The organism is Geofilum rhodophaeum (assembly GCF_002210225.1).
GTDB lineage: Bacteria > Bacteroidota > Bacteroidia > Bacteroidales > Marinilabiliaceae > Geofilum > Geofilum rhodophaeum.
In genome coordinates this window covers 1-48,949 of the sequence record NZ_MWUJ01000020.1, presented here as the reverse complement: position 1 = coordinate 48,949, position 48,949 = coordinate 1, and the positions used below count along the sequence as shown (strand labels likewise).

The following is a 48,949-nucleotide window of genomic DNA, read 5'->3' as shown; positions in this document are numbered from 1 at the left end:
CGTGTCGCCAGCGTTGGCGGCAAATCATAATGGCTGCCAATTCATCAATAGATTGGGCTGTTGCCCGAAAAAAGTGTGCCCTGATTTATCCCGGAGAGTTGCTGGAAATACCTCCTGTCTTTGAGGAGGCGAATGCTCAGAATCGGCCTGTGCCCAGGGCCCAGGTGGTGGATGCGAAGAGTTTCTATAGTGAGAAGGGGAGGGGAGGGGCGAATAGCGGGGGAAATGCGTTGCTTTCCGGTGCTTCAACGACAGGTAGTGTTTGGGATATGTATAATAATTTCGGGTTTAAATACCACAATTCATATCCAACAACACAAGGTTACATGAAGCCTTATTCAGACTTTGCTGGTAGAAATTGGTCCAAGCAAGCATTAAAATTTAAAGGCCTGTCTAGCAAAGTTAAAGGATTTGGTAACCTTGGAACAGGTTTAATGGTTTTTCAATCGGCTTATAATTTTTATAATGGAGATAGGTCTGTTCTTAATTATATTGATGGAGGAGTTGGATTAACAGGATTAGGGAATTCGGCCTTATTATATTATGGCGTAGGAAGTGTTGTTGTAGGGCCACTTGTTGCATATTATGGATTTGCTCGATTATTGTATGACTTCGGAGCAAAACCAAATATAGAAAGAATTCAAGATAATATAATGAACGATAGATCCCCACTAGATGGAGTATATAATCCAACAACAGGAATGTATGACCGTCCCATGAGTTGGTAACAAAAAGTAATTTAATGAGAAATTTGTATGATTTACTTTGGGTAAATGCAATTGTAAACTCAAAAGGATATAAGAGTAAGGAATCTGACTGGAAATTTGGCGTGTACTTTATAATAACAGTTGCAAATTCGTTGAATTTTTTTGTTCTATTATTATGGCTTGAATTTTTTAATATCAATGCACGTAAGTTTTTTTTTATTTTTGAGACCAACACTGTCCTGACGAGTGCTTTGGGTGGATTTTTGAATTTTGGACTCCCTTTTGCAATTATTAATTATTTTGTAATTTTTTATAAAAAGAGATATGTGAAGCTAATATCAAAATACTCCTCAACATACAATGGAAAATTGGCGCTAAGGTATATTTTGGGGAGTATATTACTCGTAGTTATAACTGTTATTATTGTAGCGTAAGCCTATTATCAACTGCTTTGATTTTCATTTTTGGTCAAATTATATCGGTGCTGGAACAAATTCCCGGGAGGATGTTGTTTGTGGTGGGTTTGTTATTTCTCACTATTTTGCTTTTGTGGTTGGAGTCGCTCCGAAGACGAAGAATTATCCTTAAGGTATTCAAGAAAGTAGTCTCAGACCGGTTTGAAGGATGGGTATGGTCAGATTTTCCTGATAAAAGTGATTTGCATTATGAGGGAATTGTTGCACATTTTCGACAAGCAGCGAGGTTTGAATGTTTTAATGTCGTTGATGGCGGGTCTCAACCAATGGTTTTAAGATATGACGACTGTGAAGGAATAATTAAACAGTATTTTAACGTCAATCGTGCGATGCGTACTGACTCTTGCAGGAAGATTGTAGTTCGCGCGTTGTGCGGCAGGAATAGGGTAATTATTTACAAAAGAATAAATGAAAAGTTGTTTTTTGTCTTAATTTCGGAGGTCTTGGATTATTCCCTGTTATTCAGTAGGTGATTTTTGCATAAACTGTTATAAACCAATAGAGTTGCCGTCCTGCGGAGAGCTGCTCTGTTGCTGTTGTTCTAATGTTCCTTGACTTATTTCAAAGGATTTTCGGCCAGGAAGCGTTGGCTGTCGATGGCGGCCATACAGCCGGAAATGGAGGTGGTCATGGCCTGACGCCAGTAAAACCTATAAATAAGCCGTCTTCCACTGTCGTGGCTGTAGGTTTCGGTTGCTGGGAGGAGTTGCACATTAATGGCATCAGTTTCGATAACCGTTGGACCAACAATTATGGGCTTGTATCATGAGTTATAATCGTAGTTCAGCAGCTATTAATAATTGGTATAATAAAAGTGGCGCTAAATATCTTGGGGAGTACAATATTCCCGTTTTTAGACGAAGAATAATATGGGAGAGGAGGTTTCTAAGCTTGCATCAATTATTATTGGGCGAGTAATCCTTGGTGGTATGGGTTTAGCGCTTAGGTGGGTTTATTATCAGTTGATGTTAATTTCAACAACTAAAAATAGGACCGGACAGAGTTAGTTTTTCACTCGCGTTAAGTTGCAGAAGCCGGTATCGCTATGTGGTTGTTGCCATTCAGTGAAAGAGCCGTAGAACCAACCTTTTAACTTGAAATTGAATTGTATGTTTGAAGGAGTTGTAACTTGAACGGAAATATGACAAGTAAATCGCAAATAGAAGTTAAAAACAAGCTCATTTCTATAGTTAAACAGAACGAGCAAGATTACATCTGCCTGACTGATATGGTAAGAGACGAAGAGGGTACAGACCATATTCGTAACTGGATGAGAAATCGTAATACTGTAGAATTCATTGGTTTATGGGAGGTTTTGAATAACCCGAATTTTAAACATGTCGAATTCGACACCTTTAGAAAGCAAGCTGGATTAAACAGTTTCAATTTGACACCGAAAAAATGGATTGAGGCAACTAATGCAGTAGGATTGATTTCTAAGTCAGGTAGATATGGAGGGACTTATGCTCATAAAGATTTAGCATTTGAGTTTGGTTCTTGGATTAGTCCAATGTTTAAGCTTATGTTGATTAAGGAATACCAAAGATTAAAGGAAGTTGAGAGTAATCAATATAACCTTGAATGGAACGTTAAACGTATTTTAACAAAAACAAATTATGTGCTTCACAATGAGGCTGTTCGAGACTGCATTCTGCCCGATAAAAACTACGACAAAGACAAAGAATGGTTAATATATGCGGAGGAAGCAGATTTGTTGAATGTTGCATTGTTTAATTGTGCAGCTAAAGATTGGCGTGAAGCAAACCCTGAGAAAGCAAAGAAAGGATTAAACATACGTGATTTCGCAAGCATAAACGAACTTGTTGTTTTATCAAACCTTGAGAATTTTAATTCTTTTTTAATTCGTAATCAAATTGATAAACCAGAACGCTTCAACCAGTTGAAAGATATTGTGAAAGTTCAGTTAAAATCGCTTGACAAGCAGGATTTTATGAAGTCATTAAAGAAAATTTCTGACGACATATATATCAAAAATAAAAAGAAATTGGAATAATCAACGAAACGGTAACCTTTGGGTGTCCTTTAAGAATCCGAAATCCGGTGTTGATAAGGTCCTTGTTTACGGTTACCATAACCTGCTGAAGTAAGCGGTAAATGCTTTTAGGATTGGAGTCTGGACAAGAAGACACTTATTTAGCAGAAGCCTTGAAGAACAAGTAGATTTTAGAGGCGATGCGGGCGATTAGCCAGAAAAGTGGACCCGTTACTTTGCCGGTGTAGGCCAGGCATTTTCCCGGTAGGCCCAGGGCCAACCGGGCCAGTGGCCAGCGGGCCCTTCCAATTTTCACCACCATCCCTTTGTAATGGGAGTAGGGTACCAGCTCATCGATGTTGCGATTGGCATCACCCCGGGTGAGGAGTCCCTTGTTGGTTACTTTCAGTAAGCGGTGCGCCACCCAGGCATCTCTGCCCTCGAATACCACCACTGCGCCTTTTTTTAAATGACCAATGGCGGTCTGTTTCACCAGAACCACATCGCCATTCATCAGCAGAGGAAACATACTTATGCCCCGCACCGCCACCTGCACTGTGTTTCCACTGCGCAGCAGTTCGTCCATAAGCCCGTAATATTTCGTTTCCTTGTCCGTCGGCATAATTGAAAGCAATTTGTCAAAAGTAGCCATTATTCGATAATTGTGACATGATACCAGTTTTGAATGCAACCTCCTTGATTGTTGATACCAACTTCGGGACGCAAAAAAGTTAGTTGTGTTGGCCATTCTTATTTGGCAACCTGTAGTATTTGGTAGATAGTTGCAGGGACAAAAATGTTGTAAAGCAGGTGTGAATCAATTGTAAATCATTATATTTGCCTCTGGTGACTTACTGTGTTTTATCTATGAATTGTTATGGTAAGACCAGCGAGGCCCTCTTCCTTGATTTACCTAAACCAGCTCAAAAATGAAAAAGTATTTTTACACACTCTTTTTATTAGTCTTTTTTCTTAGTTCTTTGGCTAGTCATCAGGCGTCGGCCCAATTTGTCAGTCAACCTACTGTGGGAGACTACGAGGATCCTGCAGCTTGGGTTGGAGAGCTTGTTCCTGATGGTTCTCCAGGGCAGCCAATGACTATTGTTGAAGGAGCTGTAATAACCCGAAATGGTGACTTTGATCCCGCGCGTGTTGAAATTGAGGGTGCGCTCATTGTTAATGGGAATTGTTCTTTTGGAAACTGGGGTGAGCATTTTGTTCGAAACGGAGCCGTTTTGGAAGTTTTTGGAGATGTTGACATTTCCCAGCGCTTTATAGTAGAAGAGGGAGGCTGGGTGATAGTGCATGGCAATGTGAGCAATTCTAATGCAGGAACCTTTATTAATGGCAATATGATTGTCGAAGGTGATTTTTCTATTTCTAATGGTGAGTTGGAAAATACAGGGAAGCTTGTTGTAGGCGGAACGTTTGAGTTTAATGGTGGAGGATTCAAATCTCCGGACGGAAACAGTAACCTGTATTTATTTGATCCAGATGCAGACCATTCGTATGCATACTTCGAATTGGATGACAAGTATGGTGGTTTAGAAGATTTCAAAAGGAATGAGCAGGATAATGCCGCTCTGCTTGATTTTGTGGCGAGTATGTGGCCGGACTTAGGTCTTCGTGCCATCATTTGGAGGACAAATGCAGGGAGCGTTGACTGGGATGATGCAGCAAATTGGATACCCAGAAGACCGGATGAAAATTCTAGTGTGCGGATTGGACCTGCAGAAGAAGGAGCCCATTGTCCGGTAATTTCTGCGGAAAATGGCTTGATAATTCTTAGAAACCTTAGCATCGAGGCCGGTGCTGAGTTAACTATGAAGCCTGGGGCTCAATTAACGATAAACGGGAAGCTGATAATAGCAGAGGGTGAATCTCCAGGGCCTCAGAGCGGTCGTCTTATTGTAGAACATGAGTATGGCGTGGGGGGGATGTCATCACTTATTACCAAAGGGCTTGTGACGGGAAAAGTATCTACAAGAATGAGCCTGCCGCAAGACCAATGGTTTTATTTGGGTAGTTCGAGTAAAGATGCCGTTTTTAGTGATTTCGGTGCAGGGGGGGATGGGATAATTATAAATGTCTATCGTGCCAAACAGTGGTGGGGAATAAAATCTGGTCTGGCTTCAAGGACCCTTCGCGCAATGGAAGGTTTGGTAACGAATTATTTGCCGGAAATCTCCGATAAGGATGATGATGGAATGGCAGATGAACGCGTAATTGAATACGATGGCTTGGTGCATACAGCAGAAGTTAGTCGAGAGTTTGATGAAACGGGATTTCATTTATTGGCTAATCCTTATCCCGCATTTATTGATTGGGAATATGATGAGGAATGGGTTCGCCCGGATGTGGATCCAACCATGTGGTATCGTGCGAAAATAGGTGAAGAAATGGCATTTGTTACCTATAACAAAGCAGCTGTTGATCAGGCAAAGATAGCGTTGTACCCGGATACTGAAGTTGATTTTACAACCGAGGAGGAGTTGGCTCTAATTCCACCCATGCAGGCAGTATGGATAAAGACTTTACGACCTGGAGTCACCGTTACAGTTGAGCCCGGAGCCCGAAGACATGGTTTGGAGAACTCCATGCTAAAGAGTAGTAGTTCTTCCATTGATGCGAATGTTATTCGAATTGAGGCAGAGAACGCTTATTCAAGAGATGGAACGGTTATTTATTTTGCCGATGGTTATTCTACTGGTTACGATAGGGGCGATTCTGAGAAGTATTTCAATGATTCAATGAATATTCCTGAAATCTATACGAGAGTCGAAAATCGTTTTCTGGCCATTAATGGGTTGCCCAAGTTGAGTGAAGATTTGTATTCAATTCCTCTTTCGGTGCGAAACCGTGTGGAAGGGTCAGTAAGTCTTAAGTTCGACTTGGGGTATTTTAATGGAGAGCATACCGTTTATTTGGAGGACAAGGAAACTGGAGTATTCTTAGATGTAGATCGGGAACGCTCCTATGAATACGCCGTAACAAATACCGGGGATAATCATGAGCGCTTTGTATTGCATTTTGTCAAGGTGGCTACTGATATCGAATACCATCCGATGGTTATTAAAGATGAGTCGGCCAAAGAGGCGATCAGTATCAGAAACATAGGTGCTCAGGTGCTGGTTAGCTTTGGTGCGGGAGTATTGGAGAATGTAACAGGTAGAATCGGAGTATATACCGTCGATGGAAGAAAGGTTTCTGAAGGCGAAGCAGTTACTGGAAAAACACTGATTGTGTTGCCTAATGAAATAGGGCCTTATATTATACGTGCAAAGGCTGGGCCTGTGGAACAAAGTCAGATGGTTTTTAGTGGGCTAAAGTAGAATGACATAAAAGTTTTTTGATCCGGTATTGTAGCTCCGTTACAATACCGGATTCTTATTTGGAGTATTCATGCTTATCAACAAGAAGTATAAGGCATCAGTATTTTTTATAAAAGATTCATGTGAATGCATTGAGATGTTTAAATGTTTCGATGTATTTTTGGCACAATGCATGGATTAATGGTTTTCTTCAAGGGAACGTATGACAAGAATATTGATTAACTATAGAATTTTATTGTTAGTTTGGTGGGGTGCGGGTTTTGCTACGATGTTGGTAACTAATTCACAATTAGCTGTTACAAGTTTTTACTTTTTGATTGACTTTAACATTTTAAAGTGCAACCTAAGCACTTAAATGTCGTACAAAACAGTAATTGATTACTATATTTGCAGGTTGATTATAAGCTTTTTACGAATATTTGAACAGGATGGCGTAAAATTCACAGGTCAGGCGAAGTTGGATGATACAAAACAAAACGTATGAAAAAGCTATACATGAGGAAGTTGGGGTTATTGGTTTTGCTGATGGTTGGCGGTTCTTGGCAAGTTTTGTTAGCAGACTATGCTAGCAAGTCCGGTGAAAGTGGAGATTTTGAATCTACCGCAGTTTGGAGCACTAAGGGAAAGTTTAACGGCGCCCCTCCTGTAAATGGAGATGTCAACCAGGCGCTCATCATTGAAACGGGATCCATTATTACTAGAAATGGTGATTTTAATCCGGTTACGGTTACAGTAAAAGGTGAGTTTATTGTAAATGGGAACTACACAAATAATCAATGGGGTGGAGTTACGGTTGAAAATGGTGGTGTTCTTGAAATTTTTGGTGATTTGAACGCTTCTGCTAATGTTACAGTTAAGGGGGGAGGAACCTTGATTGTGCACGGGAGTTTAACCTCAAGTAATGCAGGAATTACCTCACATGGAGATATTATTGTTGTTGGGAATTTCAGTACTGGATCTAGTACGACTGTTCATAATACGGGGAATCTTGTAGTTGGGGGTAATTTTACCCATCTTGGTGGAGGGTTTGATGTAAAAGGTGATGTGAAGAATGATATTAAGATTTATATTCTAAATCCCGATGCTGTGATTACGGCTCCTAGTTGGTCAAAGATCAATGATCCTGGAATAGCTGGAGATTTAGCTGATTTTTTAACAGATGAAGCAGGAACTGACCTTGTTGATGTTGTTAATGAGGTACTCGTTTCTGTAGTAATGGGATACCAGTGGAAAACCGATGTCACTACCAGTATCTGGGGCCTTAAGGACAATTGGTCTGGAAATAAAGTCCCTACGAGCAACTCGAGTGTGAGAGTTAAGAATTCTTCTGGGGCTTATCCTGAGATTCGAAAGGAAGACGATTTGATTGAGGTTAACAATCTTACAATAGAGCCAGGTGCTACTCTCACTCTTAAGCCAGGTGCTCAACTCACCGTTAGTGGTAAGTTGACCATAGCAGATGGGGCATCGCTTATTATGGAACATGAGTATGGTGAAGGTGGCATGTCTTCACTCATTACGAATGGTGAGGTGGTTGGAAAAGTTAAAACAAAAATCAACCTGCCTCAAGACCAATGGTTTTATCTTGGCAGCTCCAGAAAGGACGCTGTTTTCAGTGACTTTAGTGCGGGTGCGGACGGTGTTATTATTAATGTTTATCGTGCCAATCAGTGGTGGGGAATTAAATCTGGTTTAGCTTCTCGGGCATTGCGTCCATTGGAAGGCATGGTTACTAACTATATGCCGGATAACCCTGATAAAGACGGTGATGGGGTTGCCGATGTACGTGTGATCGAGTACGAAGGAGATATGCATATTACAGAAGTCAGCAGAACTTTTGATGAACAAGGTTTTCATTTGTTGGCCAACCCTTATCCCGCTTTTGTCGATTGGCAAGGTGGTGAAGGTTGGGAACGTGTAGATGTAGATCCTACCATCTGGTATCGTGCAAAGATTGGAGAGGAAATGACTTTTGTAACTTATAATAATGATCCTGCTGTTCCTACGATGGGACGCATTGCGTTGTCACCCTATAAACTGACTGAAATAACTCCAGAAGTTGTTCAGGAACATTCTTTGATTGCACCTTCTCAAGCCGTCTGGATAAAGACCCTTAAGCCTGGGGTCGAAACTACCATTTTACCTTCTGTCAGGAGACATGGAATGGATATTTCCAGACTTAAAAGTAGTCGTACCTCAGATGATTCGGTTATTCGAATTGAAGCTCAGAATTCTTTTTCACGTGATGGGGCAGTAATCTTTTTTGCAGACGGATTTACTGAAGGTTATGACAGAGGGGATGCAGAAAAGTATTTCAATGATTCAAAAAACATTCCTGAAGTTTACACAAGGATTGACGATCGCTCATTGGCCATTAATGGTTTGCCTGCCTTGAAAGAGAATGTTCATTCTATTCCCTTGTCGGTTCGTAATAGGGTGGAGGGTGAAGTTTCTCTTAAGTTTGACCTTAGGTATTTTAATGGAGAGCATTCGGTCTATTTTGAAGATAAGCTTACTGGAGCATTTTTAAATGTGGCACGCAACAGCACTTACGAGTACTCAGTTACACAAACCGGAGAAGACCACGAGCGCTTTGCTATACACTTGTATAAAGTGACGACGGATCTTGAGGAGGTAAGAGTTGATAATGATGAAATAGCCGCAGGAGATGCCATCAGTATTAAGAGTGTGGCAGGCAAGGTGCTTGTAAGTGTTGGTATGGATTTGGTTCAGCAGACTCCTGGACATATTGAGGTATATACTATTGATGGCAGGAAGATATCTGAAGTGCCGGCTCGGAGCAGTAGAACCTTGGTGATTTTGCCGAATGATCGAGGTGTTTACATCATCAGAGCTCAGTTTGGCCAATTGGTCAAGAGTGAGAGGGTGGTTAATACCAGCAAGTAGATAATAAAACTGAATATATAGAATCCGATATCTGCGTGTCCGTCGATATCGGATTTTTTTTGGGGGGCTTAGGGTTACATTTTATGAAATACCTATTGCTTGTTTTTAGTCAAATAAAATGCACGTTTAGTCAAAATACGTGCTTGGTTTGGTTCTGTTTGAGAAACTTCTATTTTCCATATTCGTAAGTGAATATATGCTGATGGACAGCACTTAGGACAAGGCTTGTATAGTTATTTTTATCAAAACAATACAACTGTTAAGGATGTTATTTGTCGATTAGTTTTACTTTTGTAAGATTTTGGTTGATTGTTCAGGCACTAAAAAAAGAGCAGTCCATTTTTAAGGTTTTAAAAACCTGTTAGTTGCGTTATTAGAGAGATAAAGCAGGGATATGATTAGATTTTTACAGAAATTGTTTTACGCAGTTTTTTTACCCATATGTACCGGATTATTGGTTGGTTTTTCAGCAATACCATCCGAATACTACTATTTTAGTTTTGTTGCGTTTCTTCCCCTGCTTTTTGCCAGCGATTACGCCATGGCACATGCAAAACCACTTTTGATCTTTGTTTTCCAAGTGTTGTTAGCATTGGTTACTTATTTCATAATGAGTTTTTATTGGGTGCTACAAACTGCCAATATGGGTTTCTTAGTGGCAATTCTATATGTTATCCCATTTGTTTTGCTCGTTTCGTTCTATGTGTATTTTAAAAAGGCATACCCTAAGTTTGCTGCCCTGTATTTTATTGCAGCATGGCTTACGGCGGAATTGATTCAAGCCAATTTTCAACTTGGGTCGCCCTTTTTTAACTTAGGTAATAATTTGGGCGCCAACCATAAGTTAATACAATGGTATGAATACACGGGTGGAGCTGGTGGCACGCTTTGGGTTTTGATTGTAAATTTTCTGCTTTTTTCTTTCATTCGGAACTTCTCCAGTAGTTTTAAGCTGCTCCTTCAAAGGGGGCTTGTTCTGCTTTTTGTGGTATTTGCACCCATCATTTTCTCGCTTTCAATTTACGCCGGTTATAAAGAAAAGGGGCATTCTAAAGAAGTGCTTGTTGTTCATCCCAGTACCGATAACAGAGATGTGAAGTACAGGGTGAATATCTATGAACTAATGGATATCTATTTGGGCATTATGCTGCCCGAATTGTCTGGGAATACCGAATATGTGGTGCTGCCTGAAACTGCCATAACCAATGCCGGGTGGGTCAAGGATTTCAACCGAAATTTGGTTTTTAATCATTTTTATGAGTATACCGATAGTTTTCCAAATCTTAAGTTGATTACCGGGGCTGTTGTTTATGAAGAGATTCCGGACGTTGAAAAGATTAAGCACTACCAACGAATCCCAGGAATAAGGTTTTCTGAGAATTATAAAACCTGGTACTACACTTATAATGCTGCTCTTCAAATAGAAAAAGATCAGGCCCCGCAACTACGGGTAAAAGATCATTTGGTGCCTTATCAGGAATATGCCCCATATCCACTTGTTATGCCCCGTCTTACTCCTGTAGGAATTGATTTTCAGTTTTCAACGCGGGAAAATAACAGGATGGTTTATAGAGCAAATAATGGCTTGCAAACGGCTGCCATGGTTTGTTATGAAGTGGTTTACAATAAACTCTTTTACAAAGCATCCCAAGAAGGTGCTCAGGCTTTTTTTGTTTTGCTGAATGAAGGTTGGTACGAGAATGGTAGTGTGCCTAAGCAGTTTCTACAACATTCTGTTATTAGGGCTGTGGAAAACAGAAGGAGTATTGCTCATTCATCCAATATGGGGATATCTGCCATCATTAATCAAAGAGGAGATGTGATTGCCAAGACAGACAGTAAGCAGGCTGACACTTTGCGACAAGAAATAAAACTGAACAGAAAGGTGACTTTTGTTGCCAGACTGGGGTCATATATAGAAGTTTTGGCATTGATGGCCACTCTTGGTCTAATTGCCTACATTTTTGTCATGAAAATAAAAAACCCACGATTGTAATCCTTTGTAATATGAAATCAATCTTTACCAGATTTTTGAAAATTATCAGTGACAAACGAATTGTGGTTACTGGTACTCTTTTTCTCTTAACAATAGTACATTCAAATGGCGTGTTTGCTTGTGGAGGAACTGACGCATCTGCGGATTTTAGCGTTGATAAGGCCGCGCCTGTAGTCGGGGAAATCGTTACGGTTACGGATCAATCTACAGCGGCGACGAACCACAGTTGGGATTTTGGAGTTGATGCCAATCCTCCTGCTTCAAATGCTGTCGGACCTCATAATGTTCGCTACTCAACGGCTGGCCTAAAAACCATCACTCTTAATGTTGATGCCTCAGATGGTCGGGGTAATTCTGCCGAGGCTCAGAAGAGTGTTCCAGTTTACGGCACCTATTACTACAAAGGTTCAGGCAATCCTTCTATTACAACCAATTGGAATTCAAACCGGGATGGGAATGGGGCTTACACTCCAGCCAACTTCACATCCGGCTATCAAACCTTCATAATACAGAGCGGGCAAACCTGCAGCACGACTGCATTATGGCCGCTTAGTGGCCCAGAAACTAATATTATTTTAGAAGCAGGGGCGACTTTGGTTGCCAATCATGCCATAGGAAATGCCTCATCCGATATTTCTCTAGAACTTGCTTCAAATGCTACATATGAGCACAATAATGGAAGTGGTTTTATCTGGCAAGCTTCAGTAGTTGCTGACCCTACATCAACGATCAGTTATGGTTATGCCGGAGACCAGAGTATTGCGGCTGTGGATTATGGTAACTTAAGAGTTTCGGGTGGAGGGGATAAAACCTTATTGGGAGATGTTGGTGTTACAGGAGATTTAGAGCTCTCCGGAGCCCGGGTTGTTTTGGCTCAAAGAGATTTGACTTTAAAATTAGGCGCATCCTTAATCCCTGGGCAGCCATTCTCTTCTTCCAATATGTTGGTTACAGAGGGAGCTGGTTCGTTTATACGAGAGGGGGCAGCATCCGGCGACTTTTTGGGGATATATCCCGTGGGTAGTGGAGGGGCTTATGCACCCTTTAAAATAGACAATTTAGACAATTTTCAAGTTACTGGTTCAGGTTCCATCTCGGTTAGAACTACTCCTGGTAATGCACCAGGGAGTAATCCTACTGACTTGCAAAGACATTGGATAACCTCTGTGGCCGGAGTTTCTGTGCAAGATGCTGCATTGCGCTTTACTTATGCCAATGGAGAACTGCCCAATACCGTTTCTTATGAAGCTAAGGTGTTTCAAAATGGTTCGTGGATAGATATACCCGGGGGCCAAAACTATGGAGCCAACACATTTGGTGGTTCTGGCATTTCCGACCTGAATGGTATTTGGACCTTACGAGAGCCAGTAATAACCTACTATTCTTACCAGTCGGGCAGCTGGGATAACCCCAACACCTGGACTACGGATCCCTCCGGAACCCTATCTGTTAATGCCGGGGTCCCTTTGCCCACGCAAAGAGTAGTAATTCTTAACGGGCGTAATGTCTCCATCACGGATAATTCACGAGAGATTTTGTCCTTGCTGATCCAGAATGGTGGTGTTCTTGATTTAGGAGCCACTACCGGCCATAGTTTTGGAGAGGTCAGTGGTGAAGGAATCTTGCGTTTACAGACGAATAATTTCCCCGGAGGAAATTTTAGTGCCTTTACTTCGACGCTTGGTGGAACTGTGGAGTATTATAATCCTGCCGGCAACTTCACCTTACAGCGATTGGAATACAATAACCTGACTTTCAGTTTTGGAAATGCAAGTCGTATTGTCATGCTAGCTGGGGATCTTGTTGTAAATGGTGATATGACGGTGAACCGAGGCATCTTTCGAATAGGTAGTAATAACAATGCCCGAAATGTTCAGATTGGAGGCAATGTTCTGGTGGATAACAATGGACGCATTGAATTGGGGACTGGGAATGCCAATCATCGCGTAATTGTGAATGGAGACTTTGCTAATTATGGCGTGGTTCGTTTTACCAATCAAAATGAAACTTTTAACAACAATTACTATACCAACACTCCCAATAATGGTCGTGCTGATGTTGTTTTCAATAACCCAATGGCCGATCAAAGTCTTTATTTGGCCGGGCAAAGTGATTTCTACCGAATAGAAATCGACAAAGGGGTCGATCAGACTTATGTCCTTAATATTGATGCTGCAGCACCTGATAATTTTAAATTGTTTGGGCGAAATGATCTGGAGCCCGGAACAAATGCTCCAAATATCAATAACCCGCATGCCTTAGGTTTACAGGCTGGTACTGTAAGGCTGGGACAAAACATTGTTATTCCTTCTTTGGCAACAGGAACAACTTACACTGTTGATGAGGATGCCATGTTGTGGTTAGATGGTGCCAATGTTACTTATGGCAGCGGAACAACGGGAGATGGCACTACCTTGTTGCTCTACGGTGCCTTGAAAGTATCTGGGACTTCGGTGTTAAACGACAACAGTAAGCAAGGTATTGTAAGTCGTTCCACGGCTTCGATTACCCTCGAAGGCGGAGAAGTCTCGACAGAATGTATAAGGACTTCATATCAAGCAGGTGTACACAGGGGCGCGTTTAATATGTCTGGTGGTGAATTGACCATTAGGGCAGCAAATTTACCTGCCCTTACCGGAATGAATGTTTATGCAGCATTCACCCTGCCTTATCCCGATAATACAATGGATGTTTCGGGGGGAGTTATAAACATCCTTTCGCCGAATCCCCTAAACGGGGGTTCTGGCTCAAACTTTAGTATCTTGATTGGAGCCAATCCCAATAATGTTAGTATTACAGGTGGTGAAATTAATGTTACAGTTCCAAATGGACGTGATGCTTACATGCTCTCAACAGCGCCGCTATGGGATTTGAATATCTACTCAAATGTAACGTATAGGTCAGCCCAACCACGAGCCTATGCTAATAATTCAACTATTCCAGGGTTAGCTGTTCAGCCCTTGGTGGTAAAGAACAACCTGACATTGAACAATCGGGCTGTTTTAACATCGGGGAATGCTAATGCCAATGTTGTTGTTGGTGGAGATTTCATCATCAATGCAAATGCCACCTACTCTCCCGGAACCAATACAACTATTTTTAATGGCAATGGCCCACAGAGTTTTACCAATAACGGCACGCTGACCAACGGGTTCAACAACATGGAACTGTCCGGTAAGTCAGACTTGACCTTGAATGGGGCGGCTTCTCTCGCAGTAAGGGGGACCTTGACTCTTGGAAAAGAAACCATACTGCGTGATAATGGCCGAACTCTTACGGTTGCCGGAAATATTCAGAATAGTGGTACGCATTTTCGACCTGCAACAGGCGCCGGAAGAATTGAGCTCACTGGTAATGGAAACCAAATTCTGTCGGGAGATGGTAATGGTGTTTTCAACAATTTATCCGTTAATAAAAATGGGGGTTCGGTTACAACGGATGCAACCATAGCCGTTAATGGCGATTTACGTTTGGTGAGTAATCACCGCTTTTCGATTGGCAATAACTTGCTTAAGCTGGGGCCCGATGCCAATGTTTACAGTGCAGCAACAGGGACTGCCCAGGCCTTCAATAACAACAAGATGATTGTTACTGGTGGCTTGATGTCCAATGGCGGCGTTCAAAAGGAGTTCAACAACTCCAATGGCTTTCTTTTTCCGTTCGGTTTTGCTGTAGGTGCAACGCATTACTATATGCCGGCCAGTATTCAATATAGTGAGGCGCCTTCTGCCTGGGGGACAGTTACTTCTCGTCCGGTTCATGGTCGGCACCACCTGGCTCAAGGAACCAATAATGCCCTTGGGGCCTACTGGAAGACGACAAGCCAAGGGTTTGAAGGAATACCTTCCAGCTCAGTTGTACATACTTATGCTTATGCAGATGCTTTTGTAGCAGGCAATGAGAACAATTATTTGCCTGCTGTTTATAATTATGGAACGGCCTGGCGTACCATAAACGATGTAAACCTTGTAAACCAGGCTACAAATGTGATTACTTTCAATGCGGAGAGTAATGCCAATGGTGATTATACTGCGGGATTGCCTTCTGCTTTTGAAGGAATCCCGGTATTGTATTCACGTATCAGTGGAGCTTGGAATGAACCCGGAACTTGGAGTACAGACAGTCATTCGGGTGAAGCTGGCTCAGTTGTTCCTGCGGCAAATACGATTGTCGTAATAGGGGAAGAGCATACAGTTACTATGACAGCGAATGGTGCAGAGGCAGGTGCTCTCTTTATTTCTGATGGAGCAACTTTGGATTTGGTGCGTACCAACGGGCATAATTTTGCCGCCTTACCAGAAGAAACGATTACTGGTAGTGGTACTTTACGGATTGCAAGAACTTATTTCCCCAGAGGTGATTTTGGTGAATTCCTTGGGGAGAATGGTGGTACCGTGGAGTATTATGTTTCGGGAGGAAATGCTTACACGCTACCTACGGTTTCGGATGGTACTTCATTGCCTTTAACCCATTACCGAAATCTAGTAATAAATACTTCCGGAGCAAATATTACGCTTCCCAATATTGATTTTGTTGTTTCTGATAATCTGGTGGTTAAGGGGGCCAACCAGGTAAGAACCAATACAGGGGGATCAAGGACTTATGGTGTTGGTGGCAATCTTGAAATAGGATCAGGAAGTCTCGTTTACCGGAATGACCGAGCAACTCGTTTTCTGGTTAGTGGCGATGTTGTTATTCATTCGGGGGCAAATTTTACTGTAAGGAGTGGAGGTAATACTGTTGCTAATACCCTGGAAATTGAGGGGAGTCTTATCAATAATGGCTCCTTTAATATGGTTGGGGGGGCAAGGAATACAGCTACGATTTTTAAAGGGGAACAGGACGCTGTGATTGAAGGTTCAGGCAGTATTTTTAACTTTCACAGCTTAACGGTAGATAAAGGTTCAGATGCCACACCTGTGCTTACTCTCAAATCAGCTATCACCACAGGAGTTACCAATCCCTTCCTTACCTTGTTAAATGGAACCTTCCGGGTAGATGGTGAAGGTTTGGTGGTTACGGTTACCGATGGCTCAACCAGCTTTTCTGTTCCTTCTACCGCAGCACTTTCGGTGAATGCTGGTACTGTGCGCGTGGCTTACGGTAACAACAATGCCAATTTGTTGTTGGCAGGTAGGTTAGAGGTTTTGGGTGGTCGCATGGAAATTGGTGAGGCTACCCAAAATCGAAACAACAGTATTGAATATGCTGCTGCCGGAAAACCTGAGGTGTATGTGTCGGGTGGTACCTTGTATGTAAATGGTCAGATTCGTCGTCCAGCCACCACCACCAGCGGTTCGCTCAACTACATTCAAAGTGGTGGTGAGCTTATCATTGCCGGTCGTAACCGCATGACATCCCGCGGTTTGTTGGAGGTGGCCAATAATGGCAGCTTGTTTAAGGTAAGTGGAGGTCGGCTCATTCTTGCACGGCCTTCTGCCTCAGGTTCTGCTTTTGGTGATTTGTATCTTCGTCCCGCGAGCAATGAGGTGAGTGGTGGAACCATTCAACTTGGAGCCGAGGATAATACCGCTGGTTACAGTTTTGATTTGCAGCTGGGGACGCCCATCTGGAACCTTCAAGTGGGTGCCAATTCAGGGCAAAGCGCATCACTGGCTGTGCTGCCCCTGCAAGTCAAGAACGAATTGTTTATCAGCAGCAATTCTGTTTTCCTGGCCAATGGCTTAGATGTTAACATTGAAGGCAGGTTGGTAAATAATAATATTTCGGCCAGCCGTGGAATCAATGAGGGAGGCTTCCGTCCGGGTGCTGTTTCTCAGACTACACGATTTACTGGAACGGGTTCTCAGCAAATACAAGGGTTTGGCACCAACGTAACAAACTTTGCCAATCTGGAAATTCGAGCAACCATTCTGTCTCTGGCCGAAAACTCCTCACTTTATGTGAACAACAACTTGTCGCTTTACTCGGGCGTTTTCAACGATGGAGGCAACATTGTTGCTGTGGTACGTAACATTCACAATGTGGCCAGGCATGAGAGTCCATCCTCTTCAGGAGGAATTTCTGTAGAAGGAACCCAGGCCCAGACCATCTCAGGCAACAATGCTGTTTTTGGCAATATTTTGATGAACAACAGCAATGGAGCGAATGTGGTAAACAATATCCGAATCAATGGCCATTTGAATTTTACGGCAGGTTCGTTGTACATCGATGATTACTTGCTCACTTTTGGTGAGAATGCTGTCGTTGGAGGCACTCCGGGCAGAAAGCAGATGGTGATGCTCAACGGGGTGTTGTCCGACCAGGGTGTGCGTAAGCTTTATGCAGCTGGTGCAGCAGGTGAGTTCGTCTTTCCTGTAGGCGTACAAGGGAAGTACACACCAGCCGCATATACGGTTTTGGCAAATGGGGCACCCGGTTCAATCACCTTGCGCACCATCAATGAAAAGCATGCCGCGGTTAACGATACCGATGACAATGAGCTGGCTTATTATTGGAGTGTGAAGTCAGAAGGCTTCAGCGGCTTGACGGTAAGTCATCGCTATACCTATGAACAGGATGATGTAAGAGCCGATGAGGAACAATATGTTGGCGGTCGTTATGATTATGAGAATTACACCTGGTATAATTTGGGTGAGGTCGTTGATGCGGCCAACAACACCATCAGTTTTACCGGGGATTACATTACCGGTGAATACACAGCGGGTTATGCGCCGAATTTCGTAACCAAACCTGTTTTGTACAGCCGTGGAAATGGCGATTGGGATGACCCGACAACTTGGGCGATTACCCCTGGTGGGGATGCCGGTGGACTAAGGCCTGATGGCAATCCTGTTATAATTGCCGAAGGACACCTTGTTACGCTGAACGTTGACAATGCCTACACTTATTCAGTGGAATTAAATGGTACCCTCGATATTGGAACAACACTTTATCACAATATGGGGCACTTTTTGGGCGACGGAACATTGGTGATAGGCTCAACCAGTGATGGTAACTTTATTCTACCTGGTGGTAAATTCGATGAATTCTTTGACAATGCTGCTTCTACCATTGAGTTCAAAGGGGATAATGAGGCCAATCTTCCGCTGAAACCCGGTAATATTTACAAGCCCTTCCAGAATGTAGTGCTTTCCGGCTCAGGCCGTAAGAACATCAGTGCCGATGATATGAAAATCAACGGCAACCTGGTTATTCGCAACGGTACCGTCTTAAGTAATGTCAACAACAACAGAACCCTTTATGTTGGGGGTGACTGGATCAATGAAAATACTTCAGTGGGCGGATTCCTGGCCGGACGTGGGACTGTGGTTTTTGATGGCAATCGTACCCAGCAGTTCAAAGTTGAGACAGCAGAGAGTTTTTACAATGTAACGATGAATAACAATGGTGAGTTGGATATGGCTGAAACTGCTGTTGGTGCCAATTTTGTTGTAAGCAATCGTTTGAATCTTTCTCGTGGAATTATTCGCAGTTACGCTGATAAGGTGGTGTATATTTCCAATACAGTTAATAATGCTGTGTCTGGTGGCAACGTCAATTCTTTTGTGGATGGCCCCATGACCAAACGAATGCTCACAGGTCAGTCTTTTACTTTTCAGGTAGGTAATGAAGGACGCTATGGCCGGATGGCTGTGTTGAATACGCAGGGGGGAAGTTCACCAGCAGATTGGACAGTAAGGTATCTTAATGCTAATGATCTTCCCAGGGAGGAGGAGCATCTTAATACACCCATTACGTCGGTTAGTAACAATGAGCGTTGGGTGGTATCTCGTCCCACCGGAGCAAGTGCGAACATTCAACTGCGTTGGGATGAGCAATCTTATCCCGGGGTGACTTCCGATGCCTTGTTGCGCAACAGCTTGCGCGTGGTGCAATTCAATAGTGGGGACAGCAAATGGACTGAGCGGGGACAAACTGTGAATGCATCTGCTAAGACGGTGGCCACTTCAACTAGGGTCACGACCAATGATTATGTGTTTACGCTGGGCTTAAGTGGAGTGACAGCAACCATCAGTGATTTTACTCCGGTGGAAATCTGTAACAATGGGGCAGTGGCTTCCATTCCCGTTGTATTGTCGGGTTCGGCGCCATGGACTTTGAGTTATCGGGTGACTGGTGCATCTTCAACTCGTAATTTTACACAGACCGGTATCACTTCGCCCAACTATGTTATTCAGCTAACGGGTGACGATTTGGCTGGGGCAGGGAGTTATTCGGTTGCCTTGGTTTCGGTGTCCGACCAATCCGCTGTTGGAATCGCTAATGGCGGGTCGGTGAACCTGCTTGTTCAAGAGACCTCGGTCCCGGTTATCACAGGGGCTGCTTTGGTCGGCCGTAATGAGGTGCGCAGTTATTCTACTCCTCAGAATGGAGCTAATACCTATGTGTGGAGCTGGGTGGGGACGAGTGGCGGCACCATAGCAAACACCAATAACGCTGCAACCAATATTACTTTTGGTAACAGCACAGGAACCTACCAATTGCAATTAACCGAAACAACTGCGACAACTGGATGTGAAGTAACCACAGTGTTTACAGTTGAGGTAACCAATATTCCCGTACCAGACATTGCCCCGGATGAGCCCAATATTTGTGCGGGAACTGCCGTGACTTATAGTACTGCGGCCATAACTGGAAATGAGTACAAATGGACCGTTACCGGAGGAACTGTTCAAACAAGCGGGGCCGGCAATTGGAGAACGGTAGCCGGTGGAGGCAATTCAGTTACTGTCCTTTGGGGAGCAGCAGGCAATGGCAGTGTTAAAGTGGAAGAAAGAGTAGGGGCTACCAGTGTACAGGGAGAAACAACGCTGGATGTAGTAGTTAGTCCCGCTGTAAACGCTCGTACGGTAGCAATTCAAGATGCGGAAGTTTGTGACGGCAGCAGCACTTTTGTTCGTGTTGAAAATTCAGAACTGAGTGTATCGTATCGTCTCAAGAATACAGCTGATGGAACTTATATGGGGCCATCAATAGGAGGAGACGGCAATGACCTTTTGTTGCCCACCGGTGCTTTGTTTGCAAGTGAGGCGCCTTACCAGGTTGTTGTAGAGGCCTTTAACCTGGCTTGCAGTATGGATATTTCCGCCGGAACTGTAAATGTCTTACCTGCTTTAAATGTGGCCTTGAGCAGCGATGCAGCAGCTAATGCCTTTTGTGTGGGAACTGCAGTTGGTTTCTCTGCCACTCCCGGCTATAGCCAATATGTTTTTGTAGTTGATGGTACCGCCTTTGATAATGGTAACCAAGCGGTGTTTACCACCAATGCTTTGGTGGATGGTTCAGAGGTCTCGGTGCAGGCTTTGGCAGCAAATGGCTGTTGGGGAGAAAGCGAAACGCTGACCATGCAAACTGCAAATATTGCAGGTATGTGGACCGGCATCGCTGATTCCGATTGGAACAATCCGATGAACTGGTGTGACGGTCAGGTTCCGGTAAGCAACAGTAATTTGGTGATATCTTCAAAAATGGTGCACGAGCCTGTTGTGGAGGATGAAATAACTTTGAGTAATCTGACCATTCAAAGTGGTGCTGCTTTGTGGCTTGAGGGTGGTTCAAGGGTCGATTTGTTGGGTAACTTCCATAACGATGGTGAATTGGTGCTGAACAACCGCTACGGCATCAATGGTATGGTTTCCTTAATGGATAATTCTTCCATAAGTGGAGCAGGGACCAACAGGATTCGATTGACGACTCCGCCCAATCAGTGGTTTTATTTGGGGAGTTCGATAAAGGATGGCATATTCTCTGATTTTAGTGCAGGAGGGGAAGGTATCATCATTAATGTTTATCGTCAAAGACAATGGTGGGGCATTAAATCCGGCCTGGCTTCGAGGGCCCTTTGGTCCTTGGAGGGAATGGTAACCAATTTGCTTCTGGAAGGAGCTGATGACCGCTTGATTGAATACACCGGGGAATTGAATAAGGAGGCAGTGAGTAGGGCCTATCCTGAGCGTGGATTCAATTTGGTAGCCAATCCTTACCCAACCTTTATCAGTTGGGAAGCCAATGCAGGTTGGGAGAGACCAAACGTGGATGGGACCATTTGGTATCGTGGAAAAATTGGAGATGAGATGGCCTTTATTACCTACAATAAGGACGTCTTGGTGCCTAACGCCAAGGTGGCTTTGTATCCCGATACGGAGGTCACCTTTACCAGTGAGGAGGAGTTGTCTCTTATTCCTCCTATGCAGGCTGTGTGGCTTAAAACTCTGACCGATAATGTAACGGTAACCATTAAGCCGGAGGCCCGTGCGCACAGTATCGAAGGCTCTATGCTGAAAAGTAGTTCGTCTTCGGAAGGTGATGTTATACGTATTGAAACACGAAATGCTTACTCAAGAGACGGTGCTGTGCTTTATTTCTCGGAAGGCGCCATCGAAGGAGTGGACCGCGGGGATTCTGAAAAGTATTTTAATGACTCGAAGCGGGTTCCTGAAATTTATACGCGTTCGGGGTCAACGGCTTTGGCCATTAATGGTTTGCCCGTGCTGAGCGAAAGCGTCCACGAAGTGCCCTTAAGTGTGCGCAATCAGGTGGCCGGGGAGGTCAGCATGCAGTTCGACCTGAGGTATTACCATGCCGACCATGCCATTTATTTGGAGGACAAGGTTACCGGTGCTATGCTGGATGTGAGCAGAACAAACAGTTATTCTTATATGGCTGATGCAGAGGGTGATGTTCACGATCGTTTTGTGCTTTATTTCTATAAGGTGACTACTTCGTTAGATTTAGTGGGTGACGGAGAAGTTGAAGCCGGGAACGCCATTCAGATTAAGAGTGTGGGGACCAAAGTGTTGGTGAGTGCGAATATGGAATTAGTGGCTGAAGGTCCTGGAGTCATTGAGATCTATTCGGTAGCTGGAAGTAAGTTGCAGGAAGTTCCGGCCAACAGCAGTCGCACCTTGGTGCTTTTGCCCAACGAAAGTGGAGTGTATATAGTTCGGGCCCGTTTTGGCAACCTAGTAAAGAGTGAACGGGTGCTGACCAGTGGTAACTTCGAGTAAGGGTATTGTCAGAAAGCAAGTAATAAAAAAGACCGGTTCTCACCGGTCTTTTTTATTACTTGCTTTCTGCTAAAGCAGGGTTCGAATTTCCTCTACAATGGATGGGTCTGGTTTAAAGGCGCAATCAAAGATGGGGATGTTTTGCGTAAAGTCGAGCACCTGATTCAGGTGACTGGTGGTTATTTCCCGGCTGTGAAAATGCTGAATGCAGTTGCTCATGACCCGCATTTGTGCTTTGATGCCTTGAAGCGGGGTAATGAGATTGTGGGGGGACTGCCGCAGCAGAAATATTTGATCGACGGGTGCTGTCATCGGCTGCTGGGCATACCATACCATGGGGGTACTTAAGGCATGCCATTGTTTGTCGATTTTGTGCAGCCAAAGCCGGTCGTCGTTGATGATTTCAGCCCCCTTTTGTTGCCATAATTTCGCCATGGTTGATTTCCCGGTTCCGGAGACGGCAGTAAACAGTCGGGTTTTTCCGTCCACGTCGCGTACTCCGGACGCATGCAGGAGGAAGCCGCCTGTCAGGTGGGCAAAGTACACCAGTAAAAGAGAACCCAGGGGTTGCAAGAGGGGGTCAATGCTTAGAACTTCGTTGAGCTGGGTCCTTTCGAAATGAACCCGGATGCTCATCTTCTCCAGGTCCAGAAAGGCGGTGATTTTTCGGATGTTTTCAGGCTGGTGAAAGTCGGCCACTAGTACCAGCAAATGAGGCGCTGCTCCCCAAACAGACCAACGGTAGGGCATTTGGTCGGGGTCACTGGCCTGTCCTTCAAAAAGTAATTGGTAGTCGGCCGGTAAGTCGATGCTGCTTGCCGTATAATGGCAGTTGAAGGTTTTTACGGGTGTCAGTAGGGGCGCAGTAAAATGCGCCGAGGGCAGCAGTTGAGGAGCTATGTCTGCTTCAAAAGAGAGGTTCAGCTGGACAGGGCCAAGAAAAAGTTTCATTGGCGGTTGTATGGTTTAATATCTCGGTTCTGAGGTGTCGCCGAAGGGACTGGTGGGACTCTGGTAGCTTCTGGGGCCATAGTCGGGCTCTTTTGGTGCCGCAGAGGCAGGTAATCCTCCTTCACCTATGTCTCCCTCCCCTCCTGTGGTCGGCGTCTGTAAACTTATCGCAACGTCAATCTCCACCTCCTCGATTTTGGGGGTGGTGTAGGATTTTTTGATTATATGTTGGTAGGATTTTTTCATTGGTGGTGTTTGGCGTAGGGGGTTAGGGGATGAGTTCTATGATTTGTTTGTCAAGGGCTTCGGTGATAAAGTTTTGGAGGTCGTTTGACAACACTTCCTGTTCTACGTCAAATTGTGCTAAAAGTTGCTCTTCTACCTGATTGATTGTGTTTTGACCGTTAAGGGCTTCGATGATGGCGGTGCCGGTCTCGTTGAGGGTAAGCACACGGGTCATGTCGGCCACGCTGTTAACCAGGGGTACAATAACCATTTCGTCGCCCACTTTGCGGGTAACGACTTTTTCGCTGCGCACTTGGTATATCGCCTCTGGTTTATGCACCTGTGTGGTTTAGGTTCCTGATTTTATTTCAGCTTACAAATATGCAATTTTTTGCATTAATACAAGGCATCCGTAGGTGTTTTTTGACAGTTGTTACTATCTTTTAGATAAGCGTTTGGCTTTTTTGGACGACGCGGGGTTTATTCTTCGTCTTCTTTTTTGCCGGCGAGGGCGCGCCAGTACTTTTTGATGAGCTGGCCAATGTGGTCAAATTCTTCGCGGAAGGAGAGGCCGATGCCCTGGGTGGTGGGGGAGGTTTCGTAGATGAGGTCTTCGTTGGAGCGGGTGTAGGCGCGGGCGCGCAGGGTGCCGCTGGGGTTGAGTTTTACATCGAGATCGAAGTCGCCCACCATTTTACTGGTGTTGGTTTGGTACTTACCTACGCCCACGTTGCCGTTGACGGTTACGCGGTTGTTGAAGAACTGGGTGCTGACGGCCATTTCAAATTCTTCGCTGGTGATGTTGTCGCCGGGACGGTAGGCCACGCCAAAGTCGAAGTCGTTGCTGATGGACGACATCCAGCGGCTGACCTGGGCGGAGAGCATTTCGGTGGTGGTGACCAGGGCGGCGTTTTCGCCGCGCTGGCTGCTTTGGTCGTTCATGCGCATGTGCTCGGGGGTGTAGAAGCGGTTGAGCACGAGCAGACTCAGTACCTGGCGGTTGAGTTCTTCTTCGCTGGATATGTAGTCGAGTACGAGGGCTTCGCGACTCTCATCAATGGTGGGCATTTCAATGCCGAAGCGGATGTTGGGCTGTTGCAGGGGGCCGCTGAGCATCAGGTTGGTGTGGATTTGCACGCGGCGTTGCAGCTCGTTTTGCTCGGCGTTGCTGCCGGTGCTGGTAACGGGGTCGAGCAAATCGCTGAGGGCGGCGCGGAGCTTGTACACGGCGGTGATGTCGATTTCGGCGTTGTAGGGGTCGCCCTGCCACGCTACGGTGCCGCCCTGGTTAATGACAAACTGCTTGTTGATGAGGTTTTGCAGCGAAAAGAGGTATTCTCCCTGCTGTATGGTGTAGTCGCCAAAGAAGCGGAGGTTGCCCTGGCGGTCGATGCGTATCTGAAGGTTGCCGTTGCCGGTGCTTTTGAGGATGTCGCCGATGCGCTCGTCGAAGATGATTTGCACTTCGGCATCGGGGGTGGCTTCGATGTTCATTTCCAACTCGAGACCGGTGAGGTCCACACTGTAGTCGGGCGTCTGCACGGCGGCGCCATTGCCGTTGGGGTCGCTGCTGCTGTTGTTGTTGCCCACAAAGCGAATGAAGTTGGTTTCGAGGGCGGTTTCGGTGGAGCGGATGGGGATGAAAAAGCGGGTGTTGGGTTGGGTGCGACCGTTGATGGTGAGGTTGATGTTGTCGAGCATGCCGTTGATGTTCAGGTTGCCGGTGCCGTAAACGGTTCCGTAGTAGTAGGGATTGTCCTGCCGCCGGGTGTTGAGCATGAGCATGTTGTTGGCGCTGATGCGCAGGTTAAAGTCCATGTCCTTAAAGCTTCCGTTGTGAAAGATGGAGCCGTTGAAGTGGCCGCTACGGTTGTGGCGGTCGCTCACCAGCATGTTGCGGAAGCGCATTTCGTTGGGGTAGAAGGTGACCGAATCGCGCACCTGGTAGTCGGTTTTGAGCAGGTCCACCCTAAAGCGACCGTCGTGCAGGGCCACGCTGCCGGTGAGGTAGGGCCGCGTCAATGGGCCTTTCAGGTACATGCGGCCGGAGGCGTAGCCTTCGATGTCTTGCATCACTTTAACCAGGAAGGGGTCGAGGAAGCCTACACTGAGGCGGTCGAGGTCGAAATGGAAGTCGAGCAATTGGTTTTCGGGATGGAAGAGGCCGCTGCCCGTCAGGGGCTCGTGCCCCTGATGGTCGATGCGGGTGCTGACCAGCAGGGCGTTGGCTTCGCGGTTCCAGGAGCTTTCCAGACTCAGCGTGCCGTATTGGGTTTGGTTAAACATGAAATCCTGAATCCGGAGATCGCTGGTCAACAGGGGTTCGCGGTAAAAATCGCTGAGCGAGAGTTGGCCGTTGATGGTGCCGCCGAAGGAAATTTTGCTGTCGGCCTTGGTTTGCAGAAACTGGTCCACATTCAGCTGATTGAAAAGTAGTTGGAGGCCGTCGGGCACCTCGCGGTGTAAAAAGCCGTTGAGGTGAACAAACTGGTTTTGGTGTTGAATGCGGAAGTCGCGCACGCTCATGCCCTTTTTGTAGAAGGTGAGCTGCGACTCGCTGATTTGCCAGAGACTGTCGGCCACCAGAATGCTGGAGGGCTGCAGGTGAATGGCGGTGTGCCGCTCCTGGTCGGCATCGCGTGTAAAATGGGTGGTGCTGTAAAGGGCGCCGCTGTAGGTCTCCAAATCCCAGTTGTTCCAGAAAATGTTGGTGCGGAGACTGTCGTTTTGGGCCCGCTGGTGTACCGAAAAGTTGTAGAGGTCGGCCAGCTCGCCCATGCGCAGGTTGCCGGCACGGGTAACGAGCGAGAGGCCATCGCTGTCGTTGGCCCGGGCACGTACCCGAATTTCGCTGCTTTCGAACTTGTTATAGCCCAGGTGGTCCATTTCCAGATCCAGCTCGAGAGAGGGTGGTTCGCTGCGGAAATGCCCCTGCAAATGCCCCTGGTCGGCCATGTTGATTTCGGGCAGGAAGACCGCCAGCACCTGGTTCATTTTTTTCAGCCGCAGGTCAAAACTAAAGTCGTTGTCGGGGGTGCTTGCCGCCGGTGTGCCTTTATCGACATAGGCCGGCAGGTAGTGCTGAATAAAGCCCATAGCGGTGCGCCGAAAGTGGCGAAAAAGGTATTTTCCGGTGATTTCGCCATCGGCATAAGCCGAGCGCAGCGTCAACTGTTTATGGTCCTCCAGTCGCTCGGCCCGCACCGATATGGAGTCGAAGTCGAGGCCGACGGCGGGGGTATAGAGCAGGCCCTCGCGCAGCACAATCTCGCCCACCAAATCGTCGAGGTTGTTGCCCTCGAAGTTGGTCTCCAGCACCACCGACAATACGCCGTCCTTCATGCCGGGTACCAGATTGAGGCGGTCGAGCTGGGCGTTGCGAATGGCGGCCATAAAGTCGAAATGCGCCACGCGGCCCGACATGTCCACGGTTCCTATAAAATCCAGGGCGCCGTTGGGGTCGTTCAGTCGCACATTTCCGTCGAATTTCTGGTGGGTCAGCAAGCCCTGCACCGTAATGTCGTGGTAGTGGTAGTCGTTGAACTCCAGTTCTTCGGCCTTGCCATCGAGAATCACAAAGTAATCGGTCTTACTGCTGCGACTGCCGCTGACTTCCATGTCGAGCGACACCCGACCCAGGGCGGGGTTGGCATTGATCATCCGCCCCAGGTTGAAATCGCTCGTGTTAAGCAGTCCCCCAAACAAAAATCGCTCTTCCTCAATCTTGATGCCGATGTCGGTGTTGATGCTGCCCAGGGCCGAGCTGAAGCCTCCGTAGGCCACCAGGTTGTTGATGAAGCCTGTGATGGTTCCCTTGTAGCGAATGGTTTCCAGTTGACGAAAGGACTCGGGAATGGCGGCCTGCTCGCCCACAATGAGCAGCTCCAAATCGGGGATGCTGGTCTCCATATTTTCGATGTCCATATACAGGAAGGCCTCGTTAAAGTTCGATAGGCCGCTGATGTCGAAGCTGGTGTGGAGGACGGTGCCGCTGCCAAAGCTGGCCTGGATGTTGCGGCCCTTCAGCTGGTCGAGCGAGCCGAAGATTTCTCCGCTGAAGGAGAGGGGACTCTCCAGAGGCGGAAAGGCCGGGAAGTAGTGGCGGATGTCCTCCGGATCGACAATAAGTTTGTGGATGTTACCCCTGAAGGGCACATCGTAGCCATTGACCTCCGTCTGCCCCAGCGGCAATTCTATAGCCTGAAAATCGACGAGGGAGCGCGCCGTTCTGAACGAAAGCTGATCGATTACGATTTTGTCGCTGGCCAGGTAGCCCGTGCTGCGAAAACCGTCGATGCGCAGACCGGTAGCTTCCCGCAGTGAAAAGTGCAATACCTCAAAGGACAGGGGTTCTCCCGGCTCGGAAGTACGCCGGATGTTCAGCTTCAGGTCTTGAAAATGCAGCTCGTCGGCAGCAATGCCCGGGTTTTGCAGGGCATTGTGGGCAAAATCGAGGGTGCCGTTTTCAATATCGATGCCCCGAACCGAGTATTGCCACAAAACGGTATCGGGCCGGTTTTGGCCCAGCGAGTCGAGCAAAAAGCTGAAGTTCATTTTGTCGCCATGCTGGTACAAATGCACTTCGGGCTGATTAAAGTGGATACTGCCCAGGTAAAGGTGCTGGTGGCGCCACGAAAAGCGATCGACGCCGGCACGCAGCGAGGCCGCATAAAAAAGCGTATCCTTTTGCTGGTCGAGCACCAAAAAGTCGCGCAGCCGAATGCCGGTAAAGGGCGTCACACTCACCCGGCCAATACTGATTTCGGTATTGAGGTCGGCCGACAGCCGGTTGGTAATGCTGCGCACCATGCGTGTCTGAACCCCTGGCAGCATCAGTACCAACGAGCCCAGCATGGGTAGTCCCACCACGACCACCAACACCCACAATAATATTTTTCGCGATTTTTTGATAGTTTTGCCCTTGTTACGCAATTATGCAAAAATAGGTAACTTCGCGCGAACGAAATGCCTGTTTCACGGCTAAATAAAATAAAATTTACCGCTCTATGTCCACCATCATTCTTGGGATTGAATCTTCCTGCGACGATACCTCTGCTTCCATCATCAAAAATGATACCATTTTAAGCAACGTAATTGCCGGTCAGGCCGTGCACGAAGCCTACGGCGGCGTGGTGCCCGAGCTGGCTTCCCGCGCCCATCAGCAAAACATTGTGCCGGTGGTGCATCAGGCTTTGAAAGAGGCCGGGGTAAAAGTGGAAGAAGTGGATGCCGTGGCTTATACGCGGGGACCGGGACTAATGGGGTCTTTGCTGGTGGGAACGTCCTTTGCGAAGGGTTTTGCGCTGGCGCGCAAAATCCCCCTGATTGAGGTGAACCATCTGCAGGCGCATGTACTGGCACATTTTCTGCAAAAGCCCGATGCGCAGCGCCCCGTTCCTTCCTTCCCCTTTTTGTGTCTGCTGGTATCGGGCGGCAACAGTCAGCTCATTGTAGTGCGCTCGCCCCTCGAAATGGAGATTGTTGGTCAGACCATCGACGATGCGGCGGGGGAGGCCTTTGACAAGTGTGCCAAGGTGATGGGCCTGCCTTATCCGGGGGGACCGCTAATCGATAAGTATGCCTGGGAGGGGGATGCGGCGGCTTTTCAGTTCAGCAAGCCGCGGATTGCGGGACTCGATTACAGTTTTAGTGGACTCAAGACTTCGTTTTTGTATTTTTTGCGCGACCGGCTGAAGGAAAATCCGGATTTTATGGCGGAGCGGCGCAACGATTTGTGCGCCTCGTTGCAGCGGACCATTGTGGAGGTGCTGATGGATAAGCTGATTAAGGCGGCTAAGGAGACCGGCATCAAGGAAATAGCGCTGGCCGGCGGGGTGTCGGCCAACAGCGCTTTGCGCGCTGCCGTGCAGGATATGGAGCGGCGCCGGGGTTGGCGCACCTACATTCCCGATTTGGCGCTGACGACCGACAATGCGGCGATGATTGCCATCACGGGCTGGTTCAAGTACCGGAAGGGCGAATTCTCGTCGCAGGAGGCGGCCCCCTTTGCCCGTATGCCCTAAGGGGGAATATTTTCGGAATAATATTTGCGGACTTCTTTGGACTGTTTGTTTTTTCGTATTTTAGCGCAATATATCTTGTAACCAACAAAACTTACGTCGATTATGAATCCTTTTATGCTGATACAGGCTGCCGCCCAAGGTGCAGCCACCGAAGTAGAGGGTGAGGAAGTGGTAGAACAGAGCATCAACCTGATTGAGCTGATGTTGAAGGGCGGATGGATCATGCTTCCCCTGGGAATACTGTCGATCATTGCCGTGTACATCTTTATTGAGCGTTATTTGGCGCTGCGCCGTGCCTCTACCGAGGATACCACCTTTATGAACCGCATCAAGGATTACATACACGACGGTAAAATAGATTCGGCCCTGGCCCTTTGCAGCAACAGTGCCCATCCCATTGCCCGCATGATCGAGAAAGGCATCAGTCGCATCGGTCGCCCCCTGGGTGATGTCAGCACGGCCATCGAAAACGTCGGCAACCTGGAGGTGAGTCGCATGGAAAAAGGGCTGCCCACTCTGGCCACCATTGCGGGTGGCGCGCCCATGATCGGTTTCTTGGGAACGGTAATTGGTATGATCAAGTCGTTCTGGGAAATGTCGAACGCGGGCAACAACATTATGGTGGATCAGCTGGCCGGTGGTATCTACACCGCTTTGGTGACTACCGTAACGGGACTCATCGTGGGTATTGTGGCCTACTTTGCCTACAACATTCTGGTGGCCCGGGTCGAAAAGGTGGTGTTTAAAATGGAAGCCCGCACCATGGAGTTTATGGATATTCTGAACGAACCGGCACGCTAAAGACAGTTACCATGGCATTGAAATCAAGAAGTAAAATAAATGCAACCTTCTCCATGTCGTCGATGACCGACGTGGTTTTTCTGTTGCTCATTTTTTTCATGATTACTTCCACGCTGGTCAACCCGAATGCCATTAAGTTGTTGCTGCCGCAAAGCCGGCAGCAGACGGCGGCAAAACCGGCCACCAGTGTTTCCGTTACCCGTGAACTCAATTATTATGTGGGTACGCAACGGGTTCCTTTTAACCGACTCGAATCGACTTTAAGGACTGCTGTGGGAACGGAGACCGATGTGTACATTTCGCTGCATGTTGATGAGAATGTACCCATGAAGGAAGTCGTGAAGGTTATGAATATTGCCAAGAACAACGATTTTAAAGTGATTTTGGCAACCAGAGCCAGGTGATATGGAAGAGAAGCGCAGTGATAAGACTTATGGAGCGATTGGTACCACCGTTTTTCATGTGGTGCTGTTGTTGCTCTTGTTGATTTTCGGCCTCAAAAGCATTCCCCAGGAAGAGGAAGGCATTTTGGTGGCCCTGGGCGACGGTCCCACCGGTATGGGACCGGCAGTGCCTTCGCGCAGTGCACCAGTGACTCAGCAACAGCAAAGTGCAAGCCCTCCACCGCGTCCCACCACCCCGCCTCCGGCATCTACGCCCCAGCCTTCGCAGGAGCAGTTGATGACCCAGAAAACCGAAGAAGCACCGGCCATATCGGCCGAAGAGAAAGCCCGCCGCGCGGCCGAACAAAAGCGTCTCGAAGAAGAGCGGCGGCGGCAAACGGAACTCGACCGGCAGCGTCGGGAAGCAGAGGCTGAAGCGGAGCGCCTGCGCCAGGCCGAACTGGAGCGCCAGCGCCGGGAAGCAGAAGCCGAACGCCAGCGTTTGGCCGAGGAACAGCGCAAGCGTGAAGAGCAGGAACGCCAGGCCGCTGAGGCGCGCAACGCCGTAAGCGGCGCCTTCAGCAATCAAGGCAGCACCGCCCAGTCCTCCGGCGAAGCAGGCGGAGCCGGCAGTCAGGGTGCCCTTACCGGCGATCCCAACGCACGGACTTATACCGGAACGGGATTGGGTGCCTCGGGCAATTCTTTCAGTCTCTCCGGCCGCAGCTTGTCCGGCACCCTGCCGCGACCCGCCTACAACATTCAGGAAGAGGGCATTGTGGTGGTGGAGATTACCGTGGACCGCACGGGGGTGGTGACCAGCGCCCAGCCCATTTTGCGGGGCACTACTACTCAGAATTCTACTTTATGGGAGGAAGCCCGGAAGGCCGCATTGAAGGCCCGTTTTAACCCGGATCAGGGGGCGCCGGCGCTGCAAAAGGGCATCATTACTTACCACTTTGTGCTGAATTAGGCAATTTTTAGCTGGGGATGCTTATGGGTGGGGAAGCTTTTGGTCTCATTCCATCGGCTCTTCCCCTGCAAGTACCAAAGCTTAGTCGTTCAGTTTGTGAAGGTCTTCGGATAATTGATATGGATTGGGGCCTTTAAGTGTGATGTTGTTTTGCTCCAAGAGTTTTTCAAATTTGTATCGAGACAGGCCTGCAAACTGCGCCGCTTTCCCAAATGTCAGTAGGCCTTCCTGGTAGAGGTAGAGAGCAAGGGCCTTCTGGAACTTTGCTTTCAGTTCTTCTTCTGAGGCGTTGAGGGCCATCATAATATCCGGTGAAACCTCAATTGGAATGTGAATCGATTTCATACCATTTGTTTTACTTAAAGATAGGACTTATTCCGGGTTTTGACCATTTAATTTTCATTTCCATGTCTTGACCTTTTTTTTTTAGGTCTTGATGTGAAATGGTGCGACCTTCAAGGCTGTCTTGTTTGGGCAAATTTTGTTTTACTAAAGTTAGGGCTTTTTGCGGGCTGCGGCAAGGGTTTGTTAATGGAGTGTTAAGGGGGTAGGCGGACTTGCACAGAGGGGGTGGCTTGTTGTATATTTGTTTAGAAAGCTGCTGAAGAACATGATGTTTGTCATTTACAAGCCTTGGTTTTAGGTTGTATATTTAGTTTAAGCTTTCGCAAAAAAGGAACAACGGTTCACAATGGCTTAAGATTGATTTTACATTTTTTTAGTTTTTGAATGGGCCTGCAGTTTGTTCGATTTTGGGAAATCAGAAACAATAAGGCGTTGAGGATTTATTTTTATAAAGTCAAGAATAAGCTGGTTAAAAAGAGTTAAAACGCATTGCGGGTCGCAAAGTTTTTGATAAACTTGCATAAGTATTTGATGAACGACCTACTGATACGGGTAAAGTTCTTTCATAAATTAAGGTTAGGGTTATTAAACTTTCACCGCTCAGTATAAAGGTTTTAACGAAAATCTTTTTTTTCTGAGAAAGCAAACATTTTTGGATTTTATTTGTTTATATAAATAAAGTTAGGTTTTTCATAATTTTGGGTTAGGGTTAAGGTTAGAAATGGGATGCACCAAACGAGGTGGTCCCATTTCTGTTTTTTAGCCGTTTAACCTTTGGGCTGTCAACTTGGTCAAAACCCTTGGTCGATTTATTTGTTTTTATTGTACTTTGGTGGTGTTGAAGGATTTTTCCCGCTTTGTATGCTCGATGCTTTGGTGGCGCTAACGCCTTTTTATATTTCCTTATTCTGGGCCCTCTATTTTCTTCTGCGCGGGAGGCCTGCATCGTCGTCTTATCGACTCCTGGGAGCTTTTATGGCCTCTTCGGCCGGACTGTTTTTGATGCATGGCTTTTTCTATCTGGAGGCTTATGCCCTTTATCTGGCCCTCGATCCCCTTTATTCGCTCACTTCCCTGTCTTCCTATCCTTTAATGTATTGGTACATCCGCGCGCTGACCTGTGAGCCGGTTTTGCGCTGGCGCAACCTGTGGCATTTTGTGCCGGCCGTGACGGTAGCTTTGGTTTTAGGGGTACTGCATCTGGCCGGGGGCGAGGCGGAGCGCTGGCGCTATTTGCAGCGTTTGTTGCTCGATAATGATTTTTCGTTGGTGTGGGACCGGGGCCTTGCTGCCTGGATGGCAAGGGTGTATTTGTTGAGTCGCTTGTTTTTTGCCGTGCAGGTGTTTTATTACCTGGTACGGGCATGGCGACTGGTAGGGGGTTATGAGCAGCGTTTGTTGTCGTTCTACAGTGAATTGAAGGGACGGCGCTTGTCGTGGGTAAGGTTCTTAACCCTGATTATGATAGGGGGCTCGCTGACCAGCACCTTGTCGAATTTTATGGGCAGGGGCTATTTTGCCAGCGATCACCTGGCTTTGTTGCTGCCCTCTCTGGCTTTTAGTCTGGTGATTTTTATGGTCGGCTACATGGGCAGTATGCAGCGTTACTCCATTAAGGATGTGGTGCTGGATGAGGAGACGAACGACAGGGAGGCGGAGGCCGACTCGGCGGGGGGGCACAGCAGCAGCAGCGGTCCCGTTGGTTTTTCGGGTCGCGAGCGTTTGCGCAGGGACCTCCTGCGCCTGATGGAGGAGGAGACTTTGTTTAAGCAGGCCGATTTGCGCATCTCTGATGTGTCGCAGCGTTTGCGCACCAACCGGACCTACTTGTCCAACCTGATTAATGAGGAGTTTGGGGAGAGTTTCAACGTCTTTGTAAACCGCTATCGCATCCAACACGCCTGTCGCCTGATGGCACGTTCAGAGTACCGCTCTTACGCTCTGGCGCATTTGGCGGAGTTGTGCGGTTTTGGTTCAGTAAGCTCCTTCAACAGGGCCTTTAAATACTTCGAGGGCATTACCCCCTCTCAATACCTGCAGGCCCAGGAATAAAACGGGCCTGAGAACAAATCCCAGGCCCGGTGGTGTTTCGACAGCAATGTGTCTTGCAATTGTTGGGGGCATTAACCCCTGAGCGTGGCACCCAGCTGGCGCTCAAAAGCCTGAATCAGACTCTGCATAATTTTGTCGATCTGCTTGTCCTTCAACGTTTGTGTGGGATCTTCCAGAACAAAGCTGATGGCATAGGACTTTTTGCCGGCTTCTATTTTGTCGCCTTCATAAATATCAAACAGCGAGACTTTTTTGAGCAGTTTTTTCTCGGTCTTACGCGCTACCGCTTCCAGGTCGGCAAATTGCACGCTGCGGTCGAGCAGCAGGGCCAAATCCCGGCGCACTTCGGGGAAGCGCGAAATTTCCTGGAAGAGCACCTGGTTGCGGGCGGCAATTTTGACCACGGCATCCCAGTCGATTTCGGCAAAAAATACCGGCTCGTCGATGTCGAAAGCCTTCAGCAGTTTTTTACCGACCAGTCCCATTGTCACCACCTGCTGGTTGGCCACAATATAGTGGAGTCCCTCGCTCAGCAGATCCGCTTCCAGTCCCTTAGTGCGCCATTGTTGCTCCTTGATGCCCAGGCGCAGCAGTACATTTTCGGCCATGGTTTTGAGGTCGGCAAAGGAGGCCTTGCGCGCCGGGGTATTCCAGTTGGCGGCGGCCAACTGGCCCGTCATAAACAGGGCCAGGCGCTGTCCCTCCAGATAGCTCTTCTGCAGCCCCTTGTCGCCCTCAGGCTTCAACTGATAACAGTTGCCCAGTTCAAACAACTTTAAGTCCCCATGCTGCCGGTTGCGGTTGTGGCGAATGCTTTCGAGTCCCCCAAACAAGAGGGTCTGCCGCATGCCATTCAAATCGCTGCTCAGGGGATTGGCCAGCACCACGGTCTTTTCGGCCGGAAAGCCGGTGGAGCCTTCGTAATAGGCTACCTTGGTGAGCGAGTTGCACATGATTTCGTTGAAACCTGCCCCCAGCAGCTGCTCGGCAATGCGGTTGCGCAACTGGTGATGGTCGGGCCGCGGCGAATACACAATGGTGGAGTGGATGCTGGTGGGCACTTCTACGTTGTTGTAGCCGTACACGCGCAGGATTTCTTCCACCACATCGGCCTCGCGCTGCACATCTACCCGGTAGGGCGGCACGGCTACGGTGAGTCCCGCTGCCTGCTCCTTAACAATGCGGATGTCGAGGGCCTCCAGAATGTTTTTAATCAGGGCCGGTTCCAGGTCTTTGCCAATGAGGCGACGAATGTTGGCCCATTGAAGTTCCACCTCAAAGTCGCCCACCGGCTGCGGATACACATCTACAATGTCGCTGGAGATGCTGCCGCCGGCTATTTCTTTTATCAAAAGGGCCGCTCTTTTCAGGGCCCAGAGGGTCATGTTGGGATCGCTGCCCCGCTCAAAACGGAAGGAGGCATCGGTAAAGAGTACGTGGCGGCGACTGGTCTGCCGAACGTACACGGGATTGAAGCAGGCGCTTTCTAAAAAGATGCGGGTGGTTTTTTCGCTCACCCCGCTCTTAATGCCGCCAAATACCCCGGCAATGCACATGCCTTCTTTTTCGTTGCATATCATCAGGTCGTCGGCATCGAGCTTCCGCTCTTTCTCGTCGAGGGTGACAAAAGGCGTGTCCTGCGGCAGGGTTTTCACAATTACGTGATCGCCGGCAATCTGGTCGCCATCGAAGGCGTGCAGGGGCTGCCCACACTCGTGCAGCACAAAGTTGGTGATGTCCACAATGTTGTTGATGGGCGTCATGCCAATGCTCAGTAGGCGGTTCTTCAGCCAGTCGGGCGACTCTTTTACGGTGACTCCGCTGATGGTGAGTCCGCTGTAGCGGGTGCAGGCTTCGGCCGTTTCTACGGTGACTTTTACGGGGTAGTTTTGGTTGTCGCTCTTGAAGGCCTCCACGCTTGGACGGGTCACTTTTACCGAGGCGTCCTGCAGGCGCAGGGCGGCGGCCAAATCGCGGGCCACTCCCAGGTGGGAGGCGGCATCTATGCGGTTGGGGGTGAGGTCCACCTCCAGAATGGTATCGCTTTCGAGCTGGAAGTACTGGGCGGCCGGGGTGCCGACCGGCACCTCGGCAGGCAGTACCATAATGCCGTCGTGATGGGTACCCAGACCGATTTCGTCTTCGGCACAAATCATGCCTTCGGACTTCTCGCCCCGTATTTTGGCCTTCTTAATTTCAAAGGCCTCATCGCCGTTGTACAGCGTTGTGCCTACGGTGGCAACAATAACTTTTTGTCCCGCCGCCACATTGGGGGCGCCGCAGACAATGGGCAGGATTTCACCGCTGCCGGTGTCGACTGTGGTTACGCTCAGCTTGTCGGCATTGGGGTGGCGATCGCAACTGAGCACCTGGCCCACGACCAGTCCCCGCAAGCCGCCTTTAACACTTTCTTTTTCTTCGATGCTGCCTACTTCCAGACCCAGTGAGGTGAGGATGTCGGCCAGCTCCTGAGCCGATTTGTCGGTATTGATGTATTCTTTTAACCACTTGTAGGAAATGTCCATGCCGCTTACTCTTGTTTGATGTTCTATTCTTGGGAAAATCTTTTACAGTCAGGCAAAAATAATCAAAATGAACAGACCAAGCTATTTTTGCCGACCCAATTTTGGGGCTGCAGGGCGGTGTCGGCCGCCCTGTTTATTGCTGTTTGTCGCTTATTGCTTATCTTTGATACTTGTAAAAATGTGTATATGGAGAAAATTAAAGCGAATCACCGACCCCTTATTTTGGTGACGAACGACGACGGGGTGGAGGCTAAGGGAATTCATTCGTTGATTGAGGCGGTTCGCCCTTTTGGAGATGTGGTGGTGGTGGCCCCCGACCAGGCCATGTCGGGCATGTCGCACGCCATTACTGTGAAGCATCCTTTGTACCTGACCAAGGTGCAGGAGGAGCCGGGTTTACAGATTTTTAAGAGCAACGGAACACCGGCCGATTGTGTTAAGCTGGCGGTGAATGTGCTTTTGGCCGATATGCCGGCCTTTGTGGTTTCGGGCATCAACCACGGAACCAACAGCTCGATAAGCATGCATTACTCGGGCACCCTGGGCGGCGCCCGCGAAGGCGTGCTCAACGGCATTCCCGCCATTGGCTTTTCCTTGCTGGCCTACGAAGCCGATGCCGATTTCAGCAGCGCCATTCATTACAGTCGCGCCATTTTTGAGCAGGTACTCGAGCAGGGACTGCCCAAGGGGGTGTGTCTTAATGTAAACATCCCTGCGGGAAAGGACGTCAAGGGCGTGAAAATCTGCCGCCAGGCCGAAGGCCGCTGGGTAGAGGAGTTCGACGAGCGGGTAGATCCGCGCGGAAAGCGTTATTTTTGGCTCACCGGCCATTTTGAGCACCACGATACCGAAAATGAAATGAGCGATGAGTATGCGCTGCGTAATGGTTATGTTTCGGTGGTGCCCTGTGCAGTGGATGCCACGCATGAGGGGGGACTGGCTCACCTGAAGGCGCTGGATATGGAGGCGATTGCAGCAATGGCGCGGTGAATCGGACCCTGTATTCTTTCAACCTGCTTTATTCATAAGTTGTCGTTATGAGATGCTCAAAATTTATGAATTATTCAGGTTAAATAGAGTTCTGAATAACAAGTATAATATCTGTATACAATGGCAGCAAAAAAAGGCGACAGTCAACTTTGGGGTTTGGCGGCGGGCTTGGTACTTCCCGCGGTATTTGCCTATCTTGTTTATTGGTTTCGGTTTGACCACAGTACCGCGTTTGCCGAGGTGTTGGAGGCCCTGAAGGGCGTCAAGAGTCTCGGCAAGCTGTTGAGCCTTAGTGTGATGCCCAACTTGTTGTTGTTCTTTATAGGCATATGGTCGGATCGTTTGCTGCTGGCCCGGGGGGTACTGACCGCCACGGCGGTGTATGCGGTGGTGGCTGTGGTGCTGTTCCTGATTCGCTGATGCTAAAGAGATGCGTGTATGAAATATTATTTGATTGCCGGTGAGGCCTCGGGCGATTTGCACGGTGCCAATTTAATGCGGGCCCTGAAAAAGCAGGATGCCCTGGCGCATTTTCGTTTTTGGGGCGGCGATTTGATGGCGGCTGAGGGGGGACAGCAGGTGAAGCATTACCGGGATACGGCCTACATGGGCTTTTTTGAGGTGGTGACCCACTTGCCGGCCATTTTCGGCAATTTGCGTTTTTGTCGTCAAGACCTGGCCGACTACGATCCGGATGTGGTGATTTTAATTGACTACCCGGGCTTTAATTTGCGTATGGCCCGCTTTGCCAAAAAAGCGGGTATTAAGGTGTTTTACTACATCGCACCTAAAATATGGGCCTGGAACACGCGTCGTGCCCACAAAATCCGTAAGTACGTCGATAAGGTGTTTACCATTCTGCCCTTCGAGACCGACTTTTATGGGCGCTACGGGGTGCCGGTGGTGTACTCGGGCAATCCCCTGATGGATGCCATTGAAAACCGTCCCCATAAGCACGAAGATTTCAACGATTTTACCGAGCGCAATAAGTTGGCCGACAAGCCCATTATTGCCTTACTGGCCGGGAGTCGCCGTCAGGAAATCGACCGCATGCTGCCCGATATGCTGGCCATGCTGCCTTATTTTCCGGAGTTTCAGTTTGTCATTGCCGGCGCACCTTCGTTTAAGGAGGCCGATTATGCGCCCTATTTGGAGGGCACCACCGAGGTGTCGGTGGTTTTTGGTCAGACCTACAATCTGTTGGAGCAGAGTCACGCTGCCCTGGTTACTTCGGGTACGGCCACCCTTGAGGCGGGCTTGTTGCGCTGTCCCCAGGTGGTCTGCTACAAAATGTGGGGCGGCGGCTTTACCGATTTTATGGCCAAAAAGGTGATCATTAAGGTGCCCTTTATTTCGCTGGTGAATTTGATTATGGACCGCGAGGTGGTGAAGGAACTGTTTCAGAGTGGTTTTTCTCTGCAAAGTCTGCGCGAGGAATTGTCGGCCCTCTGTTTTAATGAGGCTTACCGCAAGCAAATGCTGGGCGATTACGAGGAGCTGGCTTTGCTGGTAGGGGGTGCGGGCAGTAGTGAGCGGACCGCCTCGGCCATGTGGGCGGCTTTGCGCAATCAGGAAGACGCGCTTTTGTAAGTGGGTCGTGGCTGGCGCGACCAAGGAAGATATTTGGAATAAAAATTAAGAGACTATGTGGGCGCTTTGGAGAAAGGAATGGATGATGTTTTTCAGTTCTCTCACCGGCTATCTGGTGGCGGGGGTGTTTTTGGTGGTGACGGCCTTGTTTTTATGGTTTGTACCGGGCACCATGAACATTCCGCTGGGCGGCTATGCTTCGTTGGAGAGTCTGTTTATGCTGGCGCCCTGGATTTACTTGTTTTTGGTGCCGGCCGTTACCATGCGCCTGCTGGCCGAGGAGCGGCGTCAGGGTACCATAGAGCTGCTGCTGACGCATCCCTTGACCGACTGGCAGGTGGTGGGGGCCAAGTATTTGGCGGGACTTAGTCTGGTTTTGCTCTCCCTGCTGCCCACCCTGGTGTATTTCTTTTCGGTGAGCCAGCTGGCCCAGCCGGTGGGGAACATCGACCACGGGGCCATTTGGGGCTCGTACATTGGACTGGTTTTACTGGCGGCGGTGTATGCGGCTATAGGACTGTTTACTTCGTCGCTGAGCGACAATCAGCTGGTGGCTTTTTTGCTGGCGGTGGTTTTGTGCTACTTTTTCTACGATGGCTTTGCGGCCCTGGCTTCCTTGCAGGGACTGGGACAGGCTTCGGTATTCATCAACAACCTGGGCATCGATGCCCATTACCAGAGCATCAGTCGCGGGGTAGTGGATTTGCGCGACTTGGCTTATTTCCTTGGTGTTATTGCCTTGTTGCTGGCCCTTACCCGTCTGAAATTGGGCAGCAGGCGCTGGTCGCGCCCCGCCATGCTGCGCAAGGATTTGGCGCAACTGGGTGCAGTGGTCGCCCTGGTGCTGGCCGTGAATGTGTTGGCGCAGCAGTGGTATTTCCGGCTCGATTTAACCGCCGAAAAGCGCTATACCCTGGCACCGGTCACCAAGCAGTTTTTAGGGCAGAACGACAAACAGGTGCTGGTCAAGGTGTATTTGTCGGGCGACCTGAATCCGGGTTTCAGTAAGTTGGCGCGGGCCACGCGCGATATGCTCGACGAATTTCGTCTGGCTTCGGGAGCCTCTCTGCGCTATGAGTTTGTAGATCCGGCCGATTCGCCAACGGCGAAGGAGGAATTGGCCGAGTACGAGCTGGCTGCCGTGCCGGTCTTTGAGACCCAGGCCGATGGGCGCCGCATCCAGTCCAATGTTTATCCCTACGCGCTGTTTAATATCGACGACTATGAATTGCCGGTAAACCTGCTCGACAATCTGCCGGGGCGTTCGGGCGCCGAGAATCTGAACAGCTCCATGGAGGCCCTGGAGTACAAGCTGAGTGATGTGATGCGGCGTTTGCTGACCGATGAGGTGCCTGCTGTGGCTTTTCTGGAAGGGCACGGCGAACTGGACATGCTGGATGTGTACGACATCAGCGAGGCCCTCTCTTACCATTATCAGGTCGATAGGGGCAGTCTCACCGACGATCCCTACATTCTGGACAACTATAAGGCCGTGATCATCGCCAAGCCGCAGGAGAAATTCAGTGAGCGTGAAAAGTTTGTACTCGACCAGTATCTGATGCGGGGCGGTCGCCTCCTTTGGCTGGTCGATGCCGTTCAGGTGACCCTGGATAGTCTGCGTTCGGCCACGCAGACGGTGGGACTGGCTACGGATGTGAATCTGACCGATCAGTTGTTCCGTTACGGAGTGCGCATCAACCACGAGCTGGTGCAGGATGTGCAGGCGGCCATGATTCCCGTGAATACTGCTGGTGCCGGTGAACAGGCACGACTGGTGCCGGTGCCCTGGATGTTTCATCCCCTGCTCAATACCAACCGCGAACATCCGGTTACCCGCAACCTTAATGTGGTGCGGGGTGAGTTTGTCAGCAGCATCGATACGGTGGGCACGCCCACAGGCCTGCGGCGTGATGTGCTTTTGCGGACCAGTCAGTATGCCCGTCGCCTGCCGGTACCCGTCTTTATTTCTCTGGCCATGGTCAACGAAGAGCCCAACCGGGCAGCCTTTGGCGATCCCCACCTGCCGGTAGCCGTGGCGCTCGAGGGCCGTTTCCCTTCCGCTTTTGCCAATCGGCCTGTGCCTCCGGGGCTTCAATTCAGCAGCGACGATCTTCGGCGGGAAAGCAAGTCCACACGCATGATTGTGGTGTCCGACGGCGACATCATTCGCAATGAGGTGAGAATGCGCCATGGCAGCAATCCCCAGCCCATGCCCCTGGGTTTTGATGAGGTGGGCAACCAGCAGTTTGGCAACCGTGATTTTATTTTAAATGCGGTGCATTACCTGGCCGATGAGGAGGGTTGGATGGCCCTGCGTTCGCGTTCCTACCAGTTGCGCCTGCTCGACCGGGAGAAGCTGGCCTCGGAGCTGGAGTTTTGGAAATGGCTGAATTTGTTGCTCCCGCTGGTGTTTTTGGGTCTCTTAGGCCTGGTGTTTCCTTTGTGGCGAAAGTGGCGCTACGGGCGGGCTGCCGACCGGACATAAAAAAGTACGGAGCCCTTGTCTTTCTTTCTTTGATTATTCCTATCTTTGAAAATGGAGGAGTCGGCTTGCGGGTGGCTTGCTTTGCTCACATTTATAGTGAAATAGCCCGCTGCACTTGTGAAATAATCTATTAAAATATTTATCGATGAAGTTTGTTGTATCCAGTTCCGAGTTGCTGTCGCATTTGCAGGCCATCAGCAGGGCCATTTCTACCAAAAGTCAGTTGCCCGTGCTCGATTGTTTTTTAATTGAGCTGAGTGGAAATACTTTGAGCATGACGGCCTCCGATTTGGAGGTAACCATGACCACCACCCTCGAAACGGATGAAACAGTGGAAGAGGGCCGGGTGGCCTTTCCGTCCAAGATGCTGCTCGAAATTCTGAAGAAGTTGCCCGAGCAACCCCTTACTTTTGTCGTGGACAGCAACACTTTGGGTGTGGACATTCAGTCGGAGCGCGGTAAGTACAACTTTGTGGGTCAGCCGGCCGACGATTATCCAAACCTGCCTCAGGTAGAGGAGGATAAGGCCAGCAGCATGCGGGTGCCTGCTTCGCTTTTGCTCACCGGCATTACCAAGACCTTGTTTGCCACTGCCGACGACGAGCTGCGTCCGGTGATGAACGGCATTTTATTTGAATGCAGTCCCGAAAACCTCACCTTTGTGGCTTCGGACTCGCACAAACTGGTGCGCTACCAGCGTCTCGATGCCAAAACCGAATTTGAGGCCTCCTTCATACTGCCCAAAAAGCCCGCTTCCTTGCTCAAGAATGTACTGCCCCGCGAAGATGGCGATGTGCAGGTGGAGTTCGACAACAAAAACGCTTTTTTCACCCTGCCCAACTACCGCCTGGTCTGCCGACTGGTAGAGGGCAATTACCCCACCTACAACGCCGTTATTCCGCAGGACAATCCCAACCGGGCGGTGGTCGATCGCGTCGATTTGGCCAACACTTTGGGACGGGTATCCATTTTCTCCAGCCAGTCGTCGAACCTCGTTAAACTGCACTACAGCAGCGATGAGGTGATGGTTTCGGCGCAGGATCTCGACTTCTCGGTGTCGGCCTTTGAAAAGCTCCGTTGCCAGTACGATGGTGACGAAATGGAGATCGGCTTTAAGTCGTCCTTCCTGGCCGATATTCTGGAAAACATCGATTCAAGCAACATCATTATTGAGATGTCGGATCCCTCACGTGCCGCCATTGTGCTGCCCTTCGATAAGAACGACTTCGAGGACGAGCTGATGCTGCTGATGCCGATGATGATTAATGCTTAAAAGAACTCTGCTTCCCTGCATTACAGCGTGAGTCTCGCACTTATAAAGAAGGTGCGCCCGGGACTGAAGGTGGCAAAGGTCTCCGGGTCGCTGTAGTCGAAAAGGTTGGCGATGCCGGTCTGGACCTGCAGCTGCCCGGGCAGCTGCAGACGCAGGTTGGCGCGCCACAGGGTAAAGTCGTCCAGGTAGGATACACTTTCGGCACCGCTTTCGGCATCGTAAATGCCCCGCGACATCTTCCCCTTATAGCTGCCCTGCAGGTGAAGGGCCGGATGCAGTGGCCAGTCGTTTCGTTGGTAGTGTAGGGCCAGCACGCCGCTGTGGGGGCGACTGCCCGTAAACTGGCGATCCCTTTTCTGGTCGTGTGCCTTAACCAGGGCGTAGCTGGCGTTGACTTCCAACCGGGACAGCGGGCGCCAGCGCAGGAGCAGGTCCATCCCCCGAATGTCCGCCTCCTCAACATTCTGGTAGTAGTAAATCATGGCCGGATCGGTCGCCGCGTCGTAGGCTTCCATTACCTCCGTAATCATATCTTTTACCGCGTTGCGGTAGAGGTGGAGCGAGACGCTCAGGTCGCGCCGGTTGTACTCGGCCGACAGGCCGGTGAAAAGACTGGTTTCGGGGATGAGGTCGGGATTACCAAATACATAGATGGGGAAGGAGGTCGGTGCCTGGTATTCCATGTGGCGGTCCTTAAGCGTGGGCGACTTGTAGCCCGTACCCACATTGCCCCGGAAACTGAAGTCGCCCCAACTCACCCGCGCCGCCGTTTGCCAGGTGCCGTGGTAGCCGTAGTCCGAGTTGTAATTCAGTCGCAGTCCCCCACTCAGCGTCAAGTGCTCGCCCCACTGCCAGTTTTCCTGCACATAGCCCACCCAGTCGCTTTGCTCCAGAGTCGCCGCTATTTTATTGCGCGGCGCCAGCAGCGCCTCACTCAGGTATTCCAGTCCCACCGACATCCGGGAATGTTCGCCCAGTCGGACCTCCCCCGCCAGTCGCCCGTTGTTAAAGCGGAGACTGTATTGCAGGTCGTGCCGCTGCGCGTCTTTTTCGAAAATCCGATAATGATCGCTGTGCCAGACCGCCTCGAGTGTACTCTTGTTGGGCAAGTGGTAGCGGGCGGTGAGATTGTAGTCCACCGCGTCGTTCATTTTGTTGTTGCGCATGGGCAGGGAAGCATCCACGTGGTTTTTATAGAGGTGGCCATTGGCGCTCAGCTCCAGCTTGGGTGCCGCCTGCCAGTGAACTTCCTGGCCCAGTTGATGGGTGGTGGTGCGCTCCATGGTGCGGCCGTCGGACCGCCTATTGTTGAGGTCGTAGCCCTCGGTGTGGAAATGGCGCAGGGTGGTGCGACTCCCCACGCTGCCCTCCTTGAGGGTAAGGGCGGCTTCGGTCTGCGTAGTGCCAAAATTGCTGTAGCGTGTGTAGGCTTCGAGAAGGGGGGATTGACTAATGGGGCAACTGAGTAGGTGTACCACGCCGGCCATGGCGTTGGAGCCGTAGAGTACCGAGCTGGCTCCGCGCACAATTTCGATGCGTCCGGTGTTGAGGAGGCCCAGGCGTTGGTAATCGATGTTGGCATTGCTCTCGCCCGAGATGCGGTTGCCGTCGCGCAAGAACAAGACATAATTGCCCGGCAAGCCCATCATACTGATGTTGCTGCCGTAGGCACCGTGCGAAAACTCAATACCCGGAAGCTGGTTTTCCAGCACCTGCGTCATCTCCCCCCAGTCGCCCCGCCGCAACTGTTCTTGTCCCACCACCTGCGTAAGCACGGGCGAGGTCCTTAAGGGCCGCGGATGCCTGGTGCCGGTGACTACCACCTGATTGAGGTCGTACACGGCAGCTAGGGAATCGAGCGGGAGAGTGGTGTTGGTCGGGCCCTCCGGCGTTCTGGCCCCGAGGCTGGATGCCAGGAGCAGGGCCGACAAGGTCAGCAGGAAAGTATGTTTGTACATGGTTTTCAGCTTGAAAAAAAATGGCAAAAGAGGGGTGCTGCAGTGCAGCCTTAAGAAAGATGCAGTGTTCCGGTGTAGGGGGACTACTGCTGACTGTATTCTTTTGCCGGTGGGCCACGCCATTGCTTGCTTTGCGCATAGTGGCAGGAGCAGCTGTTCTCAGGTGCTTCCATGGGCAGGAAGGTCCGGGCAGCGCTGAACAACTTTTGAAGGCGGGAGGGTACTGCCTTTGCAGCAGGTTCGCTTTGCGTCCTTATTTCTTTTTTGGCAGGGATGTTTTGCAAAAAGTAACCGGCCTCAAACTCAGGGGCCCCGGCAACAGCCTCTACCCTTTGTTCCTGAGCGCTGTCCCCAGGCTCGGTACTGCCGGCCGACCAGTCGCCCCACCACGCCGCCAGCGTAGTCAGCATCAGCAGCAGATAAGGAAGAAAAGGAGCTGTGGAACCAAGTAAAAACATAAAAGTTAATCGGATATTTAAGTCCGCAAAGTTACCTCTTTTTAGGCAATTCTCAAAACCTGCCGGCAGAGGGTGGCTGTGCAGGTCGGTCAGTGTGCCGGCTTTTTTGTATATTTGCAGCCTCAAATGATTAGGAGACAGCATGACGGCAACAAAGAAAAGAGTGGTAGTGGGATTATCGGGAGGCGTGGACTCCAGTGTGGCAGCTTATGTGTTGAAGCAACAGGGCTATGAGGTGCTGGGTTTGTTTATGAAAAACTGGCACGACACCACCGGTGTGCTCAAGGCCGACTGTCCCTGGCTCGACGATAAGTTTGATGCCGAGGCGGTGGCGCGCAAACTCGACATCCCCTTTCATTTTGTGGACCTGAGCACCCATTACCGGGCGCGGGTGGTCGATTACATGTTTGCCGAATACGAGAAGGGACGTACACCCAATCCCGACGTGCTCTGTAACCGCGAAATAAAGTTCGATGTGTTTATGGAGGAGGCCCTGAAACTGGGGGCCGATTTCGTAGCTACCGGTCACTACTGCCGCAAGGAAACCGTGGAGGTGGACGGGCAGCCCGTTCACCGTTTGCTGGCGGGCCTCGATCCGAATAAGGACCAGAGCTATTTCCTTTGTCAGCTCTCGCAAAAACAACTTGAGAAAGCCCTGTTTCCGATCGGGGATTTGCAGAAGCCCGAAGTGCGTCGCATTGCCGGTGAGCTCAAGTTGGTCACCGCCCACAAAAAAGATTCCCAGGGCATTTGCTTTGTAGGTAAGGTGGATTTGCCCGTATTTCTTCAACAAAAGTTGCAGGCCAAAGAAGGCAAGGTGTTTTTGGTGGAGCCCGATGCCGAGCTGTTGCAGCACTCGTGGAACGAGGCGCTCGAAAATCCCGGGGACGAGGTGCTGGAGCAGTTGGCTCAGCCCTATCCCTATCATCCCCGCTACGGCAAAAAAATAGGGCAGCACAACGGGGCCCACTTCTACACCATTGGTCAGCGCAAAGGCCTGAACATTGGCGGCTTTCCCGAGCCCCTCTTTGTACTCGGCATCAATGTCGATTACAATCAGGTGTACGTGGGCATGGGGGCCGAGCACCCCGGTCTCTACAGAAAAGTGTTGAAAGTGAAGCCCGAGGAAATGCACTGGGTGCGCCCCGATTTGGCGCTGAAGGTGGGAGAAGAAGGGCGTTACGACCTGCGTATCCGCTACCGCCAGCCCCTGCAGGGGGCTACCGTGTACCAACGTGCCAACGGTCTGTTTGTCGTTTTTGACAATCCCCAACGCGGCATTACCGCCGGACAGTTTGCCGCCCTGTACCGCAACGACGAGCTACTCGCCTCGGGAGTAATCAATCATTAGGCCGACTTTTTAGCCTGCCGCATCTTGTTCCATATTTGCCACGAATTGACCAGGTTCTGCCAAAGCACATACAGTCCAGGCCCCAGTGTAGCCAATGGGTTCAGGTAAGTCTGCGTGAGCCAGATCGCCAGAATCGTATTTTTCTGTCCCAGTCCCTGTCCCCCCGCTACCGTGCGCCCATACCGCGCACCGATGGCCCTGCCGCCGATAAACTGCAGGAGACAAATCAGCAGCGAGGTCGCTGCGATAAGAAGTTCGAGTCGGTAACTGCCATCGTTATGCATCAGCACAAATTGCGTAACATTACCCAGTACCACCGTTAAGGAAGCCGCCCACAGGTAAAAGGTGAGTATTTGGGCCGACTGCACCTTGCGATGGGCCTTTGGCGAAGTCTTTTGCAGCAAGAGTGCGCCCAAAAAGGGCACAACCAGAATGGGCAGAACTTTTTTGAGTATCAACCAGAAACCAGCCATAAAGGACAGCGTCTCTTCTTTGGCCCCTATGGCCGTTAAAAAGAAGGGCGCAATGAGGGCCACCGACAGGTTACTGATGATGGAATAGGCCGCCGTGGATGCAATGTTTCCACCCAGCATACCCGCCACCACCGGCGCCGAAGTCGCCGTAGCCGTGAGCACACACATCATGGCCGCCTGGGCCAGAATTTCGTTGAAGGGACGCAGCGCCAGATACAAAAGGGCGCTGCCCAGGTACTGAATGGTAAGCAGGATGTAGTGAAAACGGGTAAGACGAATATCGCTCCAGCTCACCCGGCTGTAGGTGATGAAAAGCATCAGCGCAAGCAGGTAGGGGATAAGCGGCGATAGGTGGGCAAGCTGTTGGTGAAAGGCCACCCCAATTACCATGGCAATGGGCAGCAGGTACTTCTCCAGGTATTTTTGCATTGCAATTTTGTTGTATGGTCCCCGCAAAGATAATAGCTTTTGCCCACATCAAAGGGCCCACCGTGCCCGATTATGGGTTCAGGCGGCAGCGGTTAAAAATGACAGGAAAACTTTGATGATTTGAAACCAGGTAATAACTTTATAATTACATATAAATAGGCAGTTATGGACGTTTCCGTTATTCAAATTGGTAATTCAAAAGGGATTCGCTTAAGCAAAAGCCTTTTGAATTGCACCTATGACAACCCTATCAAAAAAGTATCCAACAAGAATTGAGGTTAAGTACAACAGCAAGAAAGGTTGGATGGTCCTTGACCAAATTCGAACGGTTGATAAGCAGCGGATTTTTAAAGTGTTAGCCAGTTTGACGGAAAAGGAAATTGAGAAAGTGAAAAATATAATAAAGGAATTGCTGGTGGATTGAGAAGCGTATAATAAACGGCGGTTTTATGAAAATACTTGGTGTGTTGTCGAAGCTCACGAATCTTTTCTTGAGCTTCCGATTTTACTGGTTGGCCCTGCCACTGGGGCTGGTGTTGGTGCTGTTATCCCTTTTGCAGCAACATTATTTCGGACAAGTGCAAATTGTAGCCTGGATAAGTGCTTTGGGCCTTGTATCCGTAGGCCTTGTTTTTACGCCCTTTCGCCTCTTGAGTACAGATGGCTCCTTGCTTAATCTTGTAGAGAAATGGTTCCGCTGCTCATCGGAACTGATTTTGGGTCTGACTTTTTTTTGTCTGGCCGCATGGTTGTTGGTTGATGCCGGCTGGCTCACCATGACCGGTAAAATATTGGGAGCTGCAAATGGCTTGCTGTTTTGGCTGTTGCTGTTTTGGAACCTTCGCTATAAACTCAGGGATCCCTTGCTGTTGGTGCACTTTGCTTTGAATTTTTTACTGCTTTTCTTTTGGTGAATTGGAAGTGGGATTCAAATTGTATCTTTGAGGAACTGGTAACACCTAGACGCTATATCGGTGTTGCCGCCAATTACTGAGAACCTATCCCATGCGTTTAATGGATTTGCACTCGGTAGAATAGATAAAACCGTATAGGCAGCAGACAGAATCCTGCAGGTAGACTTTTATGAATAAATCGGTGCGAAACGTAATATTGAGATCCAAGCGTCTTTGACCAGGCATTCGTGAAGTAAAGGTAGTGGTCAGACAGTGGGTAGGTCTTTTAAAGGTACCTGCAGAGTAGTACACCAGGATTCTGCGATTGTCGTAGGAAAGTGAAGTTTGGCAGCCCGGTATTGGGCTTCGGTAGAAACTACCCGACTAGCA

At 49.0% G+C, this 48,949-nt stretch carries 31 protein-coding genes; 20 read left to right on the top strand and 11 right to left on the bottom strand.

Annotated features, from left to right (window positions below):
- On the top strand, positions 1–728 hold a 728-nt coding region (locus B4W65_RS14560), incomplete at its 5' end, for a hypothetical protein (protein ID WP_205741293.1).
- A 14-nt stretch (positions 729–742) separates the two neighbouring features.
- A complete protein-coding gene (locus tag B4W65_RS14555; RefSeq protein ID WP_088655905.1) occupies positions 743–1,141 on the top strand; it encodes a hypothetical protein in 399 nt (132 codons plus the stop codon).
- Between the two features lie 598 nt (positions 1,142–1,739).
- Here B4W65_RS14555 and B4W65_RS17330 read toward each other — a convergent pair.
- Entirely contained in the window at positions 1,740–1,895 is a 156-nt protein-coding gene (locus B4W65_RS17330; RefSeq protein WP_158522858.1) for a hypothetical protein, read from the bottom strand.
- 429 nt (positions 1,896–2,324) lie between these two features.
- On the opposite strand from B4W65_RS17330, the gene B4W65_RS14545 reads away from it, so the two are divergent.
- Positions 2,325–3,197 carry a KilA-N domain-containing protein gene (locus B4W65_RS14545; protein ID WP_088655903.1) on the top strand — a complete coding sequence of 291 codons (873 nt, stop codon included), beginning with the start codon at positions 2,325–2,327 and terminating at the stop codon, positions 3,195–3,197.
- Positions 3,198–3,333: 136 nt separating this feature from the next.
- On the opposite strand, the gene B4W65_RS14540 is transcribed toward B4W65_RS14545, so the two are convergent.
- A complete protein-coding gene (locus B4W65_RS14540) occupies positions 3,334–3,798 on the bottom strand; it encodes a signal peptidase I (RefSeq protein WP_158522857.1) in 465 nt (154 codons plus the stop codon).
- 307 nt (positions 3,799–4,105) lie between these two features.
- On the opposite strand from B4W65_RS14540, the gene B4W65_RS14535 reads away from it, so the two are divergent.
- From B4W65_RS14535 to B4W65_RS14515, 4 genes are all read left to right on the top strand, one after another.
- Positions 4,106–6,508, top strand: a complete 2,403-nt coding sequence (locus B4W65_RS14535; protein WP_088655901.1) for a hypothetical protein — start codon at positions 4,106–4,108, stop codon at positions 6,506–6,508.
- 480 nt (positions 6,509–6,988) lie between these two features.
- Complete coding sequence (locus tag B4W65_RS14530; RefSeq protein WP_088655900.1) at positions 6,989–9,415, top strand: T9SS type A sorting domain-containing protein; 2,427 nt, start codon at positions 6,989–6,991, stop codon at positions 9,413–9,415.
- 394 nt (positions 9,416–9,809) lie between these two features.
- Positions 9,810–11,411: an apolipoprotein N-acyltransferase gene (lnt, locus tag B4W65_RS14525; RefSeq protein WP_088655899.1), complete on the top strand. Its 1,602-nt coding sequence runs from the start codon at positions 9,810–9,812 to the stop codon at positions 11,409–11,411.
- A gap of 11 nt (positions 11,412–11,422) precedes the next feature.
- On the top strand, positions 11,423–22,381 hold the full coding sequence (locus B4W65_RS14515; RefSeq protein WP_146697803.1) for a hypothetical protein: 10,959 nt from the start codon (positions 11,423–11,425) through the stop codon (positions 22,379–22,381).
- Positions 22,382–22,450: 69 nt separating this feature from the next.
- On the opposite strand, the gene B4W65_RS14510 is transcribed toward B4W65_RS14515, so the two are convergent.
- From B4W65_RS14510 to B4W65_RS14495, 4 genes are all read right to left on the bottom strand, one after another.
- Positions 22,451–23,332 (bottom strand): hypothetical protein, encoded by an 882-nt coding sequence (locus B4W65_RS14510; protein WP_088655896.1) that lies wholly within the window; start codon positions 23,330–23,332, stop codon positions 22,451–22,453.
- Positions 23,333–23,347: 15 nt separating this feature from the next.
- On the bottom strand, positions 23,348–23,518 hold the full coding sequence (locus tag B4W65_RS17325) for a hypothetical protein (protein WP_158522856.1): 171 nt from the start codon (positions 23,516–23,518) through the stop codon (positions 23,348–23,350).
- An 82-nt stretch (positions 23,519–23,600) separates the two neighbouring features.
- The gene (locus tag B4W65_RS14500; RefSeq protein ID WP_146697802.1) at positions 23,601–23,897 is read right to left on the bottom strand and encodes a PqqD family protein; all 297 of its coding nucleotides are present in this window, start codon (positions 23,895–23,897) and stop codon (positions 23,601–23,603) included.
- Between the two features lie 140 nt (positions 23,898–24,037).
- On the bottom strand, positions 24,038–28,489 hold the full coding sequence (locus B4W65_RS14495; RefSeq protein ID WP_449404140.1) for a translocation/assembly module TamB domain-containing protein: 4,452 nt from the start codon (positions 28,487–28,489) through the stop codon (positions 24,038–24,040).
- Between the two features lie 74 nt (positions 28,490–28,563).
- On the opposite strand from B4W65_RS14495, the gene tsaD reads away from it, so the two are divergent.
- The 4 genes from tsaD to B4W65_RS14475 all read left to right on the top strand — a co-directional run bounded on the left by tsaD (position 28,564) and on the right by B4W65_RS14475 (position 31,737).
- Entirely contained in the window at positions 28,564–29,580 is a 1,017-nt protein-coding gene (gene tsaD / locus B4W65_RS14490) for a tRNA (adenosine(37)-N6)-threonylcarbamoyltransferase complex transferase subunit TsaD (protein ID WP_088655892.1), read from the top strand.
- A gap of 102 nt (positions 29,581–29,682) precedes the next feature.
- Positions 29,683–30,381 carry a MotA/TolQ/ExbB proton channel family protein gene (locus B4W65_RS14485; RefSeq protein WP_088655891.1) on the top strand — a complete coding sequence of 233 codons (699 nt, stop codon included), beginning with the start codon at positions 29,683–29,685 and terminating at the stop codon, positions 30,379–30,381.
- A gap of 11 nt (positions 30,382–30,392) precedes the next feature.
- Positions 30,393–30,785, top strand: a complete 393-nt coding sequence (locus tag B4W65_RS14480) for an ExbD/TolR family protein (RefSeq protein ID WP_088655890.1) — start codon at positions 30,393–30,395, stop codon at positions 30,783–30,785.
- Position 30,786: 1 nt separating this feature from the next.
- Complete coding sequence (locus B4W65_RS14475; protein WP_088655889.1) at positions 30,787–31,737, top strand: TonB family protein; 951 nt, start codon at positions 30,787–30,789, stop codon at positions 31,735–31,737.
- 81 nt (positions 31,738–31,818) lie between these two features.
- Here the strand turns inward: B4W65_RS14475 and B4W65_RS14470 are convergent, their stop codons facing one another.
- A complete protein-coding gene (locus B4W65_RS14470) occupies positions 31,819–32,082 on the bottom strand; it encodes a UPF0175 family protein (protein WP_088655888.1) in 264 nt (87 codons plus the stop codon).
- 813 nt (positions 32,083–32,895) lie between these two features.
- Between B4W65_RS14470 and B4W65_RS14465 the strand changes: the two genes are divergently transcribed.
- Positions 32,896–34,134 carry a helix-turn-helix transcriptional regulator gene (locus B4W65_RS14465; protein ID WP_088655887.1) on the top strand — a complete coding sequence of 413 codons (1,239 nt, stop codon included), beginning with the start codon at positions 32,896–32,898 and terminating at the stop codon, positions 34,132–34,134.
- A 71-nt stretch (positions 34,135–34,205) separates the two neighbouring features.
- Here B4W65_RS14465 and pheT read toward each other — a convergent pair whose 3' ends face one another.
- The gene (gene pheT, locus B4W65_RS14460; protein WP_088655886.1) at positions 34,206–36,659 is read right to left on the bottom strand and encodes a phenylalanine--tRNA ligase subunit beta; all 2,454 of its coding nucleotides are present in this window, start codon (positions 36,657–36,659) and stop codon (positions 34,206–34,208) included.
- Between the two features lie 186 nt (positions 36,660–36,845).
- On the opposite strand from pheT, the gene surE reads away from it, so the two are divergent.
- From surE to dnaN, 5 genes are all read left to right on the top strand, one after another.
- Entirely contained in the window at positions 36,846–37,649 is an 804-nt protein-coding gene (surE, locus tag B4W65_RS14455; RefSeq protein WP_088655907.1) for a 5'/3'-nucleotidase SurE, read from the top strand.
- A gap of 120 nt (positions 37,650–37,769) precedes the next feature.
- On the top strand, positions 37,770–38,069 hold the full coding sequence (locus tag B4W65_RS14450; RefSeq protein ID WP_088655885.1) for a hypothetical protein: 300 nt from the start codon (positions 37,770–37,772) through the stop codon (positions 38,067–38,069).
- Between the two features lie 18 nt (positions 38,070–38,087).
- On the top strand, positions 38,088–39,239 hold the full coding sequence (gene lpxB, locus B4W65_RS14445; protein WP_088655884.1) for a lipid-A-disaccharide synthase: 1,152 nt from the start codon (positions 38,088–38,090) through the stop codon (positions 39,237–39,239).
- 55 nt (positions 39,240–39,294) lie between these two features.
- Entirely contained in the window at positions 39,295–41,724 is a 2,430-nt protein-coding gene (gene gldG, locus B4W65_RS14440) for a gliding motility-associated ABC transporter substrate-binding protein GldG (RefSeq protein WP_088655883.1), read from the top strand.
- A 145-nt stretch (positions 41,725–41,869) separates the two neighbouring features.
- Positions 41,870–42,997, top strand: a complete 1,128-nt coding sequence (dnaN, locus tag B4W65_RS14435; RefSeq protein ID WP_088655882.1) for a DNA polymerase III subunit beta — start codon at positions 41,870–41,872, stop codon at positions 42,995–42,997.
- A gap of 20 nt (positions 42,998–43,017) precedes the next feature.
- On the opposite strand, the gene B4W65_RS14430 is transcribed toward dnaN, so the two are convergent.
- On the bottom strand, positions 43,018–44,955 hold the full coding sequence (locus B4W65_RS14430) for a TonB-dependent receptor plug domain-containing protein (RefSeq protein ID WP_158522855.1): 1,938 nt from the start codon (positions 44,953–44,955) through the stop codon (positions 43,018–43,020).
- Between the two features lie 83 nt (positions 44,956–45,038).
- Positions 45,039–45,413 (bottom strand): hypothetical protein, encoded by a 375-nt coding sequence (locus B4W65_RS14425; protein WP_088655880.1) that lies wholly within the window; start codon positions 45,411–45,413, stop codon positions 45,039–45,041.
- A gap of 142 nt (positions 45,414–45,555) precedes the next feature.
- Between B4W65_RS14425 and mnmA the strand changes: the two genes are divergently transcribed.
- Positions 45,556–46,764 carry a tRNA 2-thiouridine(34) synthase MnmA gene (gene mnmA / locus B4W65_RS14420; protein ID WP_088655879.1) on the top strand — a complete coding sequence of 403 codons (1,209 nt, stop codon included), beginning with the start codon at positions 45,556–45,558 and terminating at the stop codon, positions 46,762–46,764.
- Here mnmA and B4W65_RS14415 read toward each other — a convergent pair.
- On the bottom strand, positions 46,761–47,666 hold the full coding sequence (locus tag B4W65_RS14415; protein WP_088655878.1) for a transporter: 906 nt from the start codon (positions 47,664–47,666) through the stop codon (positions 46,761–46,763). The two genes, mnmA and B4W65_RS14415, sit on opposite strands and share 4 nt — an antisense overlap.
- A gap of 238 nt (positions 47,667–47,904) precedes the next feature.
- Between B4W65_RS14415 and B4W65_RS14410 the strand changes: the two genes are divergently transcribed.
- On the top strand, positions 47,905–48,090 hold the full coding sequence (locus B4W65_RS14410; protein WP_088655877.1) for a type II toxin-antitoxin system PemK/MazF family toxin: 186 nt from the start codon (positions 47,905–47,907) through the stop codon (positions 48,088–48,090).
- A 25-nt stretch (positions 48,091–48,115) separates the two neighbouring features.
- Complete coding sequence (locus B4W65_RS14405; protein ID WP_088655876.1) at positions 48,116–48,580, top strand: hypothetical protein; 465 nt, start codon at positions 48,116–48,118, stop codon at positions 48,578–48,580.
- Positions 48,581–48,949: the final 369 nt, after the last annotated feature.

What these genes read in the sequence shown, in the direction of transcription:
- B4W65_RS14555 (WP_088655905.1), top strand. Translation starts at nt 743, where the DNA reads ATGAGAAATTTGTATGATTTACTTTGGGTAAATGCAATTGTAAACTCA.
- B4W65_RS14545 (WP_088655903.1), top strand. Translation starts at nt 2,325, where the DNA reads ATGACAAGTAAATCGCAAATAGAAGTTAAAAACAAGCTCATTTCTATA.
- B4W65_RS14540 (WP_158522857.1), bottom strand. Translation starts at nt 3,798, where the DNA reads ATGCCGACGGACAAGGAAACGAAATATTACGGGCTTATGGACGAACTG.
- B4W65_RS14535 (WP_088655901.1), top strand. Translation starts at nt 4,106, where the DNA reads ATGAAAAAGTATTTTTACACACTCTTTTTATTAGTCTTTTTTCTTAGT.
- B4W65_RS14530 (WP_088655900.1), top strand. Translation starts at nt 6,989, where the DNA reads ATGAAAAAGCTATACATGAGGAAGTTGGGGTTATTGGTTTTGCTGATG.
- lnt (WP_088655899.1), top strand. Translation starts at nt 9,810, where the DNA reads ATGATTAGATTTTTACAGAAATTGTTTTACGCAGTTTTTTTACCCATA.
- B4W65_RS14515 (WP_146697803.1), top strand. Translation starts at nt 11,423, where the DNA reads ATGAAATCAATCTTTACCAGATTTTTGAAAATTATCAGTGACAAACGA.
- B4W65_RS14510 (WP_088655896.1), bottom strand. Translation starts at nt 23,332, where the DNA reads ATGAAACTTTTTCTTGGCCCTGTCCAGCTGAACCTCTCTTTTGAAGCA.
- tsaD (WP_088655892.1), top strand. Translation starts at nt 28,564, where the DNA reads ATGTCCACCATCATTCTTGGGATTGAATCTTCCTGCGACGATACCTCT.
- B4W65_RS14485 (WP_088655891.1), top strand. Translation starts at nt 29,683, where the DNA reads ATGAATCCTTTTATGCTGATACAGGCTGCCGCCCAAGGTGCAGCCACC.
- B4W65_RS14480 (WP_088655890.1), top strand. Translation starts at nt 30,393, where the DNA reads ATGGCATTGAAATCAAGAAGTAAAATAAATGCAACCTTCTCCATGTCG.
- B4W65_RS14475 (WP_088655889.1), top strand. Translation starts at nt 30,787, where the DNA reads ATGGAAGAGAAGCGCAGTGATAAGACTTATGGAGCGATTGGTACCACC.
- B4W65_RS14470 (WP_088655888.1), bottom strand. Translation starts at nt 32,082, where the DNA reads ATGAAATCGATTCACATTCCAATTGAGGTTTCACCGGATATTATGATG.
- pheT (WP_088655886.1), bottom strand. Translation starts at nt 36,659, where the DNA reads ATGGACATTTCCTACAAGTGGTTAAAAGAATACATCAATACCGACAAA.
- surE (WP_088655907.1), top strand. Translation starts at nt 36,846, where the DNA reads ATGGAGAAAATTAAAGCGAATCACCGACCCCTTATTTTGGTGACGAAC.
- B4W65_RS14450 (WP_088655885.1), top strand. Translation starts at nt 37,770, where the DNA reads ATGGCAGCAAAAAAAGGCGACAGTCAACTTTGGGGTTTGGCGGCGGGC.
- lpxB (WP_088655884.1), top strand. Translation starts at nt 38,088, where the DNA reads ATGAAATATTATTTGATTGCCGGTGAGGCCTCGGGCGATTTGCACGGT.
- gldG (WP_088655883.1), top strand. Translation starts at nt 39,295, where the DNA reads ATGTGGGCGCTTTGGAGAAAGGAATGGATGATGTTTTTCAGTTCTCTC.
- dnaN (WP_088655882.1), top strand. Translation starts at nt 41,870, where the DNA reads ATGAAGTTTGTTGTATCCAGTTCCGAGTTGCTGTCGCATTTGCAGGCC.
- B4W65_RS14430 (WP_158522855.1), bottom strand. Translation starts at nt 44,955, where the DNA reads ATGTACAAACATACTTTCCTGCTGACCTTGTCGGCCCTGCTCCTGGCA.
- B4W65_RS14425 (WP_088655880.1), bottom strand. Translation starts at nt 45,413, where the DNA reads ATGTTTTTACTTGGTTCCACAGCTCCTTTTCTTCCTTATCTGCTGCTG.
- mnmA (WP_088655879.1), top strand. Translation starts at nt 45,556, where the DNA reads ATGACGGCAACAAAGAAAAGAGTGGTAGTGGGATTATCGGGAGGCGTG.
- B4W65_RS14415 (WP_088655878.1), bottom strand. Translation starts at nt 47,666, where the DNA reads ATGCAAAAATACCTGGAGAAGTACCTGCTGCCCATTGCCATGGTAATT.
- B4W65_RS14410 (WP_088655877.1), top strand. Translation starts at nt 47,905, where the DNA reads ATGACAACCCTATCAAAAAAGTATCCAACAAGAATTGAGGTTAAGTAC.
- B4W65_RS14405 (WP_088655876.1), top strand. Translation starts at nt 48,116, where the DNA reads ATGAAAATACTTGGTGTGTTGTCGAAGCTCACGAATCTTTTCTTGAGC.